Raw genomic sequence first — 55,991 nt, 5'->3', positions numbered from 1 at the left:
GCTGGGGAGGTCGACGGGCGGGCTCGGGCTCAGTAGCGGCCGGTTTCCACTTCGTCCGAGTTGTAGCCGTTGGACGCCGAGGCGGAGCCATGGGCGTAGGACTCGACGCCCGCGTCGTTCAGCATCGGGGTGTAGCAGGTGTACTGCCCCATGGAGGAGTTCCAGGAGAGGCTGTCGCAGCGGTACCAGTCCCAGTTCGAGGTGCGCGTGACGGTCGCGGTCCCGTACGGCCCGGTCGAGCGCACGCGCGCCCAGGCCGTGCGGCACGAGGTGCTGTAGCGCAGCTCGATCGTGCCGACCTGGGTGCTGCCCACGTAGATGGCGTTCGATCTGGCCGTGATCGCGCTGTTCGCGCAGCCGCTGGAGATGGGGTCCTGGCCGTCGTAGGCGGCGGCGTCGGCGCTGCCCGAGAGTCCGACGGTGAGGGCGATCGCGGCGGACGCGACGGCGAGCGACTTACGGGCGACGGAGATATTCATGAAAGGGCCACCTTATGGGCGGTTGGGGCGATTTGACGCGCCATCATAAGATCGCACCGGTGGTTTTCATGATCCATTTAAAAGGGGCGGATCCGGACGACATGGCCGGATCCGCCTGTGATGTGCACCACCCAACGGCACACCGGGAAAACGGAGTTGAAGGGTCCGGGAACGCTAGGCCAACTGCCCGCCCCGCTCGACCACGTCACTGGCGAGGTCCACCGGACCGACCCCCGCCCGCCGTGCCAGCGCCACCGCTGCCAGCGTCGAGTGCACCCCCAGCTTGCCCAGCACGTTCTGCATGTGCGTGCGGACCGTGTGCGGCGACAGGAACAGCCGCTCGGCCACCGCCTTGCGGCCCAGCCCCGCCACCATGCAGCGCAGCACCTCGCGCTCGCGGGGCGTCAGCGACTCCACCAGCCGCTCGCTCTCCGTCCGGTGCTTGCGCGCGGCCGTCAACTCCCGCAGTACGCCGGTCAGTAGCGCCGGCGGCAGATGCGTCTCGTCCCGCAGCACCCCCCGGATGACGGTCAGCAGCCGGGACAGGGAGCAGTCCTTGGCGACCCACCCCGAGGCCCCCGCCTGCAACGCCAGCGCGGCCCGCCGGGGGTCGTCCTTCTCGGCGAGCACGACGACCCGTACGTACGCCTGCGTCGACCGCACCCCGGAGAGGAGCGAGATCCCGTCCACATGCCCGTTCTCGCCGACCTCGTGGACCGGGACCGCGGGCCTCAGCCCGGGCGCGACGGCGCCCAGATCGGCGTCCACGAGCAGGACGTCGAACCGGCGCCCCTCCGCGGCGGCCCGCTCCAGACTCCGCAGCGCCGCGGGGCCGCTCCCGGCGGCGGACACCTCGACGTCCGGCTCAGCCGCCAGCGCCGCTGCCAGCGACTCCGCGAAGATCCGGTGATCGTCGACGACCAGAACTCGGATACGAACCACGAAACCCCCTTCCCCGATGCTCCTCGACGGAGCAGGGGATACCCCAGAAAAGGCCGGAGAACGACGGCTGCGGGTACGACGCCCGTGGCGCGGGTGCCGCACGGCCGCCGCCGTGCGCGTACTGCTACCCCCGCCGCGAGCGCCGTACCCGACTGTCTCGCCCCCTGAACGGCACCGGCCCCCCGCCGGTGCTGTTCACAGAGTAGGGCCGGGAGCACGGAGCGGAAGCGGTTTCGCAGAACTGGTCGGCCAGGGCGTTTATGGTGTGCCGCATGTTCGGCTTTGAGACAGAAGTGGACAACACTCGACGCGCGCTGCTCCGTACGAGGCTCCGCGCGGCGAACCTCTCCGCGTCCCCGGAGCTACAGTCCCTCCACCTCACCCCGGATGCCCGGGAGTCCCCGTTACACATCTGGGCGACGACCCCCGAGAACCCCCTGTGCGGCGGCCTGGTCGGCCACACGTGGGCGTCCTGGCTCCACGTCACGTACCTCTGGGTCGACCCCGACTTCCGGGGCACCGGCCTCGGCACCGCCCTCCTCACCCGGGCGGAACGCATCGCCCACGAGGACCGCGCCTGCACGGCGGTACGCCTGGAGACGTGGGACTTCCAGGCGCCGGGCTTCTATCGCAAGCAGGGGTACGAGGAGGTCTGCGCGATCCCGGACTATCCGCCGGGGGTCACGGAGTTCACGTTCACGAAGCGGCTGGGGTGAAACACACCACCGGCGACTTTGCATTACCTTTACCCTATGACCACCGCGCACCTCGCCGCCCAGCCCAAAGAACCCTCGGACGGGATCACGGGGTGGGTCACCGGGCTCATCGAGACGATCGGGGGCCCCGGGGCGGGGCTGGCGATCGCGCTGGAGAACCTCTTTCCGCCGATCCCCAGCGAGGTGATCCTCCCGCTCACAGGGTTCGCGGCGGGGCAGGGCGTGCTGAGTCTGCCGTCCGCGCTGTTCTGGACGACGCTCGGGGCGACCGTGGGGGCCGTCGTCCTGTACTGGATCGGGATGCTGGTCGGGCGGGAGCGGGTGCACGCGATCTGGGCGAAGCTGCCGCTGGTCAAGCCGTCGGACCTGGTCCGCACGGAGGAGTGGTTCGCGCGGCACGGCACGAAGGCGATCTTCCTCGGCCGCATGCTCCCCGTCTTCCGGAGCCTGATCTCCGTCCCGGCCGGCGTGGAACGCATGCGCCTGCCCACGTTCGTCGCGCTCACGGCTCTCGGCAGTCTGATGTGGAACTCGGTTCTGATCATGGCGGGTTACTGGCTGGGCGACCAGTGGGAACTGGTCGAGGCCTACGTCGGCGTCCTGTCGAAGGTGGTCCTCGGACTGGCGCTGGTGGGGGTGGCACTGTTCGTGACGGTACGAATCCGCAGCCGGGGCCCCAAGGCGCGGCATCGCCGTACGACGTGACCTCGCGGCGCGGTAGTTCCGTGGGCGGATCGCGGCCCGACAGGACCCGGCATCGTCCGTATCGCCCTGGTGACCCCGGCGCTGTTCTCGTAACCGAAGAAGTGGTCCCCGCAGGCGGGAAACCCCTGCTGGGACCACTTCTCGTCCAGCCCTGCCCCGAGGTCAGACCAGCCGCCGAGCCCCCGGCGCCGGAACCGCCTCGAAGACGCGCGGTGCGGTGAACCCGGCCGCAGCGAACGCCTCTTCGACCGCCTTCGTGATCCCGGGAACGTCCGCCTCCTCGGCCAGCACGATCGCCGAGCCGCCGAAACCGCCGCCGGTCATGCGGGAGCCCAACGCCCCGGCCGCCAGGGAGGAGTCCACGACCAGGTCCAACTCCGGGCAGGAGATCCGGAAGTCGTCCCGCAGCGACGCGTGCCCCGCCACGAGAACCGGCCCGATCTCGCGCGCGTCCGCACCGGACGTCATGAGCGCGACCACCTGCTCCACCCGCTCGTCCTCGGTGACCACGTGCTTCACCAGACGCCGGATCTCCTCGTCCTCGATCCGCGCCAGCGCCGAGTCCAACTCGGCGTAGGGGACGTCCCGCAGAGCCGTGACGCCCAGCAGCGCCGCACCCTCTTCGCAGCCCGCCCGGCGCTTGCCGTACTCGCCCTCGCTGTGGGCGTGCTTGACCTGCGTGTCGACGACCAGCAGGCGCAGGCCCTCGGACGCGAGGTCGAAGGGGATCTGCTTCTGGGAGAGGTCGCGGGTGTCGAGGAAGAGCGCGTGGCCCTCCTCGCAGCAGGCGGACGCGGTCTGGTCCATGATGCCGGTCGGGGCACCGACGTAGACGTTCTCCGCGCGCTGGCACAGGCGGGCCAACTGCCAGCGCTGGAGGCCGAGTTCGTAGAGGTCGTTCAGGGCGAGCGCGACGACGACCTCAAGGGCCGCCGAGGAGGACAGGCCCGCGCCCGACGGGACCGTCGACGTCAGGTGGATGTCCGCGCCCCGGACCGCGTGGCCCGCTTCACGCAGCGCCCAGACCACACCCGCCGGGTACGCGGTCCAGCCGGAGTCGGTGCCGGGCTCCAGCGTCGAGAGCTCGACGACACCGCCGTCCACGTCGGCGGAGTGGAAGCGCAGGAGGTCGTCCTCGCGCCGCGACACCGCCGCGATCGCCGTGTGCGGCAGAGCGAACGGCATCACGAAGCCGTCGTTGTAGTCCGTGTGCTCGCCGATGAGGTTGACGCGGCCGGGCGCCGCCCAGACGCCTTCCGGGGCGGCGCCGTACAACTCCTCGAAGCCGTCCCGGACTTGCTGTGCGGACAACTCAGCTCTCCTTCGAAATCTGCTGTGCGAATTCCCACGCGTCGGCGACGATACCGGCGAGGTCCGAGCGGGACGGCTGCCAGCCCAGCTTCTCGCGGGCGGTGGCCGCCGAGGCGACGAGGACGGCGGGGTCGCCGCCGCGCCGGGGGGCCACGACCTCGGGGACCGGGTGGCCGGTGACCTTGCGGACGGTGTCGATGACCTGCCGTACGGAGAAGCCTTCGCCGTTGCCGAGGTTGCAGATCAGGTGCTCGCCCGCCTCGGCGGCCTTCAGCGCGAGGAGGTGCGCGTCGGCCAGGTCCGCGACGTGGATGTAGTCCCGGATGCAGGTGCCGTCCGGCGTCGGGTAGTCGTCGCCGTACACCGAGATCGCCTCGCGGCGGCCCTGGGCGACCTGGAGGACCAGGGGGATGAGGTGCGACTCGGGGTCGTGCCGCTCGCCCTGTGCGCCGTACGCGCCCGCGACGTTGAAGTAGCGCAGGGAGACCGCGCCGAGGCCGTGGGCGTTGGCCTCGCTGGTGATCATGTAGTCGACCGCGAGCTTGGTGGCGCCGTAGGGGTTGGTCGGCTTGGTGACGGCGGTCTCCGGGATCGGGACCACGTCCGGCTCGCCGTACGTGGCGGCCGTCGACGAGAAGACGAGTTTGCGTACGCCCGCCTCGCGCATCGCGCCCAGCAGCGCCATCGTGCCGCCGACGTTGTTCTCCCAGTACTTCTCAGGTCGTACGACCGACTCCCCTACCTGAGAGCTGGCGGCGAAGTGGAGGACGGCCTCGTACGAGGCGTCGAGCCACTTGCCCGCGTCGCGGATGTCGCCCTCGATGAAGGCCGCGCCCGCCGGGACGCCCTCGCGGAAGCCGGTGGAGAGGTTGTCGAGGACCGTCACCTCGTGGCCGGCCTCAAGGAGGTGCTGGGCCACCACGCCGCCGACGTAACCCGCACCGCCCGTGACCAGGTACTTGCTCATGAACTCGCTACCTCTCGCAGTCGCTCGGCCGCGCGCTCCGGAGAGATGTCGTTGATGAACGCACCCATGCCCGACTCGGAGCCCGCGAGGAACTTCAGCTTGCCGGACGTACGGCGGATCGTGAAAAGCTCCAGGTGCAGCGCGAAGTCGTCGCGGCTGACCCCGTCGAACTCCTCCAGCTGGCCGAACGGCGCCTGGTGCCAGGCGGCGATGTACGGCGTCACCGGCTGATCCTCGCCGAAGATCCGGTCGAAGCGCCTCAAGAGTTCCAGATACACCTTGGGAAACTCTGTGCGCGCGTCCTCGTCCAGTCCGAGCAGGTCCGGGACCCTACGACGGGGGTAGAGGTGTACCTCGTACGGCCAGTGCGCGGCGTACGGGACGAACGCGACCCAGTGTTCACTCTCCAGGACTACGCGGTCGTCCGCGAGTTCCCGCTCCAGCACGGCGTCGAAGAGGTTCTCGCCACCGGTCGCGTCCTTGTGCGCGGCGACCTGGCGCAGCATGAGGGCGGTGCGGGGCGTGGTGAAGGGGTAGGCGTAGATCTGCCCGTGGGGGTGGCCGAGAGTCACCCCGATCTCCTCGCCGCGGTTCTCGAAGGCGAAGACCTGCTGGACGGAAGGAAGATGCGACAGCTCCGACGTCCGGTCGGTCCACGCCTCCAGGACCAGGCGCGCCTGGTCCTCGGTGAGGTCGGCGAAGGACGAGTCGTGGTCGGACGTGAAGCAGACCACCTCGCAGCGGCCCGAGTCACCGGCCAGCGAGGGGAAGCGGTTCTCGAAGACGACGACGTCGTACGACGAGTCCGGGATCTCGCTCAGGTTGTCGCCCTGAGTCGGGCACAGCGGGCACTGGTCGACCGGCGGGTGGTACGTCCGCCCCTGCCGGTGCGAGGCGATGGCGACCTGGTCGCCGAGCAGGGGGTCCCTGCGTACCTCCGAAGTGGTGACGGTGCGGTCCAGCGGACGGCGGTCCACCGCGTCGCGCACCGTGTCGTCCCGCAGGTCGTAGTAGATCAGCTCACGACCGTCGGCCAGCCGGGTCGAGGTCTTCTTCACCTTCGACTCCCCATCCGTGCACCAGCACAGCTAGAAACTTCAAACAGAACCGCACACATCAAACCACAAACACACACATCCGGTCACCCTTAGAAGGGCCCTCCTGTGTATCCCCCCACTCCGCTCGCCGCCGAGCTGCGGCTCCCCGTCAACGCGCTCGACTACACGATCCTCGGGATCTACTTCGTCGTCGTCCTCGGCATCGGGTTCGCGGCCCGGCGCTCCGTCAGGACCAGTCTCGACTTCTTCCTCTCCGGGCGCTCGCTGCCCGCCTGGATCACCGGGCTCGCGTTCATCTCCGCGAACCTCGCCGCGACCGAGATCCTCGGGATGGCGGCGAACAGTGCGCAGTACGGGGCGTACACCGTCCACTGGTACTGGATCGGCGCGATCCCCGCGATGGTGTTCCTCGGGCTCGTGATGATGCCTTTCTACTACTCCTCCAAGGTGCGCTCCGTCCCCGAGATGCTGCTCCTGCGGTTCGACAAGTGGGCGCATCTGCTGAGTTCGGCGCTGTTCGCGTTCGCCGCGATCCTCATCGCCGGGGTCAATCTGTACGCCCTCGCCATCGTCGTCGAGGCGCTGCTCGGGTGGCCCGAGTGGGTGGCCATCCTCGTCGCCGGGTTCTTCGTGCTCGCGTACATCACGCTGGGCGGGCTGTCCTCGGCGATCTACAACGAGGTGCTCCAGTTCTTCGTGATTCTCGCGGCGCTGATTCCGCTGTCCGTGCTGGGGCTGAAGAAGGTCGGCGGGTGGGACGGGCTGACCGACTCCCTGAAGGCCACCCACGGGGACGACTTCGTCAGCGCCTGGGGCGGTACCGGGATCGGGTCCGCCAACCCCCTCGGCGCGAACTGGCTGACCATCGTGCTCGGGCTCGGGTTCGTGCTGTCCTTCGGGTACTGGACGACGAACTTCGCCGAGGTGCAGCGCGCTCTCTCCGCGAAGAACCTCTCCGCCGCCCAGCGGACGCCGCTCATCGCCGCGTTCCCGAAGATCTTCATCGTGTTCCTCGTGATGATTCCGGGGCTGGTGGCGGCGGTGCTGGTGCCGAAGATCGGGACCAGCGGGTCCGACCTCCAGTACAACGACGCGATCCCGTACCTCATGGAGCAGCTGCTGCCCAACGGGGTGCTCGGGATCGCCGTCACCGGGCTGCTCGCCGCGTTCATGGCGGGCATGGCGGCCAACGTGTCGTCCTTCAACACCGTGTTCACCACCGACATCTGGCAGAAGTACGTCGTCACGGACCGGGAGGACGCGTACTACGTCCGCTTCGGGCGGCTGATCACGGCGGTCGGGGTCGCGGCCTCGGTCGGGACGGCGTTCCTCGCGTCCTCCTTCTCCAACATCATGAGTTACCTCCAGACCCTGTTCTCCTTCTTCAACGTGCCGATGTTCGTCGTCTTCATCATCGGGATGTTCTGGAAGCGGGCCTCCGCGAAGTCCGGGTTCTGGGGGCTGCTCGCCGGTACGACCGCCGCGATGATCAACTACTTCGTCCTCTACAAGCAGGACGTCATCGGCATCCCGACCGACCAGGGCGCGAACTTCGTCTCCGCGATCGCCGGGTTCGTGGCGGGGGCGGTGGTCATGGTGGCCGTGTCCCTGTTCACGGCGCCGAAGCCGGAGGCGGAACTCCAGGGCCTGGTCTACGGCACGAAGTCGCCGGGCATGTCCGAGGCGCCCGGCGCCGGGGACGACGCGTGGTACCGCCGCCCGGCGCTGCTCGGCTGGAGCGCTGTCATCATCGCCGCCGCCTGCTACATCCCGTTCTCCTTCTGAGAGGTTCGCCATGTCCGACCACTACTCGGAGAAAGACGTCCACCGCGAGGTGACGGAGCTGGAGGGGAAGTCGACGACTGCCGCGCGCATCTTCGATCTACGCCGGATCATCGGGGGCCTCTTCGTCCTCTACGGCGTGATCATCACCATCACCGGCATCACGGACGGCGACGCGGAGATCGACAAGGCGCAGGGGATCAACATCAACCTGTGGACGGGGTTGGGGATGCTGGGGTTGGGGGTGTTCTTCCTGGTGTGGCTGTGGGTGCGGCCTACGCCTACGCCTCCGGCGACGTTGCCGGAGGAGGAGAAGAACTCGGAGTGATGTGAGGGTGCCTGCGCCTGGGAGGGGGCGGGCACCCTTCTTGTCCCACACTGGGCGTGGGAGGCCCCGTGACTCAGCAGACCCCGTACCGACGGCTGCGCGCGCTGCGTGATCGCTTTGCTCCGCCGCCCGGTCTTACGTGGCCCGAGATCAGTGACGGGAAGCTCGTCATGATGCTGCGTCCGGGGCCGCGTCATCAGCTGACCGCGATGACGGATATGGACGACGAGGCTCTGGGTGTTCTGCATGTTCCGGATCTCCACGTGTGCCGTGACGCCGCGATGGAGACGGACGATCCTCTCGATCCCCGCGACGGCACCTGGACCTACCAGTGGGGCATCGTCCGGCGTCCGGCCTATGACAACCGGCTGCGTCTGCCGTACGGCGAACCGGTCACCGTGACCACCGACCTCGGCACCTGGACGATCGAGACCGGTGACCTGCCCCGGTACAGCGCGAAGGACATGGGGCCCTAGTGGGCGATGCCGTCCAGTTCTTTTGCGTCCTCGTCGGAGAGCGTGAGTCCCGCGCCCGCGATGTTCTCGCGCAGGTGGGCGATGGACGAGGTGCCGGGGATGAGCAGGATGTTCGGGGAGCGGCGTAGCAGCCAGGCCAGGGCGATCGACATGGGTGTCGAGTTCAGCCGGGTCGCGACCCGCGAGAGCGCCTCGGACTGGAGCGGGGTGAAGCCGCCCAGGGGGAAGAAGGGGACGTAGGCGATGCCTGCGGCGGCGAGGTGGTCGACGAGGGCGTCGTCGTGGCGGTGGGCGAGGTTGTACATGTTCTGGACGCATACCAGTGGAGCGATGCCTCGTGCCTCGGTGACCTGTTCCGCAGTGACGTTGCTGACGCCGAGGTGGCGGATCAGGCCCTCCCGCTGGAGGCCGGCGAGCGTCTCGAACGCCTCGGCGATCGAGCCGGGCCGGGTGCCCTGGGCGTCGCCCATGCGCAGGTTGACCAGGTCGAGGGTCTCGACGCCGAGGGAGTCGAGGTTCTCGTGGACCTGTTTGCGCAGGTCTTCCGGACGGCGGGCGGTGGGCCAGCCGCCCTGTGCGTCACGCGTCGCGCCGACCTTCGTGGCGATGAACAGCTGCTGCGGATACGGGTGCAGCGCCTCGCGGATCAGCTCGTTCGTGATGCGCGGGCCGTACGCGGCGCTGGTGTCGATGTGGGTGATCCCGAGCCCGACCGCCTCACGCAGAACGCCCAGCGCGCCGTCCCTGTCGGCGGGCGGCCCCATGACCCACGGCCCGGCGAGCTGCATCGCGCCGTACCCGAACCGGGACACGGTCGCGTCGCCCAACGTCCAGGTTCCGCCGGGAAGAGACAGGGGTGTGTTCATCGTCGCGCCTTTCGCTTCATGCCGGGGGTGGTGTCTGCGTCCCCCGTGCACCAGGGTTGGCGAGGAACTCCCGGCCGGGAAGTGGGCACTTGGAAGTGCGTAACGATCCAGAAGGTGAGGGGCGAGGTCAGTGACGACGACGCGGGCCAAGGCGGAGTACAACGCGTTCCTGGCGGTGTGCCCCAGCCGCCAACTCCTCGACCGGATCTCGGACAAGTGGGTCGTCCTGATCCTGTGCGCACTGGCGGGCGAGGCCGACTCATCACCGTCCCCCAAGCCGCTGCGCTACTCGGAACTGGCCCGCGTCCTGGCAGGCGCGACCCAAAAAATGCTGACGCAGACGCTCCGCTCCCTGGAACGAGACGGCCTCCTCACCCGCACGGTGACCCCCACGGTCCCGGTAACGGTCACCTACGAGCTGACCGACCTAGGCCTCTCCCTCCACCACCTGACGAGGGGCCTCAGACAGTGGGCCCAGACCGAGATGGACCAAGTCCTGGCCAACCGCGAGACGTACGACGCGGGGTCTTCCTAGCGGGCCCGCACAGCACCCCCTCAAATCAGCAGCGCGGCCCGTAGCTCCGGGTCCCGCAGGTGCCGGAGTATCTCCTCGCCGAGGTCGAAGGCGAACGCGACGGACGCCTTCGGCAGCAGGGCTTGCCTGAGCATAAACTGGGCGACGTCGGCGAAGGGTTGGTTGCGGACGGTCCGTACGGCGATGGCCATCTTCCGGTGGTCGCCCTTCTCCCGGCCCGACAGCCACCCCTCCACGCACATGACGACCCCGTCCCGCGCGATGCAACGAGCCTCCGGCAGATCGTCCCGGTTGAGTCCGCACACCCGCTCGGTCTGCCGGCCCTTCTCCGTCAACCCGCGGTACAGGCCGGTGTCGAGGCTCAGGTAGAGGTGGTCGAAGGGGTCCTCGGTCGTCGGGTCAATCAGCAACGGGTCGCCGGTCTCGGGGTCGCGCGGGAACTGATCCCTCTTGCAGGAGCTGTTGCACGCCGTGCAGGACAGCAGGTGGTTGAGCCAGTCGAAGGTGCGTAACGGGTTCTCGGCCACCGGCTCGAAGTGGTCGATGTCGGTGCTGAGGTCGTCGCCGCAGTACATGCAGCAGCGGTTGCCGTGAGCCATCTCGTTCAGCAACGCCCGCAGCGGGGTGACGAGTTCACGCCGGTGCGTGGTGTGCTTCCACAGCCCCTTGGCCTCGGAGGTCCGTGCCTCTCCGGCCGTTCCGGCTATGCGCTCGGTCAACTGCTCTGCTCTTACGGCGAGTTGACGCGGAAGTTCGATACGCCGCACCCGAATCATTCGTCGAGCACTCCGAGTTGCTTCAGCCGGGCCTGCAACTCGACGGCCCGCGTACGAGGCGAACTCTTCAGCCGATCCCGCAGCGCCGCATGCCGCGCCTCTTCGGCGTCCGTCGCCTCCCCGGTGACCACTCTCGCCTCCAACTCGACGAGTTCCTGCCGGAGTTCGCGCGCCCGCTCCGAGTACGGCGTGTCCAGGCCGAAGAGTTCGGAGAGTACGGCGTCGTCGCCGGTGCCGTAGACGATGCGTTGCCGCAGTTCCTCGGAGACCGGCGCGGGTGGCACGTCCTCGGTCGGTCCCGGCACGCGGATCAGACCACCGGGGTCGGCGGCCTGGCAGACGTACGGACTGTGCGTGCTGACGATGAACTGCACTGCCGGGAAATGGGACTTGAGCCACTCGCCGATGCGTTGCTGCCAGGAGGGGTGCAGGTGGGCGTCGACCTCGTCGATGAGGACGACGCCGGGGTACGGGAGGCAGGGGTGCTGGTCCCGGACGTCGACGGTGATCTCGCCGTACGCGGTGTGCATCTGGCGCACGATGTCCAACACCAGTGCTACGACGGTCCGTTGCCCGTCACTCATGTGCCGCAGCTCCGTCAGCGGCCCTTCGGAGCCTGCCTCGCCTCGCCGATTGAGCCACAGGCCCTCGGAGTTGACGTCCTCGATGCGGTAATCGTCGGGGAGGAGACCGTCGTTGAGGAGTGCGAGGACGCCGACCTTGAGGTCGGCGGCACCGGGACGGTTCTCCAGTGCCTGGAGGTGGACGGAGAGCAGCCAGTCGAACGCCTCGGTCAGGGCGGACTGTTCCTCGAAGAGGGTGCGGAGAGCTGCGGCGCGGTCCGAGGGCTTTGACGTCCTGTCGTACAGGCCGACGCCGGTCATGCGGCGGAAGGGGCCGTATCCGGCGTGGAACCAGCCGGGAGGAGGGGCCGCCGACCAGAGGCGGTCACGGGCCCGCCGCGGGAAGTCCACCGGGCCGAACACGACGGCGACCGGCGCCTCACTCGGCCCATCCCAATCTGGCTCCCACATCGCCGACGCCTCGAACGAGTCGGACATCCCCTCGCCAGTGTCCACGAACGGGTCGGGCAGCACATGGACACTGAGCTTCCCGCCGGGTTCGCCGTGGGACACCTGTGACCGCAGATCCCCGTCCAGCTTGTGAGCGCGACGCGGTCCCGCGAGGCCGATGGCGATGGCTCGCAGCAGCGTCGTCTTCCCCGACCCGTTGCGTCCCGCGAGCACCGTCCACCCCGCGTATCCGCCACCGGGCCGCGCGAAGTCGAGATCGCAAGCGCGGGGTCCGTGGAAGCCACGGACCCCGTCGAGGGTCAGCCTTGTTACGTACACAGGGCCTGTCTTACCGCGTTTTCAGGGTCCTGACCAAGGCTGTGAAGGCGGTGGCGGGGACGGTCAGGGGGCCGAGGGCGGGGGCTTTGGAGTCGCGGAGGGCTACTTCGCCTTTGCCGAGGGCGAGTTCGAGGCAGTTGTTGCTGCCGTCGCTGTAGCTGCTCTTGATCCACATGGGCGCTCCTCGGGTGGGGGCTACGGCAGGAGAAGGTTGCGCTGGCCCTGGGCGATGCCGCCCGTGAAGGCGCGGTAGTCGTCGGCGGAGATGATCAGGATCTTGGCGTCGGGGTCGCCCACGTCCTTGGAATCGCGCAGGGCGACCACGCCGTCGATGAAGGCGACCTCAAGGCAGTTGGCCCCGCCGTTGCTGAGGTCGCTCTTGACCCAGGCAGCGTCGGTGAGGTCGATCTTCTTGTTCATGTGTAACGGTCCTTGATCAGGTCGTGGATATGGCGCTTCGAGGCACCCACGTCGAGAGCTTCGGAGCGAAGGTGATTGAACGCCATCTCGTAACGTCCAATGTCACTATCTTCCTCCAAGTACTGCGCAGTTGTCATCGACTCAACCACGACCACGGGTGCCCCGACGGGGAAATGCAGCAGGTGGAACTGCCCGTCGACCCCCGCATGTGCGCCCTGCGTGAAGGGCAGTATCTGGAGCGTCACATGCTTGTGCTCCTCGGTCACCGCGAGCAGGTGCTCAAGCTGAGCCTTCATCACGTGCCTCTCGCCGACCTCCCGCAGCAGCGCGGACTCGTCGAGCACGCACCAGAGGTGGAGCGGCTCCTCCCGGAACAGCGCTTGCTGCCTGACCATGCGCAGTTCGACGAAGTTGTCGATCTCACGGTTGGTCTGCCACTGGCGGCTGCGCTCCACGACCACACGTGCGTAGTCGGGGGTCTGGAGCAGGCCAGGGATCATCCAGGCGAACGTCTCGCATTTGGAGGCCAGTTCCTCCAGGTGCAGGTACTCGGCGAACGGGTCGCGGACAGTGTGACGGTACTGGTCGAACCAGTTGGTGCGCTTGTTCGAGTTCGCCAGCGACGTCAGCTTGCGGATCTTCTCGATCCGGTCCTTCTTCTGGAGCCCGTACACCTCGAAGAAGCCGGCGAGCGCGATACCCGGCACCCGCTGCTTGCCGTTCTCGATCTTGCTCAAAGCTGACGCGCCGGAGAGGCACAGGCGTTCGGCGGCCTCCGTCAGGCTCATCCCCGTCGCCTTGCGCAGAGCGCGCAGCTCCAGGCCCAAACGCCGTCGGTGCAGGTTGGGTTGGGCGTCGGTCATGTTTCGTACCTCCTTGCGCGGAGGGTATCGCCGCACGCAAGTCGATGGGCCGTTTTTCGCGCGAAGCACTCTTTGGAGTGAGAGGGCTTGCGAGACATTTTTCTTTCCGGAACATTACTAGCCAGGCGACCGCCAACTTCCCAACCCCGCCCCAGGAGTTGATGTGTTGATCAGCCACGGCGACGACGACCGCCCCACCCTCATCCTCACCGACACCCCCACCGGCCCCGCCTCCCGCATGGCGGCCCGCCTGGGCCTCACCCCCGTAGAACCCACCCCCCACCTCCCCCCGACCACGACCCTCACCCTCCCCGGCGAAGACCTCACCTCCGCCCGCAAGGCCCGCCACCACATCCGCACAACGGCCGAGACCCACCACCTCCCCCCACCCCGCGCCTACGACCTGGAGATCGTCACAGGCGAACTGGTAGCGAACGCCCTGGAGCACACCAAGAGCACAACAATCACCCTGACCTGCACCTTCACCCCCACAACAGCAGTCCTGACGATCACGGACGAGGGCACCGGCCACCCCTTCCTCACCTGCCCCACCCTCACCCCGGACGAAGAACACGGCAGGGGCCTCCTGATCACAGACGCGATCGCAACCCGCTGGGGAACGTGCAAGACCCGCAGGGGCCTGATGGTGTGGGCGGAGGTACAACTACAAGCAGAACGGCCGGAGTTGACACCGTGAACCCACAGCGGCGGGAGAGCCGCAAACGGCGGGGAGCGGGGTGCCGGGGGTGCGGCGCAGCCCGTCGCTTACGAAGACAGCAGCCCACGGCTCGGTCTACCCCACTGGCCAGCACCACCCGCGACGGGCTCGCCGCACCCCCGGCACCCCGACCCCACCCCGAACCTCCCGCGCGCCCGCAGGGCGACAGGGCACCGAGCAACCCCCGGCACCCCCACCCCCCTCAACCCCCTTGCGCCCCCGCCCGATCCAACAACCCCGTCCGAGCAGCCAACGCCGCAGCCTCCAACCGCGACCCCACCCCCAACTTCATCAACACCCGCTGCACATGCGTACGAGCCGTAGACGGCGCAATCCCCATCCCCGCAGCGATCAACCGCGTATCCTCCCCATCCGCAACCCGCACCAGCACCTCCACCTCACGAGGCGTCAGAAGATGCAGCAACCGCTGCCCTTCGTCATCAGGCTGGGCAGCAGGATTGAGCAGCTCACTGAACGCGTTCTGCAACAACTGCGGAGCCACCGCAGCCTCCCCCGCACGGGCTTTCATGATGGCGCGTTCCACACCCTCGATACGCTCGTCATGACGAACGTACCCGGACGCCCCCGCAGCGAACGCGGCAGCGATCCCACGAGGACTGGGAACGGGCCCCAGCACCAGGACGGCAACCTGAGGCCGCTCACGCTTGATGCGGACGACCGGATCGAACGCACCCGGCTCCGCAGGCGCAGCCGTACCCAACAGGCACACCTCAGGCGCCCGCGTGATCACCAGCTCCGCCGCCCCCGCGGCAGGCGCCGCCGCGGCGAGGACCCGGTGGCCCCGCAGTTTCAGCGCCGAAGCCAGCGCCTCGGCGAGCAGGCGGTGGTCATCGACCACCATCAGCCGCACTCCCATCGAGCAACCCCCCAGTCCCCCCATGGATGCCCAACCCGGACAGTTTCACGCGAGGACTCCCCCGGGCCCCCGCCTTGCATGACCCCGGAAGCTACACGCTTGTTCGACGCCGCGCTCCCCCTACACGTGAGAAGTGCCCCGGATCGCCGAAAATCCTCTTATTCACGAGGGAGGAAGGGTACGGCAACGGCCCCGCTCCCGTCGCCCGGAGGCGTACGAAGGATGCGGGGCCGTGGCGAAAACCGGTCAGGAACCGGCGCCGTACGCGATCACCAGTTGCTCGTCCTTGTCACTTCCGCTCACATACGTCTGCGACAGGAACAGCCGCCCCTGGGAGAACAGGATCTCGGAGAACCCGGGCGACATGTCCGTCTCCGCGTCGACGCTGGCCTTGTCATCCGGGTTCTTCAGCAGGACCGTCTGCTTGAAGGTGGTCCCGTCGACGCTGAGAACCTGGCCGCCCTTGTCGTACGGGCCGCTCTTGTAGACGATCAGGTTCTTGCCGTCCATCCGCAGCGGGTAGAGGTCGAAGTCCTCGCCGCCGTCCGCGCGTTGGCCGGTCTGCTTGCCGGTGAGGACGTCGAAGGCGACGATCTGCTTCGTACTGGAACCCGAGTTGTCCTCCGTCTGGATGTACAGCCGGTCGCCCCCGGCGATGACGCCCTTGCAGCCGTCGGCCTCGGAGATCTCGCACTCGGCGCCGTAGTCGTCACCGGGTACGGAGATCCGCGCGCGGAGCTGGCCCGTCGCGCCGTCGATGGAGAACAGGTCGGACAGGGAGCTGCCGTCGCCCGCGCTGTCGCCGACGTCCGCGCCGACGACCAGCGGGTCGGTGGAGACGACGCTCGCGTACTCGATGCCGGGGGCGAGCTTGTACTCGGAGAGGACCTTGCCGGAGACCGGGTCGAGGGTCTGGACGCTGAGGGTCGGGTTGTCGTAGTCGCCGCACTTGCGGATCGCGACGAGCTTGGGGCCGCCGCCGTAGCCCCGGTCCGAGCAGGTGTCGGCGGTCTTCGGCTGCCACAGCGGCTTGCCGGTGGCGATGTCGAACGCGGCGCCGCCGCTGGTGCCGCTGGCGGCGACCGTGTTCGCGCTGACCGTGACGGCGTCGAAGCTGAGCGGGTAGTCGCCGGCCTGCGCGGTCTTCGTCCACAGCAGCTTGCCGTTGGCCAGGTCGAGGGCGCCGACCTGGTTGCAGGGCTGGTACTTGTCCTTGGTGGGGACGGCGGGCTTGAACAGGATCGCGGACTTGGTGCCGTCGCTGCTGAGCCAGTGGGCGGCGCCGCAGACCGGGCCGGGGAGCTTGACGGTCCAGAGCTTCGCCCCCTTGTCGAGGTCGTACCCGTTGATCTCGGAGATCCCCGACTTCGCGTACACCTTGTCGGTGACCCAGGAGCCGTCGGTGTCGGCGCTCTCGCCCTTGGCGACGGTCGGGAGGGGCAGCTGGAACAGCATCTTCCCCTGCGGATCGGCGGGCGCCTTCTCCGTACCACCGACACCGGCCCCGCTCACGGGGCTGGCGCTCGGCTTGTCGTCCTTCTTCGCCTCGTTCTGGGGGGACTTGGAGCCCGAGTACCAGACCCCGCCACCGATGATCAACGCGATGGCGACGACGGCGGAGGCGACGATGAGGATCTGCGCCTTCAGCCCGTTGTCACCGCTGGGCTCGACGTGCATGGGGGTGGTGGGGGGCGAGGGGTACGCCGGGGCGGGCTGCCCCGGGTAGCCGTACCCCGCCGGGGCGGGATAGCCGTACGCGGGCTGGGGTGAGGGCTGCGGGTAGCCGTAACCGGGCGGCGCGGCCGGGGGCCCGGCGGGGGGTCCGGCGAGGGGCCCGGCGAGGGGCCCGGCGGGAGGTCCGGCGGGAGGCTGCGGCGAACCCGCCGGGGGTCCGGCGGGAGGCTGCGGCGGGGCCGCCGGGGAGTTCTGGGGCGCCGGGGGATTCTGAGGCGCACCGAACTCGGGCGCCGGGGAATTCTGGGGCGCGCCGAACTGAGGATTCTGGGGCGCACCGTACGCGGGTGCCTGCGCCGGAGCCCCCTGCGGCTTCCCGAAAGCCGGAGGCTGCTGCGGCGCCGGAGGGCTCTGAGGTGCCGGGGGGTTCTGGGGGGCGGAGGGACTCTGCGGCGCGAAGGGACTCTGGGGCGCGCCGAAGGCCGGTGCCTGGGGCTGGTCCGTCGGGGCGCTCGGCGGATATCCCGGCGGCGGCCCCTGAGGCGCGCCGAAGGCCGGCGGCTGGTTCGGCGGGTTGTCGGAGGCCGGGCCCTGCGGGGGCTGGGTCATGGTGTGGGTACCTCGGAAAAGACTCGGGTGGGGAGGGGACGTGGGGGGCGGGGCCGGTTCATGCGCGCCATGGCTTCAGCCACGCCGGGCAACTCGGAACGCCGGATGACTCGGAACGCCGGATGACTCGGACCGCCGAGCGACTCGGATCGCCGGTCCGCCCGGAACGCCGGGCGACTTGCTCGCGCCGCCGACCGCCTGCACATGCCGTCGACTCGGGTGCGTGAGCGATCGGCGCACGCCGTGGGCTGAAGGGCGTGAGCGATCGCGTACACCGTCGGCTGAAGAGCGTGAGCGATCGCGTACGCCGTCGGCTCGGGCGCGTGAGCGATCGTGTACGCCGTCGGCTCGGGCGCGTCACCGGGTGCCGGTGAGCCGGTGCCGCAGGCTTGCCCGGTGCGCCGAAACCGGCGTGGGCCGTGCTCGCGCGGTTGCGGAGCACCGTCGTACCGGCCGACACAGGACGCGCGTTCACGCGCCCCGCCGGGCCATGGCGCCAACACATACGCGCCGCTCACTTGCCGTACGCCAGCATCAGCTTCTGGCGGGTGTCGTCGTTGCCTGTGATGCGGGTGCTGGAGAGGTAGAAGCGGCCGTCCAGCCAGGCCATGTCCCGTGACGTGAAGCCGTTCTCGATCTTCGCCGTGCTGGCCGGGAGTTGGAGGAGGGTCGAGGGGGTGTGGACCGTGCCCGTTGTGGGGATCGCGACGACCCTGCCGGGGGCGTCGTACGACGGTTCCACGTACGCGACCAGGTTCGTGCCGTCCGTGCGGACGGGCAGCATCGGGCCCTCGCCGGGGGACTTGACCCGCCACTTCTCCTTGCCCGTCGCGAGGTCGACGGCGACGATCTCGTTGGGGTCGCTGCCGGAGTCCGTGGGGAGGTAGAGGGTGTTCGCGTCGGCGGCCGTACCCCCGCAGCCCGTGAGGTCGCGGTGGAACAGGTCCCAGCCGCAGTCCGTACCGACCTTCAGGTCGAACCCGACCTGGGAGCGCACCCCGCCGTCCGCCTTGAACGCGGCGATGTTCATCAGGTTCTTGTCGTCCTGCGTGCTGTAGATCACCAACGGGTCGACGGAGAAGGCCCGTTCGACCTCCCAGCCCTTGTCCAGCGGCCGGGTCCACTTGACCGCGCCGGTCGCCGGGTTCAGCTCCTGGATCTCCGCGTGCTCATTCTTGCCGAGCGCGTCGCAGGAGGCGACGGAGATGAGGCGCGTGGCGGACGCCGCGAACGCCGAGGGGAAGCACGAGTCGCCGTACTTCTCCTTCTCGTACAGCGCCTTGCCGGTCCGTACGTCGTACGCCGCGCCGGACTGGGACCGCGCGACCATCACCGTGTTCCCGGCGAGCGAGAGGCTGATGCTGGACGCGCTGTCGAAGAGCTTGCCGTCGGGGACCTTGACGGTCCACCCCTTGGCGCCGGTCCGCAGATCGATCTGCTGGAGCTGGTTGCACTGGGCCCGGCTGCTGACCCCGCTCATGTACGCGACGACGACCTTGCCGTCGGCGGTCTGCTGGCGGGTCGCCGCGCAGATCTTCTGCGGGAGAGTGACCGTCGGCCACGCGGGCTTGCCGTCGGCGACCTGGTACGCGACGAGTTGCTTGTACGCCGCCTTCACCGCGGTCGTCCCCGTGAACCACATGCCGGGCGCGTCCGCACCGTCGGCCGGGGTGTCCGGGGCCTCCTTGTACCAGAGCACCTTGGCCTCGCCGGCCTTGCGGGAGGCGTTGAAGTCGGTGGTGTCCGCCTTGCCGTCGCCTGTGCCGTCGCCGGGGTTGACGGGGGCGCCGGAGGAGGAGGGCGACGACGAGGGGGCGGGGCCGGTGCTCTCGTGGGCGACGGGCTTCTTGTCGTCGCCGCCTCCGGTCACCGCGTACACGGTCCCGCCGACGACGAGGAGCGCGGCCACGGAGGCGCCGATGATGAGGGCGGGCCTGCGCTTGGAGGCGGGCTGCGGGGGTGGATACGCGGCGTAGCCCTGCGGGGGGTTGCCGTAGGGGGGTTGGGGCGTGTACGGGCCGGCTTGGTAGGGCCCTGGCTGGGGGTACCCGTAGCCCTGCGGGGGTACAGGGGGCTGAGCCGGCTGCTGGGGGGCGCCGTAACCAGGGGGCTGCTCAGGTGCGCCGTACCCCGGCTGCTGCGGCGGAGCCCCGTACGGCCCTGGTACCCCGTACCCCCCACCCTGAGGCGTAGTACCCGGCGGTGGCCCGAAGCCGCCCCCCGGCGCGTTGCTGTGCCCGTCGTTCGGCGGCGGCTGAGCCATCGATCCGTTCCCCCATGAGTTCACTGCTTTCCGGCCACGCACCGGACGTGTCAGATGGCCCTTTCTATCACTGGCCCCCGACGGCAGAACGGGACAGATCCACCCCTGTGTCCAAGGGTGGACGGCGCCGTGATGCCTCCGTTACGCGCCTTCACGCGCCCTTCACCGCGCACTCCGGCGCTCTGCGAAGTGTCACGCGTCCTCGGCGAGTTCCAGCCAGCGCATCTCCAGCTCCTCGCGCTCCGCGCCCAACGCCCGCAGCTCGGCGTCGAGTCCGGCGACCTTCGCGAAGTCGGTGGCGTTCTCGGCGATCCGCGCGTGCAGCTTGGCCTCCTTCTCGGTGACCTTGTCCAACTGCCGCTCGACCTTCTGGAGTTCCTTCTTCGCGGCGCGCTGGTCGGCGGCGCTCTTCTCGGAGCCGGCCGGCTTCTGCGGCACCGGAGCGGCGACAGCCGCCGCCTCCTCCATCCGCGCCCGGCGCTCCAGGTACTCGTCGATGCCGCGCGGCAGCATCCGCAGGCTGGCGTCCCCCAGCAGCGCGAACACGCGGTCGGTGGTGCGCTCGACGAAGAACCGGTCGTGGGAGATGACGACCATCGAGCCGGGCCACCCGTCGAGGAGGTCCTCCAGCTGCGTCAGCGTCTCGATGTCCAGGTCGTTGGTGGGCTCGTCGAGGAAGAGGACGTTGGGCTCGTCCATGAGGAGCCGCAGGATCTGGAGCCGGCGCCGCTCACCGCCGGAGAGGTCGCCGACGGGCGTCCACTGCTTCTCCTTGTTGAACCCGAACATCTCGCAGAGCTGCCCGGCGGTCATCTCGCGGCCCTTGCCGAGGTCGACGCGTTCGCGGATCTGCTGGACGGCCTCCACCACCCGTAGCGTGGGCGGGAGTTCGGTCACGTCCTGGGACAGGTACGCGAGCTTCACCGTCTTGCCGACGACGACCCGCCCGGCGGCGGGCTGGTCCTCCCCGCCGGTGCGCCACGCCTCCGCGAGCGCCCGCAGCAGCGACGTCTTCCCCGCGCCGTTCACCCCGACGAGGCCGATCCGGTCGCCCGGGCCGAGCTGCCACGTGATGTGCTTCATCAGCGTCTTGGGCCCGGCCTGGACGGTCACGTCCTCCAGGTCGAACACCGTCCTCCCGAGCCGCGACGACGCGAACTTCATCAGCTCGCTGGTGTCGCGCGGCGGCGGCACGTCCTCGATCAGCGCGTTCGCGGCCTCGATCCGGAACCGCGGCTTCGACGTACGCGCCGGCGCGCCCCTGCGCAGCCACGCCAGCTCCTTGCGGACCAGGTTCTGCCGCTTGACCTCCTCGGTCGCGGCGATCCGCTCCCGCTCGGCGCGCGCGAAGACGTAGTCCGAGTAGCCGCCCTCGTACTCGTGCACCGCGCCCCGCTGGACGTCCCACATCCGCGTACACACCTGGTCAAGGAACCACCGGTCGTGAGTGACACACACGAGCGCGGACCTACGACTCTGCAAATGCCGGGCGAGCCACGAGATCCCCTCCACGTCGAGGTGGTTGGTCGGCTCGTCCAGCACGATCAGGTCCTGGTCCTCGATGAGCAGCTTCGCAAGCGCGATCCGCCGCCGCTCCCCACCGGACAGCGGCCCGATGACGGTGTCCAGCCCCTGCGGGAACCCGGGCAGGTCCAGCCCCCCGAACAGCCCGGTCAGTACGTCCCTGACCTTGGCGTTCCCGGCCCACTCGTGATCAGCCATGTCCCGGATGACTTCGTGCCGGACGGTGGCGGAGGGATCAAGCGAGTCGTGCTGGGTCAACACCCCGAGCCGCAGCCCCCCGGAGTGGGTAACCCTCCCGGTATCGGCCTCCTCCACCTTGGCCAACATCCGAATAAGCGTGGTCTTCCCGTCCCCGTTCCGCCCCACGACCCCGATCCGGTCCCCCTCGGACACCCCCAGCGAGATCCCGTCCAGAAGCGCACGCGTCCCGTACACCTTGCTGGCGTTCTCGACATTGACGAGGTTGACGGCCATATTTCTCCTGCCCAGGGGGTTTACAGCTTCCCAGGGTAGTCCGCGCGGGTCGGGGGCCTGTTTCTGCCTGTCGGCCGCAGGCGACACCGACAGCCACCGCTGCCCCGGCCTACCGCCTTCTTTGCCCAGGCACCAACGCCGAAGCCGGTGCCAGACCCCTCCCCTGGTCCCCCATCGGCATGTCGTCCCGGATCAGGTTCTCCGGGATGAAGATCGCGGCGATCACCCCGCCCGTCTCCGAGGCCCGGATCTCCACCCCCAGCCCCTGCCGCTCCCGCAGCCGGTTCACCACGAACAGGCCGATCTGTTTGGCGTCCAGCAAGTCGACCTTGTCGGACTGGATCTTGCGGTTCGCGTCGGTGACCGCGTCGGGGTTCATGCCGAAGCCGCTGTCCTCGATCTCGATGAGGAGGCCGTCGCTCAGGCGGGCCGCGCGCAGGTGGACCTGGGCCGAGGGCGGGGAGAAGGACGTGGCGTTCTCCACCAGTTCCGCCAACAGGTGGACCACGTCTGCGACCGAGCCGCCCGCCAGGGAGACGCGGGGAGTTGCCCAGATCTGGACCCGGTTCGCGTTCTCGATCTCCGAGACGGCCGCGCGCAGGACGTCCGTCAGGGCGATGGGGTCGCGCCAGCCCCGGCCGGGGGCGATGCCGGAGAGGATCAGGAGGCTTTCCGAGTGGCGGCGCATCCGGGTCGCGAGGTAGTCGACGCGGTACAGGTCGTGCAGGTCGGCCGGGTGTTGCTCACGGTGCTGCATCGCCGCGAGGAGATCGAGCTGGCGGTGGAGCAGGACCTGGCTGCGGCGGGCGAGGCTGACGTAGACGCCGGAGATGCCGCTGAGCAGCTCAGCGCGCTCGGAGGCGGCTTTCAGGGCAGCGCGTTGGACAGCCGTCAACGCCGTACCGACCTGGGCGAGTTCATCCCCGACGAGGCGCCGCAAAGGAGCCTCGGCGTCGATGTCCACCCCTTGCCCGGCATGCAGGCGCCGCATCGCCTGCGGCAACCGCCGCCCAGCAACCTCAAGCGCCGAGTTCCGCAGATCCAGCAGCTCGACGATCAACCCCCGCCCGACCAGCACGGACACGAGCAGCGACAACAGCACACCGACGAGCCCCAGCACCACGGCCACCCCGGACGCCCCGAGCGTGTCCCACCCGAAGGGGTTCGCCTTGGCGGTCGCGGCGACCCCGGCGTCCGCCTCGGCGCTCGCCAGCCCGTTGAGCACCTGCCCGACTGCCGTGTCCCACCCGCCGATCGAGGCGACGGCACCGGTCTTCCGCACCTGGTCCTCGACGGCGCGCACAGCCGCGTACCGGTCCCCGTCGAGCACCCGCCGGTACTCCGCCTGATGCTCGGCCTTGAGATCGGCGACGGCCGGTTCGAGCAGCTCCCGCTGGTTCGCGACGGCGCCGACGAACGGGACGTACTCGGCGCGCGTCAACTGCCCGTCCGCCAGCAGCGCCTGCTCCTGCGCGACGGCCTCCCGCGCCCGCCCCAGCTCCAGCAGCACCCGCGCGTCGGAGGCGTCGGCGCTGTGTACGGCGCCGGCGAGCGCACCGGTGACGGCGAACCCGTGCCGGACGATCGCCGAGTAACCGTCGAACGTGGGCCGCGCACGCAGAGCGGTGAGCGCCCCGGTGTCCCCCTTGAGCGCGCCGAGCCGCGCGGGCAGCGCCGCGTCGAGGAGCCCGGCGTCGGAGCCGGCGGAGTTGACGCCCTTCAGGACGACGGCGGCGGCCCTGTCGGTGGCCGTCTGCGCCTTCTTGTAGCCGTCGGGGTCCCCGCGCAGCGCGGCCGTCCGCTCGCCCTGCACGGCGGTGACGAACTCCCCGACGGGCGCGAGGAGTTCGGCGTTGACGTCCTTGCCGCGTTCGGCGTCGCCGATGCTGGAGGCGGTCGTCACGGCGGCGAAGCCCCACAGGGCCATCAGCGAGACGACGGGCAGCATCAGCAGGGCGACGATCTTCGCGCGGACGGATCTGGGCCGCAGGCGGTCGGTCGCTCGGGGGATACGCATGGGAGACCTCTCAGAGAAGCTCAGAGCTTGTGTCACATCCCCGGTCGGATCAGCGCGCGTCGTCTGGTGCGTGCGATCGCAAGGCGCCGGAGCGTCCGCGTGGCGGAGCCACGTGGGCGTTTCGGCAACGCCGCGAGCGTGCGTGCCAGGCGGCGGGCGCCCGGCCGGGGATGTGACGCAAGCTCTCGGAAGAAGGGCGCGGCGCCGACCCCCGATACGGCACCGCACCCGGTCCAGAAACCCGGCCCGCCGAAAACTCGGCGTCCAGGGAGACCGGCTTACGCCGTAATCAGCTCAACCTCGCGCAGCAGCTCCGCCGCCACTGCCGAATCGTTTCGCCCAGCCCCGGTAGGCGACAGCGCGACATACGCGGACGCCAGGAACAGGAACGACCCCAGCACCACGGCCAGCGGGAAGATGAACTGCGTCGCCGTCACCCCGGCCAGCGCCGCACTGCTCGGCGCGAGCGAGATCTCGACGGCGAACATCGCCGTGTAGTGCATGGAACTCACCGCGAGCCCCATCACCAGCGCGGCGAGCGCCGCCAGCACCGGCCCCCGTACGACCAGCGTCAGCGTCAGCGCCGCCGTGGCCGCGACGACCGCGATCGCGACGGACGCGATGACCAGCGCGGGGTTGTAACTCACCTTGCCGTGCAGGTTCAGCGCGGCCATGCCGGTGTAGTGCATCGCCGCGACCCCGAGCCCCGTACCGAGCCCGCCCAGCACCACCGACGTGACCCGGGAGCGCCCGTACCCGGCGGTGAAGACGCCCGCCGCGACCACGCCCACCGACATCAGCAGGCTGAGCACGGTCAGCGGTACGTCGTACCGGATCGGCGTCCCGTCGACCGCGAAGCCCAGCATCGCGACGAAGTGCATCGTCCAGATCCCCGAGCCGATCGCGACGGACGCGAGGAGGAGCCAGTTGCGCTTCGACGCGCCCTCGGACTCCAGCGCGCGGACGGTGCAGCGCAGTCCGAGCGCCGAGCCGACGCAGGCCATCACATACGACAGGACGGGCGTGACCCATCCCGCGCTGAAGTGGTCCATGTGCCCCATCGGGACTTCCTCTCGGCCGGGGTGGCCGATCTTGCCATCCGATTCCGGCCGGTCAGAATGGCGCGAAAGGGACCATGAACCTCATTGGTGAACATTAAAATACTGTGGCGTGGATAACCCTCCAGGAGATGTTCACGCAGGCCAGCGCCTTACGCGCGGGATCTCCCCGAGCCCTTCACATGCCCATGACTAACAGGTCAGTTCAAGCCACGACGGTCGCGCCGGGCGCGGGGGCGACGGCCGTCCGCACGCTGCGGCACGTGCCCGACGCCGCGAGCCGCTCCGCGATGCGCTCCGCTGCGGCCTCGTCCCGTGCGAGGTACGCGGTCGTCGGGCCCGACCCCGAGACGAGCGCCGCGAGCGCACCCGCCGCACGGCCCGCGTCCAGCGTCGCGCTCAGCTCCGGGAAGAGGGAGAGGGCGGCGGGCTGGAGGTCGTTGGAGAGGGTCGCCGCGAGACCGTCGACGTCGCCCTTCGCGAGGGCTTCGAGCAGGGGTTTGGACGCGACGGGCTCGGGTACGACGACGTCCGCCGTCAACCGGTCGAACTCCCTGTACACCGCCGGGGTCGACAGCCCCCGTACGGCCGTGGCGAACACCCAGTGGAAAACGCCGCCGACCTCCAGCGGGGTGAGCTGCTCCCCCCGCCCGACGCCGAGCGCGGCGCCACCGACGAGACTGAAGGGGACGTCGCTCCCCAACTCGGCGCAGATATCGAGGAGTTCCTCGCGAGACGCCCCGATCCCCCACAGCGCGTCACACGCGACCAGCGCCCCGGCGCCGTCCGCACTCCCCCCGGCCATCCCACCGGCCACCGGAATGTCCTTCGCGATATGAATATGTACGTCGGGACTGCGCCCGTACCGCTCCCCCAGCGCGATCGCCGCCCGGGCGGCCAGGTTCGTCCGGTCCAGGGGGACCTGCCCGGCGTCGGGGCCCTCGCAGGTGACGCGGAGTTCGTCGGCGGGGGTGACGGTGACTTCGTCGTAGAGACCGACGGCGAGGAAGACGTTGGCGAGGTCGTGAAAGCCGTCGGGCCGAGGCGAGGCGACGGCGAGCTGGACGTTCACCTTGGCGGGGACGCGGACGGTGACGGTCACGCGGGCTCCTTGGGTCGGCGGGGTGGGGGTGGTGCTCGCGGGGGTCTTACGGCGTCGCGCTCTCGGCGCCACCGGAAAGCGTGCCCTCGGCGGTGCTCTCCGCAACGCCCTAGGCGTCACCGGAAGGCGTGCGCTCGGCGGCGTTGCCCGCAGGGCCCTCCGCGTCGCCGGAAGGCGTGCCCTCAGCCGCGTTCCCGGCAACGCTCTCCGCATCGCCGGAAGGCATGCCCTCGGCGGCGTCCCCGCCAGCGCCCTCCGCGTCGCCGACCCCCTTGTTCTCCGCGATCCTCGCGAACTCCTCCACCGTCAGCGACTCCCCCCGCGCCTGCGGTGAGACCCCCGCCGCCACGATCGCCCGCTCCGCCGCAGCCGCCGAACCAGCCCATCCCGCGAGCGCCGCCCGCAGGGTCTTGCGGCGCTGGGCGAACGCCGCGTCCACCACCGCGAAGACCTCCTGCCGCGACGCCGTGGTCTTGACCGGGTCGGTGCGGCGGACGAGGGACACCAACCCGCTGTCCACGTTCGGCGCCGGCCAGAACACGTTGCGGCCGATCGCGCCGGCCCGCTTGACCTCGGCGTACCAGTTCGCCTTGACGGAGGGAACGCCGTACACCTTCGAACCCGGCGCGGCGGCGAGCCGGTCGGCGACCTCCGACTGGACCATCACCAGCGTGCGCTCAATGGTCGGGAACATCTCCAGCATGTGCAGCAGGACCGGTACGGCGACGTTGTACGGGAGGTTCGCGACCAGCGCGGTCGGGGCGGGGCCCGGCAGCTCGGTCACCTTCATCGCGTCGGAGTGCACCAGCGCGAACCGCTCCGCGCGGGCCGGCATCCGCGCGGCGATCGTCGCGGGCAGCGCGCTCGCGAGGATGTCGTCGATCTCCACGACGGTCACCCGGTCGGCGACCTCAAGGAGCGCGAGCGTCAGCGACCCGAGCCCTGGCCCCACCTCCACGACCACATCGTCGGCCCGGACATCTGCGGTCCGGACGATCCGGCGGACGGTGTTCGCGTCGATGACGAAGTTCTGGCCACGCTGCTTGGTGGGCCGGACGCCGAGAACGGCGGCGAGCTCACGGATGTCGGCGGGTCCGAGAAGGGCATCGGGGGTGGGGCTGGTCACGGGACAAGGTTACGGGGGTGGGGAGGGAGGGTGTGCCGGTACGGGCGCGAGCCTCCTCACCCCTGCAACCGCGCCCCGCAGTGCGGCCAGGGGCTCGACCCCCGGCGTACGTACAACTTCTTCGCCCGGTACGTCTGTTCCGACGCGGACGCGTCCTGCGGGCGTCCGCTGCCGCCGAGGCTCTGCCAGGTGTGGGTGTCGAACTGGTAGAGGCCGCCGTACGTCCCCGACGGGTCGACCGCGTTCGGGCGGCCCCCCGACTCGCACGCCGCGAGGCCGCCCCAGTTGAGGCCGTCCGCGCCCGCGACCGACGTCGGCAGGGGCTTCGTACCCACCCGGACGAGCTGGTCGCGGGGTTCGCGGACGACCTCGACCCGGAGCCGCTTCGGCTTCTGGCGGACCCCGTTCACCGTCCTGAGCGTGTACGTCACCCTCCGCAGCCCCGGCACGCCCGCCTGCTCCACCACCTCCGTCCCCTTGAACAGCGAGGGGTCCTCGGTGTGGCGCACCTCGAAGTCGACCGGCTCCTCGCGGACCTCGCGGGTGCCGGTGATGCGCAGGACGGTGATGGTCTGGCCGTCGCGGGGGAAGCTGCCGGGCGGTACGGAGGTGGTGTCCTGCCCGGAGAGGGTGATCCCGGCGGCCTCGACGGCCTCGCGGACGGTCCCGGCGTTCGTCCGGATCGTGCGGGCCCGCCCGTCGGCAATGACGGTGACGGACCGCTCCGTACGGACGTCCAGCACGAGCCCGGCGCGGCCGATCCGCTGGGAGCGGGACGTGGAGACGTACGCGCCCTCGGCCCGGACACCGAGCTGTCTGAGCGCGCCGGCGACGGTGCGGGCGGTGGTCCACACCTCACGCCGGGTGCCGTCGAGGGTGAGGCGTACGGGGCGGCCGTAGTGGACGGTGACCTCGTCGCCGCTGGCGAGTTCCTCGCCGGGGGCCGGGACGACGAGGTCGTGCTCGCCGAGGTGGACCCCTTCCTCGGCGAGCAGTTCGGTGACGTCGTCGGCGAAGGTGTGCAGCGTCCGGGGCGTACCGTCGACGGTCAGTTCGACGGCCTTGTCCTGGGCGACGAACGCGCTGGTGCCGCCGGCGAGGAAGGCGACGACGAGGGCTTGCGGCAGCAGCCGGCGCACACCTGACTCGCCGGCGCCCTTGGTCTTCCGCCGCTTGGCGGCCCTCCTTCGCTGCCGGGGCACCACGGACTGGGGAGCCGCCGGTTGCAGGGCCGCAGCCTCAGAAAAAGGCCGCTCACCCGGATATTCCCCCTCCACGACAGGCGGCTCGTACTGCGGTGCGTACGTGTACTGCGAACTGCTCACGCCGACACGCTCCAGAAGACGGGGGTCCATCGGGCCCACAGAACCTAGCGGGTCCTACGTGACTCTCCAAAGCGACTCGGCTACTCAGGGTGCCGTTCGAATGAGTGGGGCTCCGGAGCGTGCCGGGAGTTCAGTCTTCGCCGAGCAGACGGCCCGCCTCGTGAGCCGCGAGGTCCAGCGCCCGGCGGAGTTCTTGAGGACGGCGTCCGCCCGCGCTCGCGAGGGGGCCCCTGCCCCCGGAGCCGCCGCCGACCGCGCGGGCCGCGTCGGTGAGGACGCGGCCGGCCTGGACGCCCCGCTGATGGAGGTCGGGCGAGACCGCGGCGGCGAGGAGGGCCTTGCCGTCGTGTTCGGCGCCGAGAACCACGACGGCCGGGGTGCGGCCCAGCCGGGTGAGGGTCTCGGCGGTGAGGAGACGGAGTTCGTCCGGGGTGACGCCGGTGACTTCCTGGACGATCAGGTGTCCGCGGCCGGTGCGCCGGGCTTGTCCGGTGAGCTGTCCGGCTCGCTGCTCCAGTTCTTCGGCCCTGAGCCGGGACAGTTCGTCCTGCGCGTCGGCAAGGACTCGCAGCCGCTTGCGCAGAGCATCGGGGGCATCTGCGGGACGGGTGCCGAGCAGGGCGGCGAGTTCGTCGAGCAGGCGGCGTTCGGTGTCCAGGTGGCGGAGCGTGCCGTGGCCGGTGAGCGCTTCGACGCGGCGGAGGTTGGAGCCGATCGAGGACTCGGAGAGCAGGCGGAAGGCGCCGACCTGGGAGCCGTGCGCGACATGGGTGCCGCCGCAGAGTTCGCGGGAGAAGTCGCCGATGTCGACGATGCGGACCCGGTCGCCGTACTTCTCGCCGAACAGCGCGACGGCGCCCGCGGCTTCGGCCTCGGCGCGGTCGGCGTGCCAGGCCCGTACGGCGGGGTCGGCGAGGACGTGGCCGTTGACGGCGGTCTCGATGGCGGTGAGCTGGTCCGGGGTGAGGGCGGCGAAGTGCGCGAAGTCGAAGCGGAGCCGGTCGGGTTCGACGAGGGAGCCCTGCTGGCGGGCGTGGTCGCCGAGGGTGGCCATGACGACGGCGTGCAGGATGTGCGTGGCGGAGTGGGAGCGCGTCAGACCGGCCCGGCGCCCGGCGTCCACGGCGGCTTCACCGACGGCGCCCGTGCGGAGTTCGCCGTGCAGGACGCGGGCGGTGTGGACGCGGAAGCCCGCCAGGCCGTAGCGGGTGTCGGTGATCCGTACGGCGGTGCCGTCGGCCAGGGTCAGGGTGCCGGTGTCGCCGATCTGTCCGCCGGCCTCGGCGTAGAACGGGGAGCGGTCGAGGACCAGTTCGACGTCCGTGCCCTCGCCTGCCGTGCCTCCCGGGATCAGGCCGGTGACGGTGACCTCGGCGGTGAGCTGCTCGTGGCCGAGGAACTCGGTGCGCGGAAGACCGGCGGCCAGTTCCCGGTAGGTGTCCAGGCGGCGCAGGGCCTCGGTGGTCCTGGCCCTGCCGCCGGCCTTCGCACGGCTGCGCTGCTCGTCCAGAAGCGCGGCGAAGCGGTCCTCGTCGACGGTGAGTCCGGCGTCCCGGGCGGCCTCGACGGTCAGTTCCACGGGGAAGCCGTAGGTGTCGGCGAGTTCGAAGGCCGTCTCGCCCGGCAGCGCGGCCGAACCGCTGCTCCGGGTACGGGCGATGGCGGCGTCCAGGAGCCGGCTGCCCTGGGTGAGGGTGCGGGTGAAGGACTCCTCCTCGGCGGTGACGACCTGCTCGATCAACGTGGCCTGCGCGGTGAGCTCGGGCCAGACGCCGGCGAGGTTGCCGATCACGGAGGCGGTGACGGCGGGCAGGACAGGGCCGTCGATGCCGAGCAGCCGGGCATGGCGGACCGCTCGGCGCATCAGGCGGCGCAGGACGTAGCCGCGGCCGTCCTTGGCCGGGAGGACGCCGTCGGCGACGAGGAAGGCGATGGAGCGGGCGTGTTCGGTGACGACCTGGAAGGACACCTTCTCCTCCCCCTCACCGGGGGCCTCTCGGCCGGCCAGTTCCTGGACGGTGCGGAAGGTGGGCAGGAGCAGGTCGGTGGTGCAGACGTTCTGCGCGCCCTGGAGGATCACGGCGAGCCGGTCCAGGCCGAGGCCGGTGTCGATGCTCTTGTGGGCGAGCTCGCCCAGGATCGGATAGTCCTTCTTCGGCGGTCCGTCACCGCGGACACTCTGCATGAAGACCAGGTTCCAGATCTCCATGTAGCGCTCGCCGTCCACGGCCGGGCCGCCTTCCTCGCCGAAGGCCGGGCCGCGGTCGTAGTGGACCTCGGAGCTGGGTCCGCAGGGGCCGGGGACCGTCATGGACCAGTAGTTGTCCTCCATGCCCAGGCGCTGGATGCGGGAGGCGGGGACGCCGATGCGGCGCCAGAGGTGCTCGGCCTCGTCGTCGTCCTCGAAGACCGTGATCCAGAGTTTCTCCTTCTCCAACCGGTACCCCTCGGTGAGGAGTTCCCAGGCGAACGCGATCGCGTCCTCCTTGAAGTAGTCGCCGAAGGAGAAGTTGCCCATCATCTCGAAGAACGTGGCGTGCCGGTTGGTCCGGCCGACGTTGTCGATGTCCGAGGTGCGGGCGCACTTCTGGATGCTGGTGGCGCGGGAGAAGGCTGGGGTGGTCTCCCCCAGGAAGTACGGCTTGAACTGGTTCATCCCGGCGTTGGCGAGCAGCAGTGTCGGGTCGTCCGGGACGAGCGGACTGGACGGCACGTGCCGGTGGCCCCGGGAGGTGAAGAAGTCGGTGAACTGGCTGCGGATCTGCGTCGAGCGCATGGCGGCATGACCTCACGGAAGGAGTCACGGAAGGTGGTCGAGGGGTGCACACGCCGAGCCGGGCCGAGAACAAGACTGAGAGGGTTCTCAGTTCTCCGGCTCGACGCAGATAGCTCGCGCCCCCATGGGCCGCACCTTTTCTCCAGATCCGTTGATCCACCGGTGGTGCGGCAGAGGTGTACGTCCGCCGCGTCGCCGACTGTAGCGGGTACGACGGCACGATCGCTCAGCGTTTGTGCGCGAGTGCGCCGAGCGGGGCGACACCTGCCGCGCGTGCGGCAGCGACGTCTCCGACGGTGTCGCCGAGAAACACCGACTCCCCGGGGTCGGCACCGAGCCTGGTGAGCGCGAGCAACAGTCCGTCCGGAGCGGGCTTGGGTTCGGCGTCCTCCCGGCAGACGGTCACGTCCAGCAGCGCCAGGGCGGCCGACGGCACCAGCCAAGGCAGTCGCGTACGGCTCTGAAGGGTGACCAGGCCCGTCGCGATCCCGGCGTCCTTGACGGCCTTCACCCTCTCCAGCACCCCGGGGAACAGAGCGGCCCCGGAAGCGGTGGCCAGGGCCGGGTTCCACCAGATCTCGCAGAGACGGTCCGGCTCGGCGACCCCGAGTCCGGTCAGCACCTCGACCCGTGGTGTCGTGAGCGCGTCCGACGGAAGGTCGGCGATGGTGACACGGCGTCGGAGGGCGGCGGTCGCGACGCCGGCGAGCGTGGCGAGCACCGCGCTTCCGCTGTCCAGCAGCACGCCGTCCAGGTCGAACAGCACGACCCTCGTCATGGAACCGTGGTCAGGTCGGCCTCGGTCAGCAAGGGGTGCAGGCTGACGCCGTGTCCGTCGAGGAGAGGTCTCCCGCCCAGCGGCCTCTCCAGGACACAGAGCGCGTCGGAGACCGGAGCACCGGCGACCCGCAGTATCCGGGTCATCGCCAGCAGTTGGCCGCCGGAGCGGACCACGTCGTCGACCAGGACGACCCGGCGTCCCTCGACGCCGGTGCCTTCGATCTGCCGCCGGGAGCCGTACCTCTTGGACCGGCGGCGGAGGAACGCGGACGGCAGCCCGGTGGCCGCCGACAGGGCGACGACCAGCGGAACGCCGCCCAGTTCGATCCCCGCCAGCACTTCGGCGTCCCCGGGGACGAGCGCGGCCATCGCCTCGGCGACGTCGTACAGCAGTTCAGGGTCGGCGGCGAGCCGGTACTCGTCGAAGTACGAGGCGAGCACCTGTCCGTCGGACAGCGTGAACTCATCGGCGACACAGGCCGTCGCGGCGACTCGGGCCCTCAGAGTGATCCCGGTCATGTGCCGGTTCCCTTCCGGTCGGTCAGATCGTGGAGCTGGGCGGCGAAGGCCGTCGCCGAAGCGATCGTGCTGAGAAAGCCCAGTGGCCGGGTGGGTGTCTCGAACAACCACTTCTCCCGCTTGAGGAAGGCCAGCAGTCCGAGTGCGGTGGGGCCGGTGACCCAGACAGGGACAGGGCGGATGGTGCTCGCGTAGTAGAGGGCGGCGGCCAGCTCGTGCAAGGTGCCGACCCCACCGCCCATCGCGACCACCAGGTCCGCCGAGTCGAGGTAGTGGTCGAGGCGGGTGCCGAGGCCGGGAAGGTGGACCTCGTCGGTGACGTACGGATTGAACTCACCCCATGCGGCGTGCTTGTCGGCCAGCGTGACCGCGACGGCCGTGCCGCCCTCGGAGGCGGCTCCACGTGCGGCGGCCTCCATCAGGCCGTTGTAGCCGCCGTGCAGCAGCGTGAACCCGGCCCTGGCCAGGGCGGCGCCGATGTCCTCGGCGAGTTGTTCCTCGTCCGGCGAGGCGGGGACGACCCCGCCGAAGAACGCGGCCGTCGTCCGCCGTGTCACACCAGCTCCAGGTAGGCGCGGCAGGCGGTGACGGCGTCCGTGAGGCCGTTCAGGGCGTTCGGGCAGGCCCGCGCGGTGAGCGCGAGCACCCGGTCCAGGGCCATGGTGACGTCGTCCGTGTCGGGGACGGCCGGAGAGGTGATCGCCGTGTCCAGGTCGGCCAGGCAGGTCCGTCCGATCGGGGTGCGCGCGAGTTCCTCCCGGAGCCGGTACCAGCCCCAGAACGCGGACGCCGGGACGAGCGCGGTCTTGATCAGGTCCTTCGTCGCGGTGTGCAGCAGGTGCCACTCGGCGTAGGCGACGAACCGCTGTCCGCGTCGGATGCGCTTGTGGAGCAGCACGGCCAGCACGAGGTGTTCGATCAGCAGTTCGACGCACGAGCGCGGCCGGGCGGTGAACTCCGTGATGTGAGCCCGCGCCCGCTCTGCGTGGGCGGCGGTGATACCGGCCGACGACCGCTCCAGGAGCGTCTTCCCACCCGTCTTCCGGCCCAGCTCGGCTATCCGGGAGGCAGGAGCGAGGTAGAGGTCGACCTGCTGGAGCCTCCCCTCGTACTGGACGAGGAAGACGAATCCGATACCTCCCAGGTCCGCGACGATGGTGTCACGCCATCCCGGCAGCAGAGCTCCGCACACAACCGTCATCAGGTCGTCGAGGGCCGAGGTGAAGGCGGACAGGTCGCGGTCGTGGACCCCGACGACGAAGTCGACGTCGGAGAGGCGGTCGGCGGTGCCGGAGGCGAGCGAGCCCCGGACCAGCAGGTGGGTCACCGCCGGGGAGGCGGACAGCACCTCGGCGATGCGGGTCAGCAACGGCAGTTGGGCGGGGCGGTTGGCCTCGGTGAGTTCGGTCAGGCGCAGTCCGGCCGGAGCCGGGGTCACAGCAGTGGGCATGGGCTGTCCTTCCGTGCTGAAGGTGCTGACGTGCCGGATGTGACGTGCCGAACGGCTTCACGAGGCGAGGGCGAGGAGCTGGGACTTCGCGGCCGTCCAGCGTCGGCACGCCTCGCTGTCGCCGAGCGCGGTGTGCAGAGCGCCGATCAAGTCGTAGACGGCGCCTTCAGGGAGGGCGAAGGCGTAGAACAGCCGCAGCAGCAACTGTTCGGCCGCCGTGGTGTAGCCGAGATCGGCCAGGCGCCGTGCGGCGGCGAGGCGTTGGGCCAGGTCCGTCTCCGACGCGTGCGGCAGGGGTTCGGCGTCCGGGGGTTCCTGCGCCGTCCCGGCCAGCCGCCGGTAGGCGTCGTCGGCGTACACGTCCGCGATCAGATGGACCCGGTCCGGGCCGAGCAGGTTGCACACCCCGTGCGCGTACGTCGGGGTCAGCCGCCAGATCCGCCCGCCGTCCAGGTGGACCTTGGTGCCCCCGGTGACCAGGAAGGCCGAGGAATTGGTGTGCAGCGGGACGTGCAGCCGGTGCCGCTCGACCTGGTCCAGCTCGTCGTAGTCGCGGTGCTCCCAGAGGAACGCGTTCGGCTCCAGCCGGGCCAGCCGCACCCACATGTAGCTCAGGCCGAGTTCGGACAGCAGGCCCGCCGTGGCGGGCATGTGCTCCAGCAGCGCGGTGGGCCGGGCGGTGCCGTCGGTGATGCGTACGTCGGCGGCGTCACCGGAGGCATTCATCAACGACGTGGTCCACCAGCCGCCGGACTGGAACTCGCCGTACTCCGCCTTCCAGGACGCCGGAGCGGTCAGCGCCTCGTGCCGCATCCGCTCGACCAGAGCGCCGTCCAGCATCCGCAACTGGGCGATCTGTCCGGACAAGGCCGCGTCGGGTCGCGTGTGTTCCATGGATCCCTCTCCGTTGGTGCGGCACAACACGATGACCGTATCGCTATATGTGAAAGGTAGCAAGGTTACGTCGTGGCCGTATCGCTTATCGTGTAAAGCGGTGAGGTCGTCCGCCACATCGATGGGAAGGGAGTGCGGACGTGAGCAGCAGTGATTGGGTCAGCAGCTCAGTGCCGTACGTGGCACCCCGGGAGAACGGGCAGGGCGATGCGTGGCAGGAGGAAGCCGCAGCCAGGGGAGGCGTAGGCAGTCAGCGGGTCGTTCGGGCAGGGAAGGTTCCCGCGCCCCCGGGTGTGGCGGCACTCCTCATGGTCGACGAGGGTGCCACCGTGGTGGTGCGTCAACGCGTCATCTACCTCGATGACCATCCCGTCGAGCTGACCGACACCTACTACCCGACGGAAGTCGCGCACGGCACCCGTCTGGAAGAAACCCGGAAGATCCGGGGCGGCGCGGTCACCCTCCTTGCCGAACTGGGCTACTCCGCGCACCGCGTCCGGGAGGAAGTCTCCGCACGTATGCCCACCGATGCCGAGCGACAAGTACTCGACCTCAGTGACGTCGAACCCGTCCTCTGCATGACCCGGCTGACGACGGACTCCGACGGCCGGCGCTTCCAGGTCGACGAATCCGTTTACCCGGCGACCGGCCAACGACTCCGCTACGAACTCGAACCGAGGATCTGACTGACGTGCCCAAGGCGGAACTGGACTCTCACGACCGACGCCCGCTTCACGAACGCATCGCGGCCGATCTCCGCGACGAAATCATGTCGGGAGACCTTCAGCCCGGCGCCAACCTCCCCTCGACCCAGCAGCTCAGGGACCGGTTCGAGGTGGCCAACGCGACTGTTCAGAAGGCTCTCCAGGTACTGAAAGACGAACGTCTTGCCGTCGGCCGCCCCGGTTCGGCGGTGACGGTCCGGCCGCACCGACAGGAGACCATCCGGCCTGCGGACACTGGTCGACCGGCGCCGCCCGGTGAGCAGTACTCATGGCTCACAGCGGCAACCAGCAAGGGCAGACGCGGAAGCATCGAACTGTTGGAGGTCGCAGAGGTGCGTCCGCCAGTGGACGTTGCGGCAGCACTGAGGCTCGATAAGAACGGCATGGCCGTGCTGCGGCGCCAAGTCCTCTCGTACGACGGATCGCCGGTCGAGTTGGTGAAGTCCTACTACCCGGTTGAACTGGCTCGCGGCACAGCCATGGCCGAACGCCGGAAGATCCGGGGTGGCACCCCCGCACTGCTTGCAGAGATGGGGTACCCGCCGCGCCACACCGTGGACCGGGTCTCCGCACGCGTCCCCACCCAGGAACAGTTCGAAGCCCTGCGACTCCCGAGTGACCTTCCCGTCCTCCGTACCTTCCGGGTGGTCTACAGCGACGACGAACGCCCGATCGAGGTCACGGTCATGGCCAAGGCAGGGCATCTCTACGAATTGCAGTACGAGTTCTGACCAGGGGGCGGAGTGGGAGGCGTTACGGCAGGTGTCAGGCCCGCCGTTACGGCCGTCAGGCACCGTTACGCCACCACCACAGCGGCGGCGGCCGTGCCAGTTCTTCGCGTCTATTGGTTTCTCCGGAGCCCTCAGTACGTAAACGCCCTGGCCGTGTTCGCCCCCAGCGCCTCCGCCAACGTGTCCTCGTCGACCCCCCTGACCTCCGCCATCGCCCGGACCGTGACCGGGATGAGGTACGGGGCGTTGGGGCGGCCCCGATAAGGCGCCGGGGTCAGGAAGGGGGCGTCCGTCTCCACCAGGAGGAGGTCCAGGGGGGACACCGACACCGCGTCCCGCAGGTTCTGGGCGTTCTTGAACGTGACGTTGCCCGCGAAGGACATGAAGTAGCCGGCGCGGGCGCAGATCCGGGCCATCTCCGCGTCGCCGGAGTAGCAGTGGAAGACCGTGCGGTCGGGGGCGCCCTCTTCCTTCAGGACGCGCAGGACGTCGTCGTGGGCGTCCCGGTCGTGGATCACCAGGGTTTTCCCGTGGCGCTTGGCGATCTCGATGTGCGCGCGGAAGGACGCTTCCTGGGACTCCTTGCCCTCGGGACCCGTACGGAAGTAGTCGAGGCCCGTCTCGCCGACGCCCTTCACGTGGGGCAGCGCGGCGAGGCGGTCGATCTCGGCGAGGGCCTCGTCCAGCGCGGCCTGGCCGCCCGGCCTGCGCGCGCCCTGGCGGGACCAGCCGTCGGGGTCGCCGTGGACGATGCGGGGCGCTTCGTTGGGGTGGAGGGCGACGGCCGCGTGGACGGCGTCGTACGCCTGGGCGGTCTCGGCCGCCCACCGCGAGCCGCGTACGTCGCACCCGACCTGCACGACCGTCGTCACACCGACGGAGGCCGCCTTCGCGAGGGCCTCCGCCACGGTCCCCGACTGCATGTCGAGGTGGGTGTGGGAGTCGGCGACCGGTACGCGGAGGGGTTCCGGGAGGGGAGGCGCGGCGTTCTTGTCGGAGGCGTTCGCAGGCATGTCCTGATCCTACGGAAGGGGGTGCCGCCGTATCGCGGCAGTTTCCCCGGCGGCCCGGCACCGGCGAGCCCCCCTCGCCGGCGCCGGTCGCCTCCGCCTCAGCTCGCCTTGCGGAACGGGTGCAGCAGGTCCGACAAGTGCCAGTGGTGCACCTCGCCCGGCTCCGTCGCCGTCGTCGCCCCGTCCGTGACCGCCTCGGCCCGTGCCACCGGCACCTTGTGCGGGCGCCGCGCGGCCTCCCGTACCGACGACACCTGCCCCGCCCGCATGATCCGCACCACGTGCGCGTCGCAGTTCTGGCAGGTGGGGCGGGAGAGCGGGGACGGGACGACCTTGCCCTCCGCGACGTACATCACGAACTGGTGGCCGTCCGCGTCCGTGTGGTGCTCGATCTCGTACGACTGCTCCCAGCCGTGCCCGCAGCGCATGCAGGCGAAGGAGTAGGACTCGTTGACCACGGCCGTCGCTCCGTCGCGCAGGCCGGTACGCCCTGAAATCTCGCTCATGCCAGCTCCTTAGGTCCGCTGACCCGGGGACGTCCTGTCTTGTCCCTCCACCTCAGTGGACGCCCGGGAGGCCCCGCCCGGTAGCCGCCCTGTTCTTTGTTGGGCGCGATTTGGCGTTTCCTTACCAAAGGAGCCGGCAGGGGCGTCTGGGCTTTGCCTTCGGAGAAACCGTTTTGCTAAGACATGAAGCCCAGGGCGGCGTAAAACGGACGCCGGTCGTCAGGTGTTGTTCTTGGCGGCGACGACCGCGTCGAACACGACCCGCTTGGCGATCCCGGCCTCCACGGCGACCGCCGCGATGGCCTCTTTACGCCGCTCCCCGGCAGCCTCCCGCACCTGCACGCGCCGCACGAGTTCACCGGCGTCCAGCTCCTCCGGCCCCCGCTCCGGCGCTCCCGAGACGACGACGGTGATCTCGCCGCGTACCCCTTCGGCGGCCCACTCCGCCAGCTCCCCGAGCCCCCCGCGCCGTACCTCCTCGTACGTCTTGGTCAGCTCCCGGCACACGGCCGCGCGGCGCTCCGCGCCGAACACCTCGGCCATCGCGGCGAGGGTGTCGTCGAGCCGGTGCGGGGCCTCGAAGTAGACGAGCGTACGGCGTTCCCCGGCCACGTCCCGCAGCCGCGAGAGCCGCTCGCCGGCCTTGCGCGGCAGGAACCCCTCGAAGCAGAACCGGTCGACGGGCAGCCCCGACAGCGCGAGCGCGGTGAGGACGGCGGACGGCCCCGGTACGGCCGTGACGCGGATGTCCCGCTCGACGGCGGCGGCGACGAGCCGGTACCCGGGGTCGGACACGGACGGCATCCCCGCGTCGGTGACGAGCAGCACCCGCGCGCCCCCCACCAGCGCCTCCACCAGCTCCGGCGTCCGCGCGGACTCGTTACCCTCGAAGTACGAGACGACCCGCCCCCTGGGAGTTACGCCGAGCGCCTGAGTCAGCCGCCGCAGCCTGCGGGTGTCCTCGGCGGCGATGACGTCGGCCTCGGCCAACTCGCGCGCGAGCCGGGGTGGCGCGTCCGTGATGTCGCCAATGGGCGTTCCGGCAAGGACGAGGGTGGCGGGAGTAGGTGTCACGTTTCCATCCTCCCAGTTGCTGATGCGCGGGACTCACACAGACCTGTTCCCTACGATGGCGCGGTGACCAGTACCGCGTCCTCCACGGACTCCACGGAACACCGGCCCGATCTCGACGAGTCCGAGCGGGCCGACCGTCTGTCGTGGCCGCAGCGGCTGCGCCGGTTCGGGTACCAGGGGCGGCCGGTCGCGGACGTACGGGAGCGGCTGGTTCCCGCGTACGCCGAGCCCAGCCCCCGGCTGTGGGAGTCGCTCGGTGTCTCCTACCAGCTCTCCGCCTGGCTGACGCGCTGGTCCGCGTGGATCGGGCCGCTGCTGGTGACGCTGCTCGCGGGGCTGCTGCGGTTCTGGAACCTGGGCGGTCCGAAGGCGGTGATATTCGACGAGACGTACTACGCGAAGGACGCGTGGGCCCTCGTCCACCGCGGCTACGAGGTCGGCTGGGACAAGAACGTCAACGCCCTCATCCTCAACTCGAACGGCAACGTGCCGGTGCCCACGGGCGCCGCGTACGTCGTCCACCCGCCGGTCGGCAAGTACGTCATCGGCCTCGGCGAGCTGATGTTCGGCTTCAACCCCTTCGGCTGGCGCTTCATGACGGCGCTGCTGGGGACGCTGTCGGTGCTCCTCCTGTGCCGCATCGGCCGGCGGCTGTTCCGCTCCACGTTCCTCGGCTGCCTCGCGGGCGGGCTGATGGCCGTGGACGGCCTGCACTTCGTGATGAGCCGTACGGCGCTGCTCGACGGCGTGCTGATGTTCTTCGTCCTCGCGGCGTTCGGGTGCCTGGTGATCGACCGGGACAAGGCGCGCGAGAAGCTCGCGGCGGCGCTGACGCCGGACGCGGACGGGCGGTACCGCCCCGACGTCTCCCTCGGCGACCACTTCCGCTTCGGCTGGCGCCCCTGGCGCTGGGCCGCCGGTCTCATGCTCGGCCTCGCCATCGGCACCAAGTGGAACGGCCTGTACTACATGGCCGCGTTCATCGTCATGGCGCTGCTGTGGGACGCCGGGACGCGCAAGGTCGCGGGCGCGCGTACCCCGTACCAGGCAGTCCTCAGGTATGACACGGGTTACGCCTTCCTCGCGACCGTACCCGTAGCTCTTGTGACCTACCTCGTCTCCTGGACCGGCTGGATCCTCTCCCCGTCCGACGGCACCGGTGGGTACTACCGCAACTGGGCCGCCGTCGACGGCAAGGGCGGCTCCTGGACCTGGCTCTTCCCCGACTGGCTGCGGAGCCTGTGGCACTACGAGCACGAGGTGTACAAGTTCCATACGCACCTCACCTCGCCGCACTCGTACCAGTCCAACCCGTGGAGCTGGCTCGTCCTCGGCCGCCCGGTCTCCTTCTTCTACGAGACCCCGTCCCCCGGCGACGACGGCTGCCCCTCCGGCGTCGCGGAGAAGTGCCCCCGCGAGGTCCTCGCCCTCGGCACGCCGCTCCTGTGGTGGGCCGCCTGTTTCGCCGTCCTGTACATCCTGTGGCGCTGGTTCTTCCGCCGGGACTGGCGCGCGGGCGCGATCGCGGGAGCCATCGCCGCCGGCTACCTCCCCTGGTTCATGTACCAGGAGCGCACGATCTTCTTCTTCTACGCCGACGTCTTCCTCCCGTTCCTGTGCCTGGCCCTGGCGATGATGATCGGCGCCCTCGCCGGGCCACCGGGTTCGTCCGACAATCGCCGGGTGATCGGGGCGACGGGGGCGGGGGTGCTGGTGCTGCTCATCGCGTGGAACTTCATCTATTTCTGGCCGATCTATACGGGGACGGCTATGCCGTTGGACGACTGGCGGGCTCGGATGTGGATGGATACCTGGGTGTAGGCGGGCTCGTTCCGGGGCGTTGACGGAGGCTGCGGGCGGCGGCATCATGGCCGACTGCGTGGCCTACGCCGAACCTCCCGTGACCGTCCCCAGCGCGGTCTTCCACCGGAGGCAAAGGGACCAGCGTCTCAGGTCGTTGTCGCAGCCCGATCGTCTTGGGCGAGGTTGCTGGGGAGCTGTCGCTCAGGGCGTGGAAGGCCGCGATGACAGCCCACAGGAACTTCAAGCGCCAGGTGCGTGCCCGCGCCGCGAAGACCGGTGAGTCCTACACGTCCGCTCTGCGGCACTTCCGTCCGACTCCATCAGGAGACGTCATGTCGGAAGCAGGGAATCTCAAGAGCGTGCGGCTCGCCGTGGCGCAGACCCCCGTGCGGGAGGACCCCCGGGACGCCGAGGCGCTGCGCGAAAGCGGGCGCGAGGTCCGGGAGTTGATGCGCGAGGCGGGGGCCGGGGGAGCCCGGGTCGTGCACTTTCCGGAGGGGGCGATCTGTTTTCCCGGCAAGTTCGCCCTGTCCGTCGACGGGCCGGACGTGGTCGGGCCTGCGGACTGGGGGCGGTGTCAATGGGCCGTGCTCCAGGCCGAGTTGGCCGCTGTCGCCGAGCTGGCCCGTGAGCTGCGGGTGTGGACCGTGATCCCGTCGGTGCACCGGCTGACCGGCCCGAACCGTCCGCACAACAGCCTGTACGTCGTCTCCGACGCCGGTGAGGTCGTCACGCGGTACGACGAGCGGCTGTTGTCGAGGACGAAGGTCTCGTACATGTACGCGCCGGGCGTCTCCCCGGTGACCTTCGAGGTCGACGGTGTCCGCTTCGGCTGCCTGCTCGGCATGGAGATCCATTACCCGGAACTGTTCGCGGAGTACGAGCGACTGGACGTCGACTGCGTCCTGTTCTCCACGAGCGGCACGCCGGGGAACACCGCCGCCCAGGCCCAGGGGCACGCCACGGCCAACAGCTACTGGGTCAGCTTCGCCGTCCCCGCGCGGTACAGGGCGCCGTCCGGGATCGTCGCGCCCGACGGCGACTGGCTCGCCCGGTGCCGCGTGGACGGTTCGCCGTCGGTGGCGGTCGCGGACCTCGACGACAGCTCCGAGGCCGCCGCAGGGGCGGTGACCTACGGGCGTCCGTGGCGTCGCGAGGCACGGTCGGGCATCTACGCGGAGCATCAGGTGAGCGATCCGCGCAGCGCGGACCGGACGGCGGCTTTCTAGCCCGGGACCAGTGTCCGGGCGGTCTCCGCCGCCGCATCTCCATTCGGACACCTTTCCGCATACGCCGGTCCCACAGGCCCCTCCGTCCGCATACAGTGCGAGACAGAGGGGCTCTTTTGAACGCGTTCAGAAGCGCCCATGGGGGACACGGGGAGGAAGAAGGCATGGCCAAGGGGGTCAAGGTCGCCGTCGTCGGGACGGTGTTCGCCGTGATGGTGGGCGGCGCCGGATACGGGGCGTACAACCTGCTGTCGGCGGTGGACGGCGGGTCGAGCGCGAAGGGGCCCGCGCCGGTCAAGACGGGGCCGCCGAGTTCCGGCGAGGTCAAGGACACCGCCACCGCGTTCTTCGCCGCGTGGGAGAAGGGCGAGGCGAGCATCGCCGCGGGCCTGACCAACAACGCGGGCGTCGCCGGGCCGCTCTTCACGGCGTACGGCACCGAGGCGCACATCGGCGGTGTGAAGATCACGCCGGGGACGATCACGGGGGCGACCGTGCCGTACCGGGTCGACGCGACGGTGTCGTACGGCAGCCTCGCGAAGCCGATCTCGTACAGCACCAGCCTCACCGTCGTACGCGGTGTCACGACCGGGAAGGCGCTGGTGGACTGGAAGCCGGCGGTCGTGCATCCGGCGTTGACGAGCGGTACGGACACGCTGGTGACGGGGGATTCGGGGGCGCCGGCGATCGAGGCGGTGGACCGGGACGGGAAGGTGCTGACTGCGGAGAAGTACCCGTCGCTGGGGGCCACGCTGGACGCGCTGCGGAAGAAGTACGGGGCTGAGGCGGGCGGCACGCCGGGGGTCGAACTGGTCGTCAAGCACGCGCAGGCCGATCAGCCCGACAAGACGCTCGTGACGCTCGCCGAGGGCAAGGCGGGCAAGGTGCAGACGACGCTCAGCGCGAGCGTGCAGGCGGCGGCGGAGACGGCGGTGAAGAGGTACCCGGAGTCGTCGGTGGTCGCGATCCAGCCCAGCTCGGGGGACATCCTGGCCATCGCCAACAACACGGCGAACGGGTTCAACTCGGCCGTGTCCGGGGCGCGTCCGCCGGGGTCCACGATGAAGATCGTCACGGCGGCCACGCTGATCGACAACAAGCTGACCACGGCGAACGGTCCCGCGCCCTGCACGGACACGGCGCTGTGGGAGGGGCAGACCTTCCATAACATCACGAACATGAAACCGGACGAGAGCGCGACGCTGGCGAGCAGTTTCGCGCGGTCCTGCAACACCGCCTTCATCAAGTACACGGACGACCTCGCGGACGACTCGCTCACGAAGGAGGCACAGGAGAGGTTCGGGATCGGGCGGGGCGACTGGAAGATCGGCATCGCGTCCGTCGACGGCGAGGTCCCGGCGGTCTCCGGCCCCGACAAGGCCGCGAACCTCATCGGGCAGGGCCAGGTGCAGCTCAACCCGCTGAACATGGCGTCCATCACGGCCACCGCGAAGACGGGCACCTTCCGCCAGCCGGTCCTGGTCCCGCTCTCCTTCGACCAGCGCACGCTGGCCACGGCGCAGGGGTTGTCGTCCGCCACCTCGCAGCAACTGCGCACGATGATGCGCCGGACGGCCGTCAGCGGGACCGCCGCCAATGTCATGGCCGGCCTCGGGGGCGACAACATCGGCGCGAAGACCGGCTCGGCGGAGACGGACGGGAACGCCACGTCGGACAGCTGGTTCACGGCGTACCGGAACGATGTCGCGGCGGCGGCGATGGTGCAGAGCGGGGGGCATGGGGTGGATGCGGCGGGGCCGATCGTGGTGAGTGTGCTGAAGGCGGGGTGAGGGCGAGCCGGGTGGGCTGGGTGGCGGCCGGACGGGCTGAGCGGCGGCCGGACGGGCTGGGCGGCGTCCCGTGATCGAAAGTGACCGTTTCTCAAGCCTGGGGTGACGTCGACCGTTTTTGATCGACATCGCGTCCCCTATAGGGCGCAGTATCAGAAACCCGCCCCCTAGGGACGCGTTCCCGGAAACGCTCGCCCCCTCCGCACCCCGCCGCCTACCGTGAACCCATGCCGTACCCCGCAACACCCGCCTCACCCGCCCCAGTTGTCACAACCCCGCTACGGACGGGTGGCTGAGGTCACAAGCACGTCACCCGGGCAGAAGGGGACCCTAGGCTGGTCGCCGTCGTTGGGGTGAGTGAGGGCAGTGGGGTCCCCGGGGAGCGCGGAGGTCAGGTACGTGGGCAAGAGAAGGCGTGTCGACGAGACGCGCGGGAGCAACAAGCGGCGGCCGGCCGTGGTCGGCGGCATGGCGGCCGTGGTGCTCGGCGGCGCCGCCTTCGGCGTGTACGCGCTGTACGGCGGCGGCGCAGCGGCGGAGAGCGGTACGGCGGCGTCCTCGGCCGACAGCAAGCCCAAGATCAAGACGGGCCCCCTGACGCCCGCCGAGGTGACCTCCGCGTCGACGGCGTTCCTGACGTCCTGGCAGCAGGGCAAGCTGCCCCAGGCGGCAGCGGCGACGGACGACGCGAAGGCGGCGACGGCGCTGCTCACGGCGTACGCAAAGGACGCGCGGATCACCGGCGTGACCCTCACCCCGGGCGCGGCGGCCGGCGCGAAGGTGCCGTTCGCCGTGAAGGGCATGGTGTCGTTCGAGGGCGTGAGCAAGCCGCTGGCGTACGCGAGCGCGCTGACGGTCGTGCGCAGTACGACGACGGGCGAGCCGGAGGTCGACTGGCACGCGTCGGTCGTCCACCCGGACCTCGCGGACGGCGACTCGCTGCTGACCGGCGAGTCCGGGACGCCGCCGGTGAAGGCGCTGGACCGGGACGGCAAGGAGCTGACGTCGAAGGCGTACCCGTCGCTGGCGTCGGTGCTGGACGGGCTGCGCGAGAAGTACGGCAAGAAGGCGGGCGGCAAGGCGGGCGTGGAGCTGCGCGTCGTCCGGGGCGCCGCGTCGAAGAAGCTCGACCTGTCGGACAAGACGGTGCTGGAGCTGAGCAAGGGCACGCCGGGGTCGGTCAAGACGACGATCAGCCCGACGATGCAGGCCGCCGCCGAGAAGCAGGTCGCCGCGAAGCCGCGCGCGTCCGTCGTCGTCATGAAGGCGTCGACCGGCGAGATCCTCGCCGTCGCGAACAACGGCAAGGGCTTCAACGTCGCCTTCCTCGGCTCGCTCGCGCCGGGTTCGACGATGAAGGTGATCACGTCGTCGCTGCTGATCGAGAAGGGGCTCGCGTCCGCCGACAAGGAGCACCCCTGCCCGAAGTACTTCACGTACGGCGGCTGGAAGTTCCAGAACGACGACGAGTTCGAGATCAAGAAGGGCACGTTCAAGGCGAGCTTCGCGCGGTCCTGCAACACGGCCTTCATCAGCCAGGCGCCGGAGCTGGACAACGACAGCCTGACCGAGCAGGCGCAGCAGGTCTTCGGGCTGTCCATGGACAACTGGTCGGTGGGCGTGCCGACCTTCGACGGGTCGGTGCCGGTGCAGAAGGCGGCGCAGATGGGGGCGTCGCTGATCGGCCAGGGCGGGGTGCGGATGAACCCGCTGAACATGGCGTCGGTGTCGGCGACCGTCAGGGACGGCAACTTCCATCAGCCGTACCTGGTCCCGCCGTCCTTCGACGACCGGAAGCTGGCGACGGCGTCGCGCACGATGTCCGCGTCGACGCTCGGCCAGCTGCGTGAGCTGATGAAGTACACGGCTCAGTACGGGACGGCCGCCGAGGCGATGTCCGGGATGAGCGGGGACTTCGGGGCGAAGACGGGGTCGGCGGAGGTGGACACCCAGGAGAAGGCGAACGGGTGGTTCACCGCGTACGCCGGGGATCTGGCGGCGGCGGGGGTTGTGCAGGCGGGTGGGCACGGTGGGGATACGGCGGGGCCGATCGTGGCGGCGCTGCTGAAGATGGGGTAGGTCGGGAGGGGTACGTCTTGCGGGGTAGCTCCTCAGGCGTACGTCTTCCGCAGGAACCTCGCCAGCGTCTTCGACTCGAACTGCACGACCGCCACCCCCTGCGCGGAGTGGAACTCCACCACCGCCTGGACCCGGCCGCAGGGCCATACCCGTACCTCTCCGGTACCGGCCGGGGCGCGCAGGCCCTGTTCCAGGAGGGTGCGGGAGACGGTCATCCGGTGGGCGCCGGGAAGGTCGACGCGTACGGCGCGGGGGTCGTCGTCGGGGTCGTACCTGAGGACCACGGGTACGGCCTCGCGCTCTTCTTCGACCAGGTCCTCGTCGGTGACGATATGAGCGCGTGCATGCTGTTCGACTACCGACATCGGACGGCCCCTTACGGTGCGTGACCTGCGCGGAAGCTGGGCGACCGCTTCACTTACCAATGTCGCATATTTTCCCATTAGCGGTATTGAAACTTTGCCCACCGACCGCTCTTGCAAGAGGTTCGCAACAGGCCACATCATCGGACGGTGCATGTACCTGACGGATTCATCGACGCCCCGACCTCCGCCGTGACCGGCGCCGTCGCGGCAGGCGCGGTCGCCGTGTCCCTGCGCGGCGCACGCCGGGAACTGGACGAACGGACGGCCCCCCTCGCGGGGCTGGTCGCGGCGTTCATCTTCGCGGTGCAGATGCTGAACTTCCCGGTCGCGGCGGGGACGAGCGGCCACCTCCTGGGAGGCGCGCTCGCGGCGATACTCGTCGGCCCCTATACCGGGGTGCTATGCGTCTCCGTAGTCCTTCTGATGCAGGGCATCCTCTTCGCGGACGGCGGCCTCACCGCGCTCGGCGTCAACATCACGGACATGGCGGTCGTGACGACGGTCGTCGCGTACGCCGTCTTCCGGGGCCTGGTGAAGGTGCTGCCCCGGAGTCGCCGGACCGTCACCGTGGCCTCCTTCGTCGCCGCGCTCCTGTCCGTACCGGCCGCTGCCGCCGCGTTCACGCTGCTGTACGCGATCGGCGGGACCACCGACGTCTCGATCGGCAAGGTCGCGGGCGCGATGATCGGCGTGCATGTGCTGATCGGGATCGGGGAGGCGGCGATCACGGCGCTGACGGTCGGCTCGGTCGTCGCCGTGCGGCCGGATCTGGTGTACGGGGCGCGGGGGCTCCAGGCGCCGTTGAAGCTGCGGGTGGGCGGGGAGCTGGTGGACGCGGTCGCTCCGTCGCCGTCGCCGGTCGGGGCCGTGTCCCGGAAGAAGCTGTGGCTCGGCGGACTGGCGGCCTCCTTGCTGCTGGCGGGAGTTGTGAGCTTCTACGCCTCCGCGAACCCCGACGGCCTCGAAAAGGTCGCCGCCGACAAGGGACTTGACGCCCAGGTCGAGGAACATGCCGCCGCGGACTCGCCGTTGGCGGACTACGGGGTCAAGGACGTGGAGAACGCGCGGATTTCGGGCGGGCTCGCGGGGGTGATCGGCGTGACGGTGACCGTCGTCGCCGGGAGCGGGGTGTTCTGGGCGGTGCGCAGACGGCGTACCGAGGGCGTGAACTCTGTTTCGAGTACGGGGAGTTCGTGACATGGGTGCTGGCCATGCCCACCGGCTCTACCTGAAGCGGCACACGCCGGTGCACACGCTCCCTCCGCACACCAAGCTCGCCGCCGTCTTCGCGTTCGTCGTGGTCGTCGTGTCGACGCCGCGCGAGGCGATGTGGGCGTTCGCGGTGTACGGGGTGCTGCTGGGGGTCGTCGCGTACTGCGCGCGCGTGTCCGCCGGGTTCCTGCTGCGGAGGCTGCTGATCGAGGTGCCGTTCGTCGCGTTCGCGGTGCTGATGCCGTTCGTGGCGGAGGGTGAGCGCGTCGACGTCCTCGGCATGTCGCTCAGCGTCAACGGGCTCTGGGGCGCCTGGAACGTCCTCGCCAAGGGGACGTTGGGGGTCGCCGCGTCCGTACTGCTCGCGGCCACCACCGAGTTGCGCGAGCTGCTCCTCGGCTTGCAGCGGCTCCGGCTGCCCCAACTCCTCGTACAGATCGCCTCGTTCATGATCCGGTACGGGGATCTCATCACCGACGAGATGCGGCGGATGCGGATCGCGCGGGAGTCGCGGGGGTTCGAGGCGCGGGGGGTCCGGCAGTGGGGGGTGCTCGCGAAGTCGGCGGGGGCGTTGTTCATCCGGTCCTACGAGCGGGGCGAGCGGGTGCACCTCGCGATGATCAGCCGGGGGTACGCCGGGTCGATGCCGGTCATCGACGAGATCGACGCGTCGCGCGCGCAATGGTCGTACGCGTTGACCCTGCCGGTCGCGGCACTCGCCGTATGTCTGCTGGGATGGACCCTGTGACCGCATCTCTCGAAGTCTCCGGCCTCGCGTTCGCCTACCCGGACGGCCATCAGGCCCTGTTCGGCGTCGACTTCAGCATCGCGCGGGGCGAACGGGTCGCGCTGCTGGGCCCGAACGGGGCGGGCAAGACGACGCTCGTCCTGCATCTGAACGGCATCCTCACCGGGGGTGCGGGGACGGTGACGGTCGCCGGACTCCCCGTCGGGAAACGGCACATGGCCGAGATCCGCCGGAAGGTCGGCATCGTCTTCCAGGACCCCGACGACCAGCTCTTCATGCCGACGGTCCGCGAGGACGTCGCGTTCGGCCCGGCGGCGTCGGGCCTCAAGGGCGCGGAGCTGGAGAAGGTGGTGGACGAGGCGCTGGAGCAGGTCGGCATGGCGGCCTTCAAGGAACGCCCGCCGCACCACCTGTCGTTCGGCCAGCGCCGCAGGGTCGCGGTGGCGACGGTTCTGGCGATGTCCCCGGAGATCCTGGTCCTGGACGAGCCGTCCTCGAACCTAGACCCGGCGTCGCGGCGTGAACTGGCGGACATCCTGCGGTCGCTGGACGTGACGGTACTGATGGTCACGCACGACCTCCCCTACGCCCTTGAGCTGTGCCCCCGCGCTCTGATCCTCAGCGAGGGGGTGATCGCGGCGGACGACCGCACACCGGAGCTCCTCTCGAACGCGGACCTGATGCGAGCGCACCGACTGGAGCTGCCGTTCGGCTTCGATCCACGCTCCGCGACAATGGGGGCGTGACGAACGAGGAGAGCTGGGCCGGGGGCGAGGGGGCGGCGGTGGGTGGTGCGGGGGTGCGGGGGTCTGTGAGCGGGTCGGTGGGCGGCGAGGAGACGGCGGTGACCGGCGAGGGGGGCCGGGAGCGGCTGAGCGGCACCGGGGTGCGGGGGGCGGCGGATGGTGAGCGGGTGGAGGGCCGGGTCGGTGATGAGGAGATCCCAGGTGCCGTGAGTGGCGGACGGTCCCGGGGGCGGATGACTGGCGGACGGCCTCAGGGTCGGGTGAGCAGCGCCGGGGCGCGTGGCGAGGCGGCGGATGGTGAGCGGGTGGAAGGCCCGGCAGCCGACGTGGAGGCACACGGCGACGAGGCAGCAGGGACCGGCGAGAAGGCCCGGGGCCGGGTGAGCGGAGCGACGGTGCGGGGTCCGGTGAGCGGTGAGAAGGCCCACGGGACGGCGGGTAACGGCGAGTCGGCCCAGGGCACGGCGCGCGGCGAGAAGGTTCAGGACTCGGTGAGTGGAGGGCGAGCCCGAGGCCGGACGGGCGGTCAAGCGGCGTGGGGTTCGGGACATGGCGAAGAAGTCCAGGGTGCGGTGGTGACGAGCGGGCCGGCTCAGGAGGCCGTGAGCGGCGAGGAAGTGCGGGGGTCGGGGAGCGCCGGGGTGAGTCGGGACGCGGAGAGCAGCGGGGCGGTTCAAGGGGCCGGGGGCCCAGGTGCCGGAAGCGGCAAGGCCGGCCAGGACACGGCGCCCCAAGGTTCCCTGCGGCTCGACGACCAGCTCTGTTTCGCCTTGTACGCCGCCCAGCGTGCCGTGACGGCCGCGTACCGGCCCCTCCTGGAGGAGTTGGGGCTCACGTACACCCAGTACCTCGTCCTCCTCACCCTCTGGGAGCAGGGCGAGACGACGGTCAAGCACCTGTCGTCCACCCTCCATCTGGACTACGGCACCATGTCGCCCCTCCTCAAGCGCATGGAGGGCGCCGGCCTGATCCACCGCACACGCTCGGCGCACGACGAACGCTCGGTCCTCGTGTCCTGCACGGGCCAGGGCGAGGAACTCCGGGGCCGGGCGGCGCGGGTACCGGGCGCGCTGCTGTCGGCGACGGGGTTGGGCGAGGCGGAAGTGGAGCGTTTGCGGGCGGAGTTGTGGGGGTTGACGGAGAGGGCGGAGGGGGCTGCGGAGAGGGCGAGGTGAAGGGGGGGACGGGGAGGGCGAGTTGGGGAACGCGGTTCAGGGTGAACGCGGCTCGGCGCGAACCCTCAGTGCGGACGGGGCTTAGCGTGAACGCGGCTTCCCGAACCCGGCTCAGCGAACGCGACTTGGCGAACCCGGCTCCCCCCCCCCCGCCAAGCAGCTCCCTCAGATCCCGACTGTGCGCCCCCTCCCCCACCACCTCCAACAACGCATCGTGCAGCGCCCCGTTGGACACCAGCACAGACCTATCCCCCGCCAGAACATCCGCACCCCGCAGATCACTGACCCGCCCACCAGCCTCCGTCACGATGACCGGCATGGTGGCGACATCCTCGTACCCCATGGCAGGCCCGGCGATAACGGCCGCGTCCGCACGCCCAGTTGCCACCGCAGCCATACACCCCGTGGACGGCACCAACAGCACGAGCCGATGCAACGCCGCGAGCAACTCCCCGTCCCAGGCCCCGAAGTTGTGCGCCTGAACCCGAGCCCCCCGCAACTCCCCCCGCGCGGAGACCCGAACCCGTCGAGCATCCCCCAACTCGTACGAGGGCCCTCTCACCACCCAACACCCCAACCCCCGCCCGGCAGCGAGAATCTCCCCGCTCATCGGCATCCCGACCACCCCGACGGCCGGCCCGAACTCATCCTCGTAAGCAAGGTCGTTGGAGAACAACGGCACCCGATGCACGAAGTTGGCGGTCCCGTTGACGGGATCGATGACCCACCGCCGCCCGGACGCACCCGGGTCGACCCCCAACTCCTCCCCGAACACCCCGTCTTCAGGAGTACGCCGCCCCAACTCCCCCCGGATCAACTCCTCGACCTCGACATCGACATCGGTGACCTCACTCCCGTCCCCCTTAAGCCGAACCCCCCACCCCCCACCGAGAAACCGCTCCCGGGAAACCCGCCCAGCCTCAGCCGCAAGCCGCACGGCGAAGTCGAGCAGAGAGGGATCAACCGAGGGAACCGCACCGTCGATGCTCATACGCGCTTCCTGCCCCGCCCACCCCGGAACCAGACACCCGACATCCGACACCACTCCTCCCCACCACCTCCACACCCCCCACCTCGCATTACCCCCGGTTACCACCCCCGCTCCGCCCCACCTACCTACCGGCCAGTACCTTGTGCACAAGGTAACTGGCCAACCCGGGGGAGGTCCCGCCATGACAGAAGGCGCCGCTGCCGTAGACACGCGCCCGACAAAGATCATGTACGTCGCGGAGGCGACGGCGCACGGCGGTCGGGACGGGTACGTGACCAGCCAGGACGGCCAGATAGAGCTGAGGGTGGCGATGCCCCCGGAGCTGGGCGGCGACGGCAACGGCACGAACCCGGAGCAACTGTTCGCGGCCGGATACAGCTCGTGTTTCCACAACGCGCTGATCCTCGTGGGGAACAGGGCGGGCTACGACCTGACGGGTTCCACGGTCGCCGCGAAGGTCGGCATCGGCCCGAACAGGACCAAGGGCTACGGCCTCGCAGTCGCCCTCAGCGTCTCCCTCCCCATCCTGGACGCGGAGATCGCGGCCCAGCTGGTGGACGCCGCGCACCAGGTCTGCCCGTACTCGAACGCGACGCGCGGGAACATCGACGTAACGATTCTCCTGGGCTGACACCCCACGGCAACACGAAGTAACCGCTTCCACAACCAAGGAATCGCAGGCTGACCCCAGACGTTGCACCAGACGTCAGAGGCCAACCCGAGAGGACCGCGGTGAACGGCACAGTTGCCGAGGGCTACGAACCCGTGAGGACCGCGTTCGCGCGGAACTTCGAGACGCTGGACGACAAGGGCGCCTCGGTAGCGGTGTACCACCACGGTCGTAGAGTCGTACATCTCTGGTACGGCACCCAGGACGTCACCGGCTCCACCCCCTGGCAAGAGGGCACGGCCCAGATCGTCCGCTCGGCGACGAAGGGCGTGGCGGCGGCGGCCGTCCTCCTGCTCCACCAGCGCGGCGCCCTGGACCTGGACGCCCCGGTGGGCACGTACTGGCCGGAGTACAAGGCGGCGGGCAAGGACCACACCCTGGTCCGTCACCTCCTCTCGCACCAGGCGGGCGTACCCGCGCTGGACCACCCCCTCACAGCGGCCCAGGCGGCGGACCAGGACCTCGGCGCGGCGGCGGTGGCGGCGCAGTCCCCCGCGTGGACGCCGGGCACGGCCCACGGCTACCACCCGCACACGTTCAGCTGGACGATCGCCGAGCTGGTCCGCCGCGTCACGGGCCGCCCGATCGCCGAGTTCATCGCGACGGAGATCACCCAACGGGCGCGCGCGGACTTCTGGCTGGGCCTCCCGCCGGAACAGGCATGGCGGGTGGGCCGTACGGCGATGGTGGAGACGACGACGGAGGCGGCGGGCACGCTGAAGTCGCGCCCGAAGCCGGCGATCACCGAGGCGTACGCGGACCCCGGCTCCCTCACCCGACGGGCGTTCGGCGCGATCGCGGACGCCGACGAGAACGAACCGGCGTACCGCGCGGCGCAGTTGCCCGGTTCGACGGGGTTCGCGACGGCGGACGGCCTGGCCCGGATCTATGCCTCGCTGATCGGTGAACTGGACGGCGTACCGCGCCTGTTCACCCCGGAGACGGTCGAACTGGCCCGCGCGCAGGAGTCGTCGGGCCCGGACCGCGTCCTGGTCGTCAACTCCCGTTTCGGCCTGGGGTACATGCTGCACAGCCCGGCGTCCCCGTTCCTCGCCCCCACGTCCTTCGGCCACCCCGGCCGGGGCGGCCCGCTGGCGTTCGCGGACCCGGAGTCGGGCATCGCGTTCGGGTACGTCACCAACGGTTTCCGCAGGACGGTGACCGCCGACCCGAGGCCGCAGGCGCTGGTAAGAGCGGTACGTGAGTCGCTCGCGGGGTGAGTGAGAACCCTGGGCCGGTCCCGGTATGTTGGTCGGAACATGTGGAGGACATGTGAGGACCGGCAGGGGCGGGCATGGGGCCGACGACGACAGAGGAACGCGCGGTCGACGAACTGCCCGCGCCCGAACCGCCTTCGTGGCCGCGCCACGGACCCCTCCTCCTGATCGCGGCGGCGATCGTCCCCGGCGCCCTCCTCGTCGTCCTGGGCCGCTGGGGCGACTCCCCGGCGATGGAGGCGTGGCGCACGGTAGCCCTCTCGGTGACCGTGCAGGCGCTGCCGTTCCTGCTGCTGGGTACGGCTCTGTCGGGCGCGATCAACGCGTTCGTCCCGGCGTCGGTGTTCCGCAAGGCCCTCCCCAAGCGTCCGGCGCTGGCCGTACCGGTCGCCGGAATGGCGGGAGTTGTGCTCCCGGGCTGTGAGTGCGCCTCGGTCCCGGTGGCAAACAGCCTGATCGGCAGGGGAGTTGCTCCGGCGGCGGCGTTCGCGTTCCTGCTCTCGGCTCCGGCGGTGAACCCAATTGTCCTGACGGCGACGGCGGTTGCGTTCCCCGGCGCCCCCATGATGGTCGTCGCCCGCCTGGTCGCCTCGCTCGCGGCGGCCACCGTGATGGGCTGGCTGTGGCTGCGGTTCGGCCGCTCGGAGTGGCTGAAGCCGACCGTACGGCACACCGGTCACGAGCAAGGGCGCAGCCGCTGGGCGGAGTTCAGGGAAGGTTTCCAGCACGACTTCCTGCATGCGGGCGGGTTCCTGGTGATCGGCGCGATGGCGGCGGCCACCTTCAACGTCGCCGTGCCGCGCACGTGGGTCGACACGTTCGCGGGCTCCCCCTGGCTGTCGGTGGTGTTCCTCGCGGTGCTGGCCATCGTCATCGCCGTCTGCTCGGAGGCGGACGCCTTCGTCGCGGCCTCCCTGACCGGCTTCTCCCCCACCGCGCGGCTCACGTTCATGGTCGTCGGCCCAATGGTCGACCTGAAGCTCATCGCGCTCCAAGCCGGCACGTTCGGCCGCGCGTTCGCCTGGCGCTTCTCGGCGGCGACGACGGTGGTGGCGGTACTGTGCGCGGCCCTGATCGGAGAAACCCTGCTGTGAAACGCGTACTCCAGGCCGCCCTGTTGGCGCTGACCGGCGCGGGGCTTCTCCAAGTCGCCCTGTTCACCGAGGTGTTCATGCGGTACGTGAAGGAGGGGATGCGTCCGCTGCTGATCCTCTCCGGCGTCGTCCTGCTGCTGCTCGGGCTCGCGGAGGCGTGGTCGGCGTACCGTCACCGAGACTCGCACGGCGCCCATGTCCCGCCGGTGGCCTGGCTGTTGTTCCTCCCGGCGCTGAGCCTGCTGGTGTACGCGCCGCCGGAGCTGGGGTCGTACACGGCGTCCCGGGAACCGGTGAAAGCGGTGGCCGTGACGCCGGACGACGGCTTCGACCCGCTGCCCGCGACCTCGCCGCTGCCGATCACGCTGGGGGACTTCACGTCGCGGGTCCAGCAGGACCGTACGAAGGTGATCGCGGGGCGCCCGGTCACCATGACGGGCTTCGTCACCCCGACCTCGTCGCCGGACCACTGGTACCTCACGCGGCTTATCCTCAGCTGCTGTGCGGCGGACGCGCAGTCGGTGAAGGTGAAGGTGTACGGGGTGGAGCCGCCCAAGGCGGACACGTGGGTGTCGGTGACGGGAACGTGGCACACGGCGGGGGCACTTGGCACGCCGACGGCTGAAGTCGCCCTGGACGGGCGGACGTTGCAGAAGATCGACCGCCCCTCGAACGGCTACCAGGACGCGCTGCCGATCGGGTGACCTGCCACCGGGCGCCATCAACTGCCGTGCAGCATCAGCCCGATCCCCACGACGAGCACCCCCGCCGCCACGATCCTCGGCGCCCCGAACCGCTCCTTGAAGAACACCGCCCCGATCGCGGCCCCCACGATGATCGACGACTCCCGCAGTGCGGCGATCGGCGCGAGTTCGGCCCGCGTCTGGGCCCACAGCACCAACCCGTAGGCGACGCAGGAGAGTACGGCGCCGATCGCGCCGACTCCCGCGTACGGCTTGAGCCGGGCGAGGGTCTCGCCGCGCCAGCGCGTCCAGGCATACACGGGCAGCACGAGCCCCTGTACGCCCATCAGCCAGGCGATGTACCCGAGCGAGGAGCCCGATGCGCGGACACCGAGCCCGTCGACGACGGTGTACAGGGCGATAGTGAACCCGGTCCCCAACGCAGCCCAAATAGCAGCCCAGTTGGGCCGCCGCCCCCGAAGCCCCCACAGGGCGACCCCGCCAAGTCCCGCACAGGACAAGGCGATTCCGGCGGCCCCCCACCCGTCCGGCACCTCGTGCGCGAACAGCGCGGCCAGCAACGTCACGATCAGCGGCGCGCTGCCCCGCGCGATGGGGTACGCCTGCCCGAAGTCGCCGATCCTGAACGACCGCATGAGCAGAGCGAAGTAGGCGATGTGAATGACGGCAGAGGCGATGAGATAGGGCCAGGCACCCCCGTCCGGAAACCCCACGAACGGCGCCGCGACCAGCCCGAGTACCGCTCCCCCACCGGAGATCAGCGCGAGCCCCACGAGCTTGTCGGGGATCTTGTGCGCGAGCGCGTTCCAGCAGGCGTGCGTCACCGCAGCGAGCAGCACGGCCCCCGTGACGGCAGGCGTCACGGCGTCAACTCCCGCACATCGACGAGGGTCGCCTGCGCGTGCCGCACCAACTCCTTGGGCGCCATAGGGAATACCGCATGGGGATTCCCTGCGGCGGCCCACACCTCGTCGTGCACGAGCAGCCCACGATCCGCGAGCACGCGTGTACGGGTCCGATGCCCGAACGGCGGCACCCCTCCGATGGCGTACCCGGTGACATCACGCACGACCTTGGCATCGGCGCGCGTAACTTTCTTAACGCCCAACACCCCACTCACGGCGGCGACATCGACCCTGGAAGCCCCGTCCACCAACACGAGCACCGGCACACCATCGGCAGCGAAGATCAACGACTTACAGATCTGCCCCAGCTCACACCCCACGGCGTCCGCAGCCTCAACAGCCGTCCGCGCCCCGTCCGGATACGTCCGCACCTGCCCCAACACCTCGTCGAGCCCCATCTCTTGAAGGGCCTGGGCGAACAGGGGATGCGCGTCTGTCGTCGTCATGAACCG

The 55,991-nt window shown here is 70.1% G+C and carries 53 protein-coding genes and 1 pseudogene; 21 read left to right on the top strand and 33 right to left on the bottom strand.

Going from position 1 to position 55,991, the window contains the following annotated elements; genetic code table 11:
• Positions 1-29: 29 nt before the first annotated feature.
• Both J8M50_RS06985 and J8M50_RS06980 read right to left on the bottom strand, forming a co-directional pair.
• Positions 30-479 carry a DUF2690 domain-containing protein gene (locus tag J8M50_RS06985; RefSeq protein ID WP_010354896.1) on the bottom strand — a complete coding sequence of 150 codons (450 nt, stop codon included), beginning with the start codon at positions 477-479 and terminating at the stop codon, positions 30-32.
• 174 nt (positions 480-653) lie between these two features.
• Positions 654-1,421, bottom strand: coding sequence for a LuxR C-terminal-related transcriptional regulator (locus tag J8M50_RS06980; RefSeq protein ID WP_010354897.1), 768 nt, complete (start codon positions 1,419-1,421; stop codon positions 654-656).
• Positions 1,422-1,681: 260 nt separating this feature from the next.
• On the opposite strand from J8M50_RS06980, the gene J8M50_RS06975 reads away from it, so the two are divergent.
• Both J8M50_RS06975 and J8M50_RS06970 read left to right on the top strand, forming a co-directional pair.
• Positions 1,682-2,137, top strand: coding sequence for a GNAT family N-acetyltransferase (locus tag J8M50_RS06975; RefSeq protein ID WP_075661549.1), 456 nt, complete (start codon positions 1,682-1,684; stop codon positions 2,135-2,137).
• 36 nt (positions 2,138-2,173) lie between these two features.
• A complete protein-coding gene (locus J8M50_RS06970; RefSeq protein ID WP_010354899.1) occupies positions 2,174-2,842 on the top strand; it encodes a DedA family protein in 669 nt (222 codons plus the stop codon).
• Positions 2,843-3,004: 162 nt separating this feature from the next.
• On the opposite strand, the gene galK is transcribed toward J8M50_RS06970, so the two are convergent.
• From galK to galT, 3 genes are read right to left on the bottom strand one after another with little or no spacing between them, the layout of a single operon-like run.
• Positions 3,005-4,153: a galactokinase gene (gene galK / locus J8M50_RS06965; RefSeq protein ID WP_010354901.1), complete on the bottom strand. Its 1,149-nt coding sequence runs from the start codon at positions 4,151-4,153 to the stop codon at positions 3,005-3,007.
• Between the two features lies 1 nt (position 4,154).
• On the bottom strand, positions 4,155-5,120 hold the full coding sequence (gene galE / locus J8M50_RS06960; protein WP_010354902.1) for a UDP-glucose 4-epimerase GalE: 966 nt from the start codon (positions 5,118-5,120) through the stop codon (positions 4,155-4,157).
• On the bottom strand, positions 5,117-6,178 hold the full coding sequence (galT, locus tag J8M50_RS06955; RefSeq protein WP_010354903.1) for a galactose-1-phosphate uridylyltransferase: 1,062 nt from the start codon (positions 6,176-6,178) through the stop codon (positions 5,117-5,119). Before galT ends, galE begins: the two co-directional genes overlap by 4 nt.
• Before the next feature lie 105 nt (positions 6,179-6,283).
• On the opposite strand from galT, the gene J8M50_RS06950 reads away from it, so the two are divergent.
• The 3 genes from J8M50_RS06950 (at position 6,284) to J8M50_RS06940 (ending at position 8,764) form a co-directional block, all read left to right on the top strand.
• The gene (locus J8M50_RS06950) at positions 6,284-7,963 is read left to right on the top strand and encodes a sodium:solute symporter family protein (RefSeq protein WP_010354904.1); all 1,680 of its coding nucleotides are present in this window, start codon (positions 6,284-6,286) and stop codon (positions 7,961-7,963) included.
• Positions 7,964-7,973: 10 nt separating this feature from the next.
• Positions 7,974-8,288: a hypothetical protein gene (locus J8M50_RS06945; RefSeq protein WP_010354906.1), complete on the top strand. Its 315-nt coding sequence runs from the start codon at positions 7,974-7,976 to the stop codon at positions 8,286-8,288.
• A 68-nt stretch (positions 8,289-8,356) separates the two neighbouring features.
• Complete coding sequence (locus J8M50_RS06940; protein ID WP_223786174.1) at positions 8,357-8,764, top strand: hypothetical protein; 408 nt, start codon at positions 8,357-8,359, stop codon at positions 8,762-8,764.
• Here the strand turns inward: J8M50_RS06940 and J8M50_RS06935 are convergent.
• A complete protein-coding gene (locus J8M50_RS06935; protein ID WP_010354908.1) occupies positions 8,761-9,630 on the bottom strand; it encodes an aldo/keto reductase family oxidoreductase in 870 nt (289 codons plus the stop codon). The two genes, J8M50_RS06940 and J8M50_RS06935, sit on opposite strands and share 4 nt — an antisense overlap.
• Before the next feature lie 130 nt (positions 9,631-9,760).
• On the opposite strand from J8M50_RS06935, the gene J8M50_RS06930 reads away from it, so the two are divergent.
• The gene (locus J8M50_RS06930) at positions 9,761-10,165 is read left to right on the top strand and encodes a winged helix-turn-helix transcriptional regulator (protein WP_010354909.1); all 405 of its coding nucleotides are present in this window, start codon (positions 9,761-9,763) and stop codon (positions 10,163-10,165) included.
• Between the two features lie 20 nt (positions 10,166-10,185).
• On the opposite strand, the gene J8M50_RS06925 is transcribed toward J8M50_RS06930, so the two are convergent.
• From J8M50_RS06925 to J8M50_RS06905, 5 genes are read right to left on the bottom strand one after another with little or no spacing between them, the layout of a single operon-like run.
• On the bottom strand, positions 10,186-10,932 hold the full coding sequence (locus J8M50_RS06925; protein ID WP_223786173.1) for an HNH endonuclease family protein: 747 nt from the start codon (positions 10,930-10,932) through the stop codon (positions 10,186-10,188).
• A 5-nt stretch (positions 10,933-10,937) separates the two neighbouring features.
• Positions 10,938-12,293 (bottom strand): AAA family ATPase, encoded by a 1,356-nt coding sequence (locus tag J8M50_RS06920; protein ID WP_029184020.1) that lies wholly within the window; start codon positions 12,291-12,293, stop codon positions 10,938-10,940.
• Between the two features lie 10 nt (positions 12,294-12,303).
• A complete protein-coding gene (locus tag J8M50_RS06915; protein ID WP_010354912.1) occupies positions 12,304-12,468 on the bottom strand; it encodes a DUF397 domain-containing protein in 165 nt (54 codons plus the stop codon).
• Between the two features lie 20 nt (positions 12,469-12,488).
• Positions 12,489-12,713 carry a DUF397 domain-containing protein gene (locus tag J8M50_RS06910; protein ID WP_010354913.1) on the bottom strand — a complete coding sequence of 75 codons (225 nt, stop codon included), beginning with the start codon at positions 12,711-12,713 and terminating at the stop codon, positions 12,489-12,491.
• Positions 12,710-13,576 carry a helix-turn-helix domain-containing protein gene (locus J8M50_RS06905; RefSeq protein WP_010354914.1) on the bottom strand — a complete coding sequence of 289 codons (867 nt, stop codon included), beginning with the start codon at positions 13,574-13,576 and terminating at the stop codon, positions 12,710-12,712. The genes J8M50_RS06910 and J8M50_RS06905 overlap by 4 nt, the downstream gene beginning before the upstream one ends.
• A gap of 163 nt (positions 13,577-13,739) precedes the next feature.
• Between J8M50_RS06905 and J8M50_RS49020 the strand changes: the two genes are divergently transcribed.
• Complete coding sequence (locus J8M50_RS49020) at positions 13,740-14,273, top strand: ATP-binding protein (protein ID WP_010354916.1); 534 nt, start codon at positions 13,740-13,742, stop codon at positions 14,271-14,273.
• Between the two features lie 223 nt (positions 14,274-14,496).
• Here J8M50_RS49020 and J8M50_RS06895 read toward each other — a convergent pair whose 3' ends face one another.
• The 15 genes from J8M50_RS06895 to J8M50_RS06825 all read right to left on the bottom strand — a co-directional run bounded on the left by J8M50_RS06895 (position 14,497) and on the right by J8M50_RS06825 (position 34,762).
• A complete protein-coding gene (locus tag J8M50_RS06895; protein WP_029184021.1) occupies positions 14,497-15,171 on the bottom strand; it encodes a helix-turn-helix transcriptional regulator in 675 nt (224 codons plus the stop codon).
• Between the two features lie 246 nt (positions 15,172-15,417).
• Complete coding sequence (locus J8M50_RS06890; RefSeq protein ID WP_078480891.1) at positions 15,418-17,454, bottom strand: outer membrane protein assembly factor BamB family protein; 2,037 nt, start codon at positions 17,452-17,454, stop codon at positions 15,418-15,420.
• A gap of 514 nt (positions 17,455-17,968) precedes the next feature.
• Positions 17,969-19,717 (bottom strand): outer membrane protein assembly factor BamB family protein, encoded by a 1,749-nt coding sequence (locus J8M50_RS06885; protein ID WP_029184022.1) that lies wholly within the window; start codon positions 19,715-19,717, stop codon positions 17,969-17,971.
• A 192-nt stretch (positions 19,718-19,909) separates the two neighbouring features.
• Entirely contained in the window at positions 19,910-21,715 is a 1,806-nt protein-coding gene (locus tag J8M50_RS06880) for an ABC-F family ATP-binding cassette domain-containing protein (protein ID WP_010354920.1), read from the bottom strand.
• A gap of 109 nt (positions 21,716-21,824) precedes the next feature.
• Complete coding sequence (locus tag J8M50_RS06875) at positions 21,825-23,732, bottom strand: sensor histidine kinase (RefSeq protein WP_010354921.1); 1,908 nt, start codon at positions 23,730-23,732, stop codon at positions 21,825-21,827.
• Between the two features lie 278 nt (positions 23,733-24,010).
• Positions 24,011-24,793, bottom strand: a complete 783-nt coding sequence (locus J8M50_RS06870; protein ID WP_010354922.1) for an MHYT domain-containing protein — start codon at positions 24,791-24,793, stop codon at positions 24,011-24,013.
• 202 nt (positions 24,794-24,995) lie between these two features.
• Positions 24,996-25,892 carry a 4-(cytidine 5'-diphospho)-2-C-methyl-D-erythritol kinase gene (locus J8M50_RS06865; RefSeq protein WP_010354923.1) on the bottom strand — a complete coding sequence of 299 codons (897 nt, stop codon included), beginning with the start codon at positions 25,890-25,892 and terminating at the stop codon, positions 24,996-24,998.
• Positions 25,893-26,001: 109 nt separating this feature from the next.
• On the bottom strand, positions 26,002-27,018 hold the full coding sequence (rsmA, locus tag J8M50_RS06860) for a 16S rRNA (adenine(1518)-N(6)/adenine(1519)-N(6))-dimethyltransferase RsmA (RefSeq protein WP_010354924.1): 1,017 nt from the start codon (positions 27,016-27,018) through the stop codon (positions 26,002-26,004).
• Between the two features lie 56 nt (positions 27,019-27,074).
• Positions 27,075-28,373, bottom strand: coding sequence for a resuscitation-promoting factor (locus J8M50_RS06855; RefSeq protein WP_078480894.1), 1,299 nt, complete (start codon positions 28,371-28,373; stop codon positions 27,075-27,077).
• A gap of 100 nt (positions 28,374-28,473) precedes the next feature.
• Complete coding sequence (alaS, locus tag J8M50_RS06850) at positions 28,474-31,119, bottom strand: alanine--tRNA ligase (protein ID WP_010354926.1); 2,646 nt, start codon at positions 31,117-31,119, stop codon at positions 28,474-28,476.
• A gap of 226 nt (positions 31,120-31,345) precedes the next feature.
• Entirely contained in the window at positions 31,346-31,897 is a 552-nt protein-coding gene (locus tag J8M50_RS06845) for an HAD family hydrolase (protein WP_100216787.1), read from the bottom strand.
• Positions 31,894-32,418 (bottom strand): orotate phosphoribosyltransferase, encoded by a 525-nt coding sequence (locus tag J8M50_RS06840; RefSeq protein WP_010354928.1) that lies wholly within the window; start codon positions 32,416-32,418, stop codon positions 31,894-31,896. The genes J8M50_RS06845 and J8M50_RS06840 overlap by 4 nt, the downstream gene beginning before the upstream one ends.
• Entirely contained in the window at positions 32,415-32,975 is a 561-nt protein-coding gene (locus J8M50_RS06835) for an LOG family protein (protein WP_010354929.1), read from the bottom strand. Before J8M50_RS06835 ends, J8M50_RS06840 begins: the two co-directional genes overlap by 4 nt.
• A complete protein-coding gene (locus J8M50_RS06830; protein ID WP_075661542.1) occupies positions 32,972-33,868 on the bottom strand; it encodes a hypothetical protein in 897 nt (298 codons plus the stop codon). The genes J8M50_RS06835 and J8M50_RS06830 overlap by 4 nt, the downstream gene beginning before the upstream one ends.
• 57 nt (positions 33,869-33,925) lie before the next feature.
• On the bottom strand, positions 33,926-34,762 hold the full coding sequence (locus J8M50_RS06825; protein ID WP_010354931.1) for an aspartyl/asparaginyl beta-hydroxylase domain-containing protein: 837 nt from the start codon (positions 34,760-34,762) through the stop codon (positions 33,926-33,928).
• 140 nt (positions 34,763-34,902) lie between these two features.
• Here J8M50_RS06825 and J8M50_RS06820 point away from each other — a divergent pair, with 140 nt between their 5' ends.
• Both J8M50_RS06820 and J8M50_RS06815 read left to right on the top strand, forming a co-directional pair.
• A complete protein-coding gene (locus tag J8M50_RS06820; protein WP_029184023.1) occupies positions 34,903-35,448 on the top strand; it encodes a GntR family transcriptional regulator in 546 nt (181 codons plus the stop codon).
• Positions 35,449-35,453: 5 nt separating this feature from the next.
• On the top strand, positions 35,454-36,218 hold the full coding sequence (locus J8M50_RS06815) for a GntR family transcriptional regulator (protein WP_010354933.1): 765 nt from the start codon (positions 35,454-35,456) through the stop codon (positions 36,216-36,218).
• Positions 36,219-36,349: 131 nt separating this feature from the next.
• On the opposite strand, the gene J8M50_RS06810 is transcribed toward J8M50_RS06815, so the two are convergent.
• The 3 genes from J8M50_RS06810 to rsmI all read right to left on the bottom strand — a co-directional run bounded on the left by J8M50_RS06810 (position 36,350) and on the right by rsmI (position 38,811).
• Complete coding sequence (locus J8M50_RS06810; RefSeq protein ID WP_010354934.1) at positions 36,350-37,231, bottom strand: TatD family hydrolase; 882 nt, start codon at positions 37,229-37,231, stop codon at positions 36,350-36,352.
• Between the two features lie 98 nt (positions 37,232-37,329).
• Positions 37,330-37,737, bottom strand: a complete 408-nt coding sequence (locus J8M50_RS06805) for a hypothetical protein (protein WP_010354935.1) — start codon at positions 37,735-37,737, stop codon at positions 37,330-37,332.
• 219 nt (positions 37,738-37,956) lie between these two features.
• Positions 37,957-38,811 (bottom strand): 16S rRNA (cytidine(1402)-2'-O)-methyltransferase, encoded by an 855-nt coding sequence (rsmI, locus tag J8M50_RS06800; protein ID WP_010354936.1) that lies wholly within the window; start codon positions 38,809-38,811, stop codon positions 37,957-37,959.
• A gap of 63 nt (positions 38,812-38,874) precedes the next feature.
• Between rsmI and J8M50_RS06795 the strand changes: the two genes are divergently transcribed.
• From J8M50_RS06795 to J8M50_RS06780, 4 genes are all read left to right on the top strand, one after another.
• A complete protein-coding gene (locus J8M50_RS06795) occupies positions 38,875-40,632 on the top strand; it encodes a dolichyl-phosphate-mannose--protein mannosyltransferase (protein ID WP_010354937.1) in 1,758 nt (585 codons plus the stop codon).
• Positions 40,633-40,835: 203 nt separating this feature from the next.
• Positions 40,836-41,843, top strand: a complete 1,008-nt coding sequence (locus J8M50_RS06790) for a carbon-nitrogen hydrolase family protein (RefSeq protein ID WP_029184024.1) — start codon at positions 40,836-40,838, stop codon at positions 41,841-41,843.
• Positions 41,844-42,007: 164 nt separating this feature from the next.
• On the top strand, positions 42,008-43,633 hold the full coding sequence (locus J8M50_RS06785; protein WP_010354939.1) for a penicillin-binding transpeptidase domain-containing protein: 1,626 nt from the start codon (positions 42,008-42,010) through the stop codon (positions 43,631-43,633).
• Positions 43,634-44,032: 399 nt separating this feature from the next.
• Positions 44,033-45,712, top strand: a complete 1,680-nt coding sequence (locus tag J8M50_RS06780; protein ID WP_029184025.1) for a penicillin-binding transpeptidase domain-containing protein — start codon at positions 44,033-44,035, stop codon at positions 45,710-45,712.
• Positions 45,713-45,744: 32 nt separating this feature from the next.
• Here the strand turns inward: J8M50_RS06780 and J8M50_RS06775 are convergent, their stop codons facing one another.
• Positions 45,745-46,077 carry an SsgA family sporulation/cell division regulator gene (locus tag J8M50_RS06775; protein WP_010354941.1) on the bottom strand — a complete coding sequence of 111 codons (333 nt, stop codon included), beginning with the start codon at positions 46,075-46,077 and terminating at the stop codon, positions 45,745-45,747.
• A 147-nt stretch (positions 46,078-46,224) separates the two neighbouring features.
• Here J8M50_RS06775 and J8M50_RS06770 point away from each other — a divergent pair, with 147 nt between their 5' ends.
• The 4 genes from J8M50_RS06770 (at position 46,225) to J8M50_RS06755 (ending at position 49,958) form a co-directional block, all read left to right on the top strand.
• Entirely contained in the window at positions 46,225-47,274 is a 1,050-nt protein-coding gene (locus tag J8M50_RS06770; protein WP_010354943.1) for an energy-coupling factor ABC transporter permease, read from the top strand.
• Position 47,275: 1 nt separating this feature from the next.
• Positions 47,276-48,037 (top strand): cobalt ECF transporter T component CbiQ, encoded by a 762-nt coding sequence (gene cbiQ / locus J8M50_RS06765; protein WP_010354944.1) that lies wholly within the window; start codon positions 47,276-47,278, stop codon positions 48,035-48,037.
• Positions 48,025-48,783: an energy-coupling factor ABC transporter ATP-binding protein gene (locus J8M50_RS06760; RefSeq protein ID WP_029184026.1), complete on the top strand. Its 759-nt coding sequence runs from the start codon at positions 48,025-48,027 to the stop codon at positions 48,781-48,783. The genes cbiQ and J8M50_RS06760 overlap by 13 nt, the downstream gene beginning before the upstream one ends.
• A gap of 740 nt (positions 48,784-49,523) precedes the next feature.
• Complete coding sequence (locus J8M50_RS06755; RefSeq protein ID WP_029184027.1) at positions 49,524-49,958, top strand: MarR family winged helix-turn-helix transcriptional regulator; 435 nt, start codon at positions 49,524-49,526, stop codon at positions 49,956-49,958.
• Positions 49,959-50,211: 253 nt separating this feature from the next.
• On the opposite strand, the pseudogene J8M50_RS06750 reads toward J8M50_RS06755, so the two are convergent.
• Positions 50,212-50,949: pseudogene (locus tag J8M50_RS06750) on the bottom strand (inositol monophosphatase family protein); the annotation flags it as partial.
• 181 nt (positions 50,950-51,130) lie between these two features.
• On the opposite strand from J8M50_RS06750, the gene J8M50_RS06745 reads away from it, so the two are divergent.
• The 4 genes from J8M50_RS06745 (at position 51,131) to J8M50_RS06730 (ending at position 54,634) form a co-directional block, all read left to right on the top strand.
• On the top strand, positions 51,131-51,580 hold the full coding sequence (locus tag J8M50_RS06745) for an organic hydroperoxide resistance protein (protein ID WP_010354950.1): 450 nt from the start codon (positions 51,131-51,133) through the stop codon (positions 51,578-51,580).
• A gap of 101 nt (positions 51,581-51,681) precedes the next feature.
• Positions 51,682-52,839 carry a serine hydrolase domain-containing protein gene (locus J8M50_RS06740; protein ID WP_010354951.1) on the top strand — a complete coding sequence of 386 codons (1,158 nt, stop codon included), beginning with the start codon at positions 51,682-51,684 and terminating at the stop codon, positions 52,837-52,839.
• A gap of 74 nt (positions 52,840-52,913) precedes the next feature.
• Positions 52,914-53,930 carry a permease gene (locus J8M50_RS06735; RefSeq protein WP_010354952.1) on the top strand — a complete coding sequence of 339 codons (1,017 nt, stop codon included), beginning with the start codon at positions 52,914-52,916 and terminating at the stop codon, positions 53,928-53,930.
• Entirely contained in the window at positions 53,927-54,634 is a 708-nt protein-coding gene (locus J8M50_RS06730; RefSeq protein WP_010354953.1) for a TIGR03943 family putative permease subunit, read from the top strand. The genes J8M50_RS06735 and J8M50_RS06730 overlap by 4 nt, the downstream gene beginning before the upstream one ends.
• A gap of 17 nt (positions 54,635-54,651) precedes the next feature.
• Here the strand turns inward: J8M50_RS06730 and J8M50_RS06725 are convergent, their stop codons facing one another.
• On the bottom strand, positions 54,652-55,497 hold the full coding sequence (locus tag J8M50_RS06725; protein ID WP_010354954.1) for an EamA family transporter: 846 nt from the start codon (positions 55,495-55,497) through the stop codon (positions 54,652-54,654).
• Entirely contained in the window at positions 55,494-55,985 is a 492-nt protein-coding gene (locus tag J8M50_RS06720; RefSeq protein WP_029184028.1) for a YbaK/EbsC family protein, read from the bottom strand. Before J8M50_RS06720 ends, J8M50_RS06725 begins: the two co-directional genes overlap by 4 nt.
• Positions 55,986-55,991: the final 6 nt, after the last annotated feature.

The organism is Streptomyces acidiscabies (assembly GCF_020010905.1).
In the GTDB taxonomy this organism is placed as follows: Bacteria; Actinomycetota; Actinomycetes; order Streptomycetales; family Streptomycetaceae; genus Streptomyces; species Streptomyces acidiscabies.
This window is presented reverse-complemented; position numbering and strand designations above follow the sequence as displayed.

Excerpts from the sequence above, each read along its gene's own strand:
- J8M50_RS06855 (WP_078480894.1), bottom strand. The coding sequence starts at position 28,373 with ATGGACCCCCGTCTTCTGGAGCGTGTCGGCGTGAGCAGTTCGCAGTAC.
- J8M50_RS06745 (WP_010354950.1), top strand. The coding sequence starts at position 51,131 with ATGACAGAAGGCGCCGCTGCCGTAGACACGCGCCCGACAAAGATCATG.
- alaS (WP_010354926.1), bottom strand. The coding sequence starts at position 31,119 with ATGCGCTCGACGCAGATCCGCAGCCAGTTCACCGACTTCTTCACCTCC.
- J8M50_RS06935 (WP_010354908.1), bottom strand. The coding sequence starts at position 9,630 with ATGAACACACCCCTGTCTCTTCCCGGCGGAACCTGGACGTTGGGCGAC.
- J8M50_RS06845 (WP_100216787.1), bottom strand. The coding sequence starts at position 31,897 with ATGACGAGGGTCGTGCTGTTCGACCTGGACGGCGTGCTGCTGGACAGC.
- J8M50_RS06915 (WP_010354912.1), bottom strand. The coding sequence starts at position 12,468 with ATGTGGATCAAGAGCAGCTACAGCGACGGCAGCAACAACTGCCTCGAA.
- J8M50_RS06760 (WP_029184026.1), top strand. The coding sequence starts at position 48,025 with ATGGACCCTGTGACCGCATCTCTCGAAGTCTCCGGCCTCGCGTTCGCC.
- J8M50_RS06945 (WP_010354906.1), top strand. The coding sequence starts at position 7,974 with ATGTCCGACCACTACTCGGAGAAAGACGTCCACCGCGAGGTGACGGAG.
- J8M50_RS06810 (WP_010354934.1), bottom strand. The coding sequence starts at position 37,231 with ATGCCTGCGAACGCCTCCGACAAGAACGCCGCGCCTCCCCTCCCGGAA.
- J8M50_RS06735 (WP_010354952.1), top strand. The coding sequence starts at position 52,914 with ATGGGGCCGACGACGACAGAGGAACGCGCGGTCGACGAACTGCCCGCG.
- J8M50_RS06790 (WP_029184024.1), top strand. The coding sequence starts at position 40,836 with ATGACAGCCCACAGGAACTTCAAGCGCCAGGTGCGTGCCCGCGCCGCG.
- cbiQ (WP_010354944.1), top strand. The coding sequence starts at position 47,276 with ATGGGTGCTGGCCATGCCCACCGGCTCTACCTGAAGCGGCACACGCCG.
- J8M50_RS06885 (WP_029184022.1), bottom strand. The coding sequence starts at position 19,717 with ATGGCTCAGCCGCCGCCGAACGACGGGCACAGCAACGCGCCGGGGGGC.
- J8M50_RS06905 (WP_010354914.1), bottom strand. The coding sequence starts at position 13,576 with ATGACCGACGCCCAACCCAACCTGCACCGACGGCGTTTGGGCCTGGAG.
- J8M50_RS06785 (WP_010354939.1), top strand. The coding sequence starts at position 42,008 with ATGGCCAAGGGGGTCAAGGTCGCCGTCGTCGGGACGGTGTTCGCCGTG.
- J8M50_RS06805 (WP_010354935.1), bottom strand. The coding sequence starts at position 37,737 with ATGAGCGAGATTTCAGGGCGTACCGGCCTGCGCGACGGAGCGACGGCC.
- J8M50_RS06870 (WP_010354922.1), bottom strand. The coding sequence starts at position 24,793 with ATGGGGCACATGGACCACTTCAGCGCGGGATGGGTCACGCCCGTCCTG.
- J8M50_RS06975 (WP_075661549.1), top strand. The coding sequence starts at position 1,682 with ATGGTGTGCCGCATGTTCGGCTTTGAGACAGAAGTGGACAACACTCGA.
- J8M50_RS06830 (WP_075661542.1), bottom strand. The coding sequence starts at position 33,868 with ATGCCCACTGCTGTGACCCCGGCTCCGGCCGGACTGCGCCTGACCGAA.
- J8M50_RS06825 (WP_010354931.1), bottom strand. The coding sequence starts at position 34,762 with ATGGAACACACGCGACCCGACGCGGCCTTGTCCGGACAGATCGCCCAG.
- J8M50_RS06875 (WP_010354921.1), bottom strand. The coding sequence starts at position 23,732 with ATGCGTATCCCCCGAGCGACCGACCGCCTGCGGCCCAGATCCGTCCGC.
- galE (WP_010354902.1), bottom strand. The coding sequence starts at position 5,120 with ATGAGCAAGTACCTGGTCACGGGCGGTGCGGGTTACGTCGGCGGCGTG.
- J8M50_RS06985 (WP_010354896.1), bottom strand. The coding sequence starts at position 479 with ATGAATATCTCCGTCGCCCGTAAGTCGCTCGCCGTCGCGTCCGCCGCG.
- J8M50_RS06880 (WP_010354920.1), bottom strand. The coding sequence starts at position 21,715 with ATGGCCGTCAACCTCGTCAATGTCGAGAACGCCAGCAAGGTGTACGGG.
- J8M50_RS06840 (WP_010354928.1), bottom strand. The coding sequence starts at position 32,418 with ATGACCGGGATCACTCTGAGGGCCCGAGTCGCCGCGACGGCCTGTGTC.
- J8M50_RS06720 (WP_029184028.1), bottom strand. The coding sequence starts at position 55,985 with ATGACGACGACAGACGCGCATCCCCTGTTCGCCCAGGCCCTTCAAGAG.
- J8M50_RS06775 (WP_010354941.1), bottom strand. The coding sequence starts at position 46,077 with ATGTCGGTAGTCGAACAGCATGCACGCGCTCATATCGTCACCGACGAG.
- J8M50_RS06910 (WP_010354913.1), bottom strand. The coding sequence starts at position 12,713 with ATGAACAAGAAGATCGACCTCACCGACGCTGCCTGGGTCAAGAGCGAC.
- J8M50_RS06890 (WP_078480891.1), bottom strand. The coding sequence starts at position 17,454 with ATGACCCAGCCCCCGCAGGGCCCGGCCTCCGACAACCCGCCGAACCAG.
- J8M50_RS06895 (WP_029184021.1), bottom strand. The coding sequence starts at position 15,171 with ATGGGAGTGCGGCTGATGGTGGTCGATGACCACCGCCTGCTCGCCGAG.
- J8M50_RS06970 (WP_010354899.1), top strand. The coding sequence starts at position 2,174 with ATGACCACCGCGCACCTCGCCGCCCAGCCCAAAGAACCCTCGGACGGG.